This is a genomic window from Janthinobacterium sp. SUN176 (assembly GCF_030587335.1).
In the GTDB taxonomy this organism is placed as follows: domain Bacteria; phylum Pseudomonadota; class Gammaproteobacteria; order Burkholderiales; family Burkholderiaceae_D; genus Janthinobacterium; species Janthinobacterium kumbetense.
In genome coordinates, this window is sequence record NZ_JAPWIA010000005.1 from 173,014 (window position 1) to 230,256 (window position 57,243).

The 57,243-nt window shown below is 62.1% G+C and carries 50 protein-coding genes (2 of these 50 cut by a window edge); 23 read left to right on the forward strand and 27 right to left on the reverse strand.

The annotated features are described in order from the left end of the window. Together O3299_RS24870 and O3299_RS24875 are read left to right on the forward strand one after the other, a co-directional pair. A protein-coding gene (locus tag O3299_RS24870) for a hypothetical protein (RefSeq protein ID WP_289900520.1) crosses the window boundary here: on the forward strand, positions 1-224 show its 3' portion. 40 nt of this gene lie to the left of the window's left edge; the window shows 224 of its 264 coding nt (coding positions 41-264); its start codon lies beyond the left edge, outside the window; it ends in the stop codon at positions 222-224. 138 nt (positions 225-362) lie between these two features. Then, positions 363-761, forward strand: a complete 399-nt coding sequence (locus tag O3299_RS24875; protein ID WP_305063424.1) for a hypothetical protein — start codon at positions 363-365, stop codon at positions 759-761. An 88-nt stretch (positions 762-849) separates the two neighbouring features. Here O3299_RS24875 and O3299_RS24880 read toward each other — a convergent pair whose 3' ends face one another. Continuing rightward, positions 850-4,431, reverse strand: a complete 3,582-nt coding sequence (locus tag O3299_RS24880; protein ID WP_305063425.1) for a M1 family aminopeptidase — start codon at positions 4,429-4,431, stop codon at positions 850-852. 10 nt (positions 4,432-4,441) lie between these two features. Beyond that, positions 4,442-5,359 (reverse strand): ABC transporter ATP-binding protein, encoded by a 918-nt coding sequence (locus tag O3299_RS24885; RefSeq protein WP_305063426.1) that lies wholly within the window; start codon positions 5,357-5,359, stop codon positions 4,442-4,444. Between the two features lie 257 nt (positions 5,360-5,616). On the opposite strand from O3299_RS24885, the gene O3299_RS24890 reads away from it, so the two are divergent. Next, positions 5,617-6,126, forward strand: a complete 510-nt coding sequence (locus tag O3299_RS24890) for a GNAT family N-acetyltransferase (protein WP_305063427.1) — start codon at positions 5,617-5,619, stop codon at positions 6,124-6,126. A gap of 6 nt (positions 6,127-6,132) precedes the next feature. Here O3299_RS24890 and O3299_RS24895 read toward each other — a convergent pair whose 3' ends face one another. Next, complete coding sequence (locus tag O3299_RS24895) at positions 6,133-6,981, reverse strand: hypothetical protein (protein WP_099666128.1); 849 nt, start codon at positions 6,979-6,981, stop codon at positions 6,133-6,135. A gap of 176 nt (positions 6,982-7,157) precedes the next feature. Here O3299_RS24895 and O3299_RS24900 point away from each other — a divergent pair, with 176 nt between their 5' ends. Both O3299_RS24900 and O3299_RS24905 read left to right on the forward strand, forming a co-directional pair. Then, on the forward strand, positions 7,158-7,730 hold the full coding sequence (locus O3299_RS24900; RefSeq protein WP_305063428.1) for a GNAT family N-acetyltransferase: 573 nt from the start codon (positions 7,158-7,160) through the stop codon (positions 7,728-7,730). Further along, a complete protein-coding gene (locus tag O3299_RS24905; RefSeq protein WP_305063429.1) occupies positions 7,727-8,464 on the forward strand; it encodes a metallophosphoesterase in 738 nt (245 codons plus the stop codon). Before O3299_RS24900 ends, O3299_RS24905 begins: the two co-directional genes overlap by 4 nt. Here the strand turns inward: O3299_RS24905 and O3299_RS24910 are convergent, their stop codons facing one another. The 5 genes from O3299_RS24910 to O3299_RS24930 all read right to left on the reverse strand — a co-directional run bounded on the left by O3299_RS24910 (position 8,465) and on the right by O3299_RS24930 (position 16,965). Continuing rightward, positions 8,465-9,808, reverse strand: a complete 1,344-nt coding sequence (locus tag O3299_RS24910; RefSeq protein WP_077398169.1) for a sigma-54 dependent transcriptional regulator — start codon at positions 9,806-9,808, stop codon at positions 8,465-8,467. Further along, the gene (locus tag O3299_RS24915; RefSeq protein WP_099666131.1) at positions 9,801-11,711 is read right to left on the reverse strand and encodes an ATP-binding protein; all 1,911 of its coding nucleotides are present in this window, start codon (positions 11,709-11,711) and stop codon (positions 9,801-9,803) included. Before O3299_RS24915 ends, O3299_RS24910 begins: the two co-directional genes overlap by 8 nt. A gap of 121 nt (positions 11,712-11,832) precedes the next feature. Beyond that, on the reverse strand, positions 11,833-12,825 hold the full coding sequence (locus O3299_RS24920; RefSeq protein WP_305063430.1) for a porin: 993 nt from the start codon (positions 12,823-12,825) through the stop codon (positions 11,833-11,835). 108 nt (positions 12,826-12,933) lie between these two features. Further along, entirely contained in the window at positions 12,934-14,247 is a 1,314-nt protein-coding gene (locus O3299_RS24925; protein WP_077398166.1) for a dicarboxylate/amino acid:cation symporter, read from the reverse strand. 384 nt (positions 14,248-14,631) lie between these two features. After that, positions 14,632-16,965 carry a catecholate siderophore receptor Fiu gene (locus O3299_RS24930; protein ID WP_305063431.1) on the reverse strand — a complete coding sequence of 778 codons (2,334 nt, stop codon included), beginning with the start codon at positions 16,963-16,965 and terminating at the stop codon, positions 14,632-14,634. A 291-nt stretch (positions 16,966-17,256) separates the two neighbouring features. On the opposite strand from O3299_RS24930, the gene nudC reads away from it, so the two are divergent. Both nudC and folE read left to right on the forward strand, forming a co-directional pair. Further along, a complete protein-coding gene (nudC, locus tag O3299_RS24935) occupies positions 17,257-18,096 on the forward strand; it encodes an NAD(+) diphosphatase (RefSeq protein WP_305063470.1) in 840 nt (279 codons plus the stop codon). Positions 18,097-18,170: 74 nt separating this feature from the next. Continuing rightward, positions 18,171-18,734 (forward strand): GTP cyclohydrolase I FolE, encoded by a 564-nt coding sequence (folE, locus tag O3299_RS24940; protein WP_099666133.1) that lies wholly within the window; start codon positions 18,171-18,173, stop codon positions 18,732-18,734. 57 nt (positions 18,735-18,791) lie between these two features. Here folE and O3299_RS24945 read toward each other — a convergent pair whose 3' ends face one another. Next, complete coding sequence (locus O3299_RS24945; RefSeq protein WP_370385313.1) at positions 18,792-19,610, reverse strand: helix-turn-helix domain-containing protein; 819 nt, start codon at positions 19,608-19,610, stop codon at positions 18,792-18,794. Between the two features lie 194 nt (positions 19,611-19,804). Between O3299_RS24945 and O3299_RS24950 the strand changes: the two genes are divergently transcribed. Continuing rightward, a complete protein-coding gene (locus O3299_RS24950; RefSeq protein ID WP_305063433.1) occupies positions 19,805-20,242 on the forward strand; it encodes a hypothetical protein in 438 nt (145 codons plus the stop codon). Here the strand turns inward: O3299_RS24950 and O3299_RS24955 are convergent. Together O3299_RS24955 and O3299_RS24960 are read right to left on the reverse strand one after the other, a co-directional pair. Continuing rightward, positions 20,236-20,601, reverse strand: coding sequence for a hypothetical protein (locus O3299_RS24955; protein ID WP_034781254.1), 366 nt, complete (start codon positions 20,599-20,601; stop codon positions 20,236-20,238). The two genes, O3299_RS24950 and O3299_RS24955, sit on opposite strands and share 7 nt — an antisense overlap. A gap of 73 nt (positions 20,602-20,674) precedes the next feature. Beyond that, the gene (locus O3299_RS24960) at positions 20,675-21,103 is read right to left on the reverse strand and encodes an EamA family transporter (protein WP_218965295.1); all 429 of its coding nucleotides are present in this window, start codon (positions 21,101-21,103) and stop codon (positions 20,675-20,677) included. Positions 21,104-21,391: 288 nt separating this feature from the next. Here O3299_RS24960 and O3299_RS24965 point away from each other — a divergent pair, with 288 nt between their 5' ends. Continuing rightward, entirely contained in the window at positions 21,392-23,038 is a 1,647-nt protein-coding gene (locus tag O3299_RS24965) for a methyl-accepting chemotaxis protein (protein ID WP_289900508.1), read from the forward strand. A gap of 16 nt (positions 23,039-23,054) precedes the next feature. On the opposite strand, the gene O3299_RS24970 is transcribed toward O3299_RS24965, so the two are convergent. Then, entirely contained in the window at positions 23,055-23,480 is a 426-nt protein-coding gene (locus O3299_RS24970; protein ID WP_251351680.1) for a hypothetical protein, read from the reverse strand. Positions 23,481-23,668: 188 nt separating this feature from the next. Here O3299_RS24970 and O3299_RS24975 point away from each other — a divergent pair, with 188 nt between their 5' ends. Beyond that, on the forward strand, positions 23,669-24,367 hold the full coding sequence (locus O3299_RS24975; RefSeq protein WP_251351679.1) for a glutathione binding-like protein: 699 nt from the start codon (positions 23,669-23,671) through the stop codon (positions 24,365-24,367). Between the two features lie 7 nt (positions 24,368-24,374). Here the strand turns inward: O3299_RS24975 and uraH are convergent, their stop codons facing one another. Beyond that, positions 24,375-24,785, reverse strand: coding sequence for a hydroxyisourate hydrolase (gene uraH, locus O3299_RS24980; protein WP_305063434.1), 411 nt, complete (start codon positions 24,783-24,785; stop codon positions 24,375-24,377). An 11-nt stretch (positions 24,786-24,796) separates the two neighbouring features. After that, positions 24,797-25,291, reverse strand: coding sequence for a heme-binding protein (locus O3299_RS24985; RefSeq protein ID WP_305063435.1), 495 nt, complete (start codon positions 25,289-25,291; stop codon positions 24,797-24,799). Between the two features lie 138 nt (positions 25,292-25,429). Here O3299_RS24985 and O3299_RS24990 point away from each other — a divergent pair, with 138 nt between their 5' ends. Together O3299_RS24990 and O3299_RS24995 are read left to right on the forward strand one after the other, a co-directional pair. Beyond that, positions 25,430-26,140, forward strand: coding sequence for a heavy metal response regulator transcription factor (locus tag O3299_RS24990; RefSeq protein ID WP_305057632.1), 711 nt, complete (start codon positions 25,430-25,432; stop codon positions 26,138-26,140). Continuing rightward, positions 26,137-27,546 (forward strand): heavy metal sensor histidine kinase, encoded by a 1,410-nt coding sequence (locus O3299_RS24995; RefSeq protein ID WP_305063436.1) that lies wholly within the window; start codon positions 26,137-26,139, stop codon positions 27,544-27,546. The genes O3299_RS24990 and O3299_RS24995 overlap by 4 nt, the downstream gene beginning before the upstream one ends. Positions 27,547-27,640: 94 nt before the next feature. Here O3299_RS24995 and O3299_RS25000 read toward each other — a convergent pair whose 3' ends face one another. The 3 genes from O3299_RS25000 to O3299_RS25010 all read right to left on the reverse strand — a co-directional run bounded on the left by O3299_RS25000 (position 27,641) and on the right by O3299_RS25010 (position 33,964). Next, a complete protein-coding gene (locus O3299_RS25000) occupies positions 27,641-30,979 on the reverse strand; it encodes a DEAD/DEAH box helicase (protein WP_305063437.1) in 3,339 nt (1,112 codons plus the stop codon). Positions 30,980-31,153: 174 nt separating this feature from the next. Beyond that, entirely contained in the window at positions 31,154-32,866 is a 1,713-nt protein-coding gene (locus tag O3299_RS25005; RefSeq protein WP_305063438.1) for a methyl-accepting chemotaxis protein, read from the reverse strand. Between the two features lie 207 nt (positions 32,867-33,073). Continuing rightward, complete coding sequence (locus tag O3299_RS25010) at positions 33,074-33,964, reverse strand: LysR family transcriptional regulator (RefSeq protein WP_305063439.1); 891 nt, start codon at positions 33,962-33,964, stop codon at positions 33,074-33,076. A 124-nt stretch (positions 33,965-34,088) separates the two neighbouring features. Here O3299_RS25010 and O3299_RS25015 point away from each other — a divergent pair, with 124 nt between their 5' ends. After that, positions 34,089-35,270 carry a serine hydrolase gene (locus O3299_RS25015; protein ID WP_305063440.1) on the forward strand — a complete coding sequence of 394 codons (1,182 nt, stop codon included), beginning with the start codon at positions 34,089-34,091 and terminating at the stop codon, positions 35,268-35,270. Between the two features lie 8 nt (positions 35,271-35,278). Continuing rightward, complete coding sequence (locus O3299_RS25020; protein WP_305063441.1) at positions 35,279-36,469, forward strand: MFS transporter; 1,191 nt, start codon at positions 35,279-35,281, stop codon at positions 36,467-36,469. Here O3299_RS25020 and O3299_RS25025 read toward each other — a convergent pair. The 3 genes from O3299_RS25025 to O3299_RS25035 all read right to left on the reverse strand — a co-directional run bounded on the left by O3299_RS25025 (position 36,434) and on the right by O3299_RS25035 (position 38,515). Next, positions 36,434-36,979: a DinB family protein gene (locus O3299_RS25025; protein WP_305054723.1), complete on the reverse strand. Its 546-nt coding sequence runs from the start codon at positions 36,977-36,979 to the stop codon at positions 36,434-36,436. The genes O3299_RS25020 and O3299_RS25025 overlap by 36 nt on opposite strands. Positions 36,980-37,010: 31 nt before the next feature. Beyond that, positions 37,011-37,610, reverse strand: coding sequence for a MarC family protein (locus tag O3299_RS25030; protein ID WP_077398149.1), 600 nt, complete (start codon positions 37,608-37,610; stop codon positions 37,011-37,013). Between the two features lie 116 nt (positions 37,611-37,726). Further along, on the reverse strand, positions 37,727-38,515 hold the full coding sequence (locus O3299_RS25035) for a helix-turn-helix transcriptional regulator (protein WP_305054724.1): 789 nt from the start codon (positions 38,513-38,515) through the stop codon (positions 37,727-37,729). 101 nt (positions 38,516-38,616) lie between these two features. On the opposite strand from O3299_RS25035, the gene O3299_RS25040 reads away from it, so the two are divergent. The 3 genes from O3299_RS25040 (at position 38,617) to O3299_RS25050 (ending at position 43,433) form a co-directional block, all read left to right on the forward strand. Beyond that, positions 38,617-39,531, forward strand: coding sequence for a DMT family transporter (locus O3299_RS25040; protein ID WP_305063442.1), 915 nt, complete (start codon positions 38,617-38,619; stop codon positions 39,529-39,531). 41 nt (positions 39,532-39,572) lie between these two features. After that, positions 39,573-41,189, forward strand: coding sequence for a toxin-antitoxin system YwqK family antitoxin (locus O3299_RS25045; RefSeq protein WP_305063443.1), 1,617 nt, complete (start codon positions 39,573-39,575; stop codon positions 41,187-41,189). 510 nt (positions 41,190-41,699) lie between these two features. Then, on the forward strand, positions 41,700-43,433 hold the full coding sequence (locus tag O3299_RS25050; RefSeq protein ID WP_305063444.1) for a methyl-accepting chemotaxis protein: 1,734 nt from the start codon (positions 41,700-41,702) through the stop codon (positions 43,431-43,433). Positions 43,434-43,562: 129 nt separating this feature from the next. On the opposite strand, the gene O3299_RS25055 is transcribed toward O3299_RS25050, so the two are convergent. Further along, positions 43,563-44,714: an AI-2E family transporter gene (locus O3299_RS25055; RefSeq protein ID WP_099666152.1), complete on the reverse strand. Its 1,152-nt coding sequence runs from the start codon at positions 44,712-44,714 to the stop codon at positions 43,563-43,565. A gap of 171 nt (positions 44,715-44,885) precedes the next feature. Continuing rightward, the gene (locus tag O3299_RS25060; protein WP_305063445.1) at positions 44,886-45,896 is read right to left on the reverse strand and encodes a hypothetical protein; all 1,011 of its coding nucleotides are present in this window, start codon (positions 45,894-45,896) and stop codon (positions 44,886-44,888) included. A 124-nt stretch (positions 45,897-46,020) separates the two neighbouring features. On the opposite strand from O3299_RS25060, the gene O3299_RS25065 reads away from it, so the two are divergent. Next, entirely contained in the window at positions 46,021-46,389 is a 369-nt protein-coding gene (locus O3299_RS25065; protein ID WP_305063446.1) for a hypothetical protein, read from the forward strand. Here O3299_RS25065 and O3299_RS25070 read toward each other — a convergent pair. The 5 genes from O3299_RS25070 to dnaA form a co-directional block, all read right to left on the reverse strand. Beyond that, positions 46,368-47,429, reverse strand: a complete 1,062-nt coding sequence (locus O3299_RS25070) for a diguanylate cyclase (RefSeq protein WP_305063447.1) — start codon at positions 47,427-47,429, stop codon at positions 46,368-46,370. The two genes, O3299_RS25065 and O3299_RS25070, sit on opposite strands and share 22 nt — an antisense overlap. Before the next feature lie 201 nt (positions 47,430-47,630). Continuing rightward, positions 47,631-48,551 carry a helix-turn-helix domain-containing GNAT family N-acetyltransferase gene (locus tag O3299_RS25075; RefSeq protein ID WP_305063448.1) on the reverse strand — a complete coding sequence of 307 codons (921 nt, stop codon included), beginning with the start codon at positions 48,549-48,551 and terminating at the stop codon, positions 47,631-47,633. A gap of 144 nt (positions 48,552-48,695) precedes the next feature. Next, positions 48,696-51,194 (reverse strand): DNA topoisomerase (ATP-hydrolyzing) subunit B, encoded by a 2,499-nt coding sequence (gene gyrB / locus O3299_RS25080; RefSeq protein WP_099666165.1) that lies wholly within the window; start codon positions 51,192-51,194, stop codon positions 48,696-48,698. An 81-nt stretch (positions 51,195-51,275) separates the two neighbouring features. Further along, complete coding sequence (dnaN, locus tag O3299_RS25085; protein ID WP_034754341.1) at positions 51,276-52,382, reverse strand: DNA polymerase III subunit beta; 1,107 nt, start codon at positions 52,380-52,382, stop codon at positions 51,276-51,278. Positions 52,383-52,523: 141 nt separating this feature from the next. Beyond that, entirely contained in the window at positions 52,524-53,918 is a 1,395-nt protein-coding gene (gene dnaA, locus O3299_RS25090) for a chromosomal replication initiator protein DnaA (RefSeq protein ID WP_034781304.1), read from the reverse strand. 513 nt (positions 53,919-54,431) lie between these two features. Between dnaA and rpmH the strand changes: the two genes are divergently transcribed. From rpmH to mnmE, 5 genes are all read left to right on the forward strand, one after another. Further along, positions 54,432-54,566, forward strand: coding sequence for a 50S ribosomal protein L34 (gene rpmH / locus O3299_RS25095; RefSeq protein WP_010401996.1), 135 nt, complete (start codon positions 54,432-54,434; stop codon positions 54,564-54,566). A gap of 8 nt (positions 54,567-54,574) precedes the next feature. After that, positions 54,575-55,027 carry a ribonuclease P protein component gene (gene rnpA / locus O3299_RS25100; RefSeq protein WP_305061148.1) on the forward strand — a complete coding sequence of 151 codons (453 nt, stop codon included), beginning with the start codon at positions 54,575-54,577 and terminating at the stop codon, positions 55,025-55,027. Continuing rightward, positions 55,024-55,284, forward strand: a complete 261-nt coding sequence (gene yidD / locus O3299_RS25105) for a membrane protein insertion efficiency factor YidD (protein ID WP_010401993.1) — start codon at positions 55,024-55,026, stop codon at positions 55,282-55,284. Before rnpA ends, yidD begins: the two co-directional genes overlap by 4 nt. 11 nt (positions 55,285-55,295) lie before the next feature. Then, entirely contained in the window at positions 55,296-57,026 is a 1,731-nt protein-coding gene (yidC, locus tag O3299_RS25110; protein WP_077408891.1) for a membrane protein insertase YidC, read from the forward strand. A gap of 183 nt (positions 57,027-57,209) precedes the next feature. Beyond that, positions 57,210-57,243 carry the beginning of a tRNA uridine-5-carboxymethylaminomethyl(34) synthesis GTPase MnmE gene (mnmE, locus tag O3299_RS25115; protein ID WP_305063449.1) on the forward strand. The gene runs 1,346 nt beyond the window's last position, so 34 of the gene's 1,380 nt are visible here — the first part of the coding sequence; the start codon lies at positions 57,210-57,212; its stop codon lies off the right edge, out of view.

Genomic DNA, 57,243 nt, shown 5'->3' on the forward strand with positions numbered 1-57,243 from the left:
TGCAAGTTTTATCGGAAATGGAAATTCAAGACATCTCGGGCGGTCGTGCATTTTGTTCGGATAGCATGTCCTCGAGCGAATATACCGCCACGGCAGGTTTCTGGGGCGGTGTCGGCACTGTCGGTGCGGGCGTGGCTACCGTGCCAGGCGGCCAGGCGCTCGGTGGCGGCATCTTGATTGGCGCGGGCGTGATGTATGCCTATAATTCCTATTGTTCGGCATAAGCGGACAGATAATGGCGGGTTGAACATGCCCGCTTGATATATACCGCTGCTCGTAACGTGGCCGCAATATGCTGTGCGTATATTGCGGCTATTGGTGCGCAGATAATGTCACTGGCTTAATTGAAGAAAAATCTTGCAATGCATATAGCTGTCGATTCATCAGGTTCACAATGGCTGGTTCTGGAGCGCATATTCGGCAAGGAAAAGGGATGGCTGCTTGCATCGCTGGCGAATTTTCAAAAAAGAAAATATCTATTTCTCTTGTGCGATGTGCTGGCATTGATTTCCATCCTGATCGGACTGGCGTGGACTTTGTATCCAGGACGTATTTTTCTGCAATCTTTTCCAGTCAGCATAGTGTTGTTGCTACTGGCCGGAAAAGGGCTGCGTTTTAAAACGGCCGCCGTGCCGCCCGTGGCCGGCCGGGAACGACTGGATATCTTTTTAAAAATCCATCTGGGGCTCTTGCTCCTTGCCATGGTGTTCTGTGTGGTACAGGTGGGCTGTGCGCTGCGCCAGATCTTTTTTCTGGCCTGAAAAAGTACCGGGCCCGCCGTAAAAAAACAGGCCGCGCTATCACGGATAGGGCAGCCTGTTTGCGTTGCATCAAGGTTTCATTGCAGCCTTAATTCACGCTGACTTCCTTGCGGTTATCGCGCGAGACCCGGTCGATCATCTTGTTGTACGGATCGACACCCACTTCAAATGGTTTTTCCTTCACCGTGATGGTGAGCACGGGGTCGCTGCCCGACAACATGCGCTTGTCGGTAAACAAGACTTTTTCATCCTTCTCCCCGGCGCCCGGCGCGCGCGCGAAGATGGCGATCTCCACCGGTTCGTCGTAGGCGCGCGGGCTTTCCTTGCCCTTGCCGTCGGACTCCAGCTTGGCCAGGTGCAGTTGCATGGTGACATCCCACTGGCCATCCGGGCGCTTGACGGCCGTCGCTTGGGTGACGCGGTTGTCGTAGAAGACGATCTTCTCGAACAGGTCCGTGATCAGGGCTTGCTTGTCCTGCGGTGCTTCGGCGCGGATGTAGGCCAGCAATTCCGACGACGTGGTGAACGGTGCCTGCTGGTAACCCTTGTCCTGCAGATAGCGTTTCAGGGCACGGTTCAGGGCGGCTTCGCCGAGCTCGTCGCGCAGGCGGTAGAACACCAGGCTACCCTTGTTGTAGTGGATGTATTGCTGTCCCTCCACGCGCGCCAGCGGCAATTCCTCGATGGCTTCGCCGCCGCGTCCGCTCAGGTAGCGGTCCAGTTCATAGCGCAGGAAGCGGCGCATCTTGTCGCGGCCGTATTCCTTTTCCATCACCATCAAGGCCGAGTATTGCGCCAGCGATTCCATCAGCATGCTGGCGCCCTGCACATTGGCGCCGATCACCTGGTGGCCCCACCACTGGTGCGCCATCTCATGCGCCGTGACGTAGAACACATAGTCGATGTCTTCCTTGTTGCGCAGGTCGGCGATGAAGCCGATGCCTTCCGAATACGGAATCGTATTGGCAAACGACTGCGCGAAGCTCTGGTAGCCGGGAAATTCCAGGATGCGCACCTGCTTATGCTGGTAGGGCGTGAACTCGGTGCTGTAATAGTCGAGCGACTTTTGCACGGAAGTGATCATGCGGTCCGTGTTGTAGCCATGCTTTTTGTCGAAATAAACTTCGATCGGCAAGCCGCGCCACTCGCCTTTCTTGACTTCCCAGCGCGCCGACAGGTAGGCAAAGAACGGCAGCATCGGCTGGTCCATCTTGTAGCGGTAATAGCGGCGGCCATCCTTTTCCCAGCTGCCTTGCAGATAGCCGGGCGCCAGGGCGATCTGCTCGCCGCTGGTGGACACCGTCGTGTCGAAATGGATCCAGTCGGCATCGCCGCCCAGCACCGTGTTGCCATACGCGGACGTGTCTTCCAGTTTGGCCATGCGCTGCGGTTCGCCCAGGCCCCGCTTGCGGCGTTCATTGCGGTCAAGCAATTCCATTTCCTTCGCATAGCCGAAGTGGGGGAAATAAGCCTGGTTGTTGAAGAAGCTGCCGTTCAGGTTGACCTGGTCCGGCGCGCCGCTGTTGGTGAAACCCTGGTGCGTGACGGCCACCGTGAAGTCCAGCGGCAGGGTGGCGCCGGGCGCCAGCGCTTGCGCCAGCTTGAGGATGCTGAAACCGAGCTCCTTGTCGTCGAGTGCGACCTTGTGCGCGGGCAAGTTCAACCACGTCGTCTTCAGTTGCGGGTCGAGCTGGATGCGCAGGGTATCGAGCGGCTGCGCCGTCTTGTTTTGCAGCACATAATGGCCCTTGATCAAGACTTTACGTTGCTCAGGATAAATATCCACATTGGCCTGGACATCCGTGATCTTCGGCTGGGGCAAGTGCTGGTAGCGCTGGTACAGTTTTTCGTAGCGCGCCTGCTTGTCCATGCCGATGTTCGACGTCTCGTACTTGTTCAGCACGTTCGTGTTGTAGAAGATCCAGCCGCCCGTGCTTGCCCAGCACAGCAGCACCATGGCCAGCGCGGCGCCTGCACGGCCTTGCAGGCGCTGGCGGGCCAGGCCCCCGCGCGCGCGCCAACCGTTCGGCAGGCCGCGCACCCAAAATGCCTGCGCCAGCATGACGAGGGCCACGGTAAACAGGCTCCAGTACAGCGCGAACCAGGCCCAGCCCGTCAAGAAGTGGCCATAGCCATTCATGTCCGAATACGGGATGGCCGGCGTGCCGCCAAAGGCGTACAGATTGTGTTCGAAGTGCAGCATGCCCTGCACGGCTTGCGCCACCATCAGCAGGATCACCAGCAGGTAGCCGATGAACTTGTTATTCGACAACACTTGCAGGGTGAGGGTGCACAAGCCCATCAGCACGAAGAAGAGGGCGCCCAGCAGGGTGCCTTTCAGGTACAGCCCCAGTTCCACGGGCGCGCCGCCCTTGACGAGCTGGAAGCCGATGGCCGTGAGGACGCCCGCCAGCAGGTAGCCGGCGATGACGCCGATCAGGGCCGTGCATTTGGCCAGCAGGGGAACCCAGTCGGGCACGGGCATGGCGTCGCTGACGTCGGCGATCCGCGCTTGCCGTTCCTTGAAGATCAGTTCGCCCGCATAGAAGGTGACGATGATGATCAGGAGGAAGCTGAAGCTGTTGCTGATCTGCTGTAACAGCAAATGTGTCATCGGATACACGGCCGTGCCATACATATTCTTGCCGACATTGGCGGCAGCGATCAGGTTGATCATGCCGAACAGCAGCATGACGAGGAAGGGCAGGCTCTTGAAGACGCCGACGGCGTCGAAGCGCAGGATGTGCCAGCACTGGCGCCAGGCTGTCGCGGCAGTAAATGCGGGAGTGCTGCGCGGCAGGTGCAGCGGCGCCGTGACGGCCGGTGCGGCAGCCACGGCCTTGGCCTTGCCGAACAGGCGTTTTCCCGTGCCCGTGCGCTGCGGCTTGAACAGGATCACGGTGGCGGCGAACAGCACCGCCGTGATACCCAGCCACAGCAGGCGGTTGGCCAGCAGGAAGCCGGCAAACGGCGGCAGCCCCGCGTTCGCTTCGGCGGACGTGAAGTAGCGCGTCATGCGGCCCAGGGCGCGCATGCCGAACGGGTCGAGCAGGACGGCGATCCATTCGTTGTTGATGTCGCGCGTAAAGGCGCCGGCCGTGCCCCACAGCACGAAAAAGCCCAGCACGCCCACGTAGACCAGCATCATCGAGCGCGTGGTGGCCGCCAGCAGCATCAGCAGGGCGCCGATGAAGAGCAGGTTGGGGATCACCATCACGGCGAAGCTCCACGCATACGCCTGCAGCGGGAACGCGCCCACGCGCTGCGCATCGACCCAGGGCATGAGGGGGCCGAGCATGGTGCCGAAGGCGATGCAGGCGAAGATGACCAGGCAGGCGACAAAGCCGGCGGCGAAGCGGCCGAACAGGTAATCCCATTTACGCATGGGTGTGGCGAACAGCATGTCGGCCATGCCCACTTCGCTGTCGCGCAGCACGGCGCCGGCGATGAAGATGGTGATGAGCAACATCGACAGCAGGCTGAACATCGTCAGCAGCTGCGCCACCACGGTGGGCGCATTGCGGTTGATGTTGCCGATGGCGCCGCCGATCTGGATCGAATCGCTGCTGCTGGCGCCAAAGGCCAGCAAGGCCAGGATGACGGCAAATACCCACAGCAGCGGCTGTTTCAGCTGATAGCCGAGGTCAAACTTGAAAAATTCCTTCCACATGGCGCGCTCCTTACGCCGCGACGGCGGACGGTGCCGCAGCGGGAACGGCGGCGCCGTTGCGGGCAGCGTTGCGCACATGCAGGAAGTACACGTCTTCCAGGTCCGGGGCGATCTGCACGAAGCCGCTGTCGGGCTGGTTGTCGGCATACACATTGATTTGCGGCTTGCCGCCCACCAGGCGCGTCGACAGCACATTGTGCGACTGCTGGTACTGCGCCAGCTCGTCCATGCCGACGCTGCGGCGCCACACCTTGCCGAGCAGGGTGTCGATGGCCGCCTGCGGCTCGCCTTGCACCAGCACTTGCCCCTTGACGATCATGGCCATGCGCGGGCACAGGTCCGTCACGTCGTCGACGATGTGCGTCGACAGGATCACCACCACCTGCTCGCCGATCTTCGCCAGCAGGTTCAGGAAGCGGTTGCGCTCGTCCGGGTCCAGGCCGGCCGTCGGCTCATCGACGATCACCAGGCGCGGCGCGCCCAGCAGCGCCTGGGCGATGCCGAAGCGCTGGCGCATGCCGCCCGAATACGTACCCAGGTTGCGCTTGCGCGCTTCCCACAGATTGGTTTGCTGCAACAGGGCTTCCACGGCTTCCTTGCGCGGCCCCTTCTCCGTCAAGCCTTTCAAGACGGCAAAGTGGTTGAGCAGGGTTTCCGCGCTGACCTTCGGATACACGCCGAAATCCTGCGGCAGATAGCCGAGCTGGCGGCGCAGGCCGGCCTTGTCCTGCAGCACATCGATGCCATCGAAATGGATGCTGCCGCTATCGGGATATTGCAATGTCGCAATGGTGCGCATCAGCGAGGACTTGCCCGCGCCATTCGGCCCCAGCAAGCCGAACATTCCGTTGGGAATTTCCAGGCTGACATTGTTGATGGCCTTGACGCCATTCGCATACGTTTTGTTCAACTGTTTGATCTTTAGCATGCAGCACTCTCCAGGACGTGGGTCTAAACGCCGGCAGAGGCGTGCCTGCCGGCCTGTGAAAGGGGATCACCCTTGTCTTTATCAACCGCGATGGCGGACGTTAATGAAAGGGGATGGTATATAGGCAACTTGAGGGGAAAAACGGTTTTGTGACCAAGGAAGGAAATGCAGGGATGAAATACCGGAGGGGCGGGATGAATGCCCCGGTGCTACACTCGCCAGCTTCAATGACGCCATGGTGCGGAAAGGATGGGGATATGCGTGCAACGCCGGGAAACATGACTTTGCGCGCCATCGTGCCTGGCGAAGAGGCAGCGCTGGCCCGGCTGTTCCAGCTGTATTGTTACGACAATGCTAGTTGGAGCGGCGAGGCGCTGCTGGCCGATGGCCGCTATGACGTGTGCGACGCAGGACTGGCGTCGTATGTGCACGCAGCCGGCCACACGGCCAGCTGGATCGAGGTCGATGGCGAACTGGCCGGCTTTTTCCTCACGGAACCTGGCATGGCGGGTGAGCTGCCGGTGCAGGAATTCAGCGACTTTTTTATCCTGAAGAAATACCGGCGCCGGGGCGTGGCGCTGGAAGTGGTACGCAGGGTGCTGCTGGACAGCGTGCAGACGTGGCTGGTGGCGACGTTTCGCGACGATGCCGCTGCCTGCGCGTTCTGGCAGCAGGCGTTTGCGCGCCTGGCGTTTGCCAGGGTCGAGGCGTATGACGACCCTGCCTTGCCGCAGTTCCAGCTGACTGTGCTGAAACCGGCGGCTTGAGCGCGTTTAGAAGCGTACTTTCACATACGCCGACGGCCCCGTCAGGCGCACGTTCAGGTCGGCATCGCGTTCGCTGTCGCGGTGCAGCTTGATTTTCGAAATGCCATAGTCGGCCACGAAACCGATATTTTTGAACGGAAACCATTCCACGCCAATATTGCCGCCGTAGATGTGGCCGTTGATGCGCCCGCCGTTTTTCTTGATGCCTGACGCTTCCGCATACATGCGCAAGTCCGGTGTAAACGCGTGGCGCCAGCCCACTTCCAGCAGCGGCGCGAACGCGTGCTCGCCGATGGAATCGCGCGCCGTGGCCGTCTCGCCATTGACGATGCCGGTGGCTGTGCCGTTCAGGCTGGCGTGGTAGTAGGCGGCGCCCAGGCCGATGCCGAAGGTGTCGTTGCCGCTGCCCAGCCACCATTTATAGGCCAGCTTGGCCAGGTCCAGTTTTAAATCGGCATTCGCCGTGGCCGTGCCCGTGACGGGCTGGCCATTGATGATGGTGTCGCCTGTCAGGCTTGGCGTGTAGGATTTGTCGTAACGGTAGTAGTCGAATGCCAGGCCATGGCGGTCGCCGATCAGCAAGTCCGCCTTGATGCGGGGGATGGTCGTGTGGCTTTGCTTCGATTCGGGCGCGTCGATGCGGCCAAACTGCGTGTCGGCGCCGATATTGATGCGCGGATCGGCGGAAAACGCCCCTACCGAGATGCTGACGCGATCCAGCGCGGGCGACGGTTCCGCCCGCGCCGTGGCGGCGGCCGTGGCGACACCCAGCACGCCCAGCATCATGGTGCTGCGCAAGGCAAGATGGCGCAAACGTGGCGGGGTCAGGCGGGCGGGGACGGGCGTGGCAAACATGGGGCTACTCCTCAAGATAAAGTGAACGGGCCGCGACGTCGGGGCGGCTGGCGTGATGCGGTAATGCAATGAGGAAATGGTAGCAATTGTTACTTTTGGATCACGTAGCCGCACGACGCAACTGGCCGTCGGACTTGTCCTACCCGATGTCACCATTAGTCAAGAGAGGAAAAAACATGCAACAGATCATCGAACTGACGACGCCGCGCTTGCTGCTGCGCCAATGGCGCGACAGCGACCTGGCGCCATTTGCGGCCCTGAATGGGGACCCTCGCGTGATGGCCTGCTTTCCCGCTACCCTGTCGCGCGAGGCCAGCGACGCCGTGGCGCAGCGTTGCCGCGGCCTCATCGCCGAGCGGGGTTGGGGATGGTGGGCTGTGTCCTTGCGCGAAAACAATACCTTCATCGGCATGACGGGACTGCATATTCCCGACGCGCAATTGCCGTGCTCGCCATGCGTGGAAATCGGCTGGCGCCTGGCCTTCGATTACTGGGGCAAAGGCTACGCGCAGGAAGCGGCGCAGGCCGCCTTGCAGGCGGGTTTTACCCATTTGCAATTGCCGGAAATCGTCTCGTTCACCGCCTTGCCCAACGTGCGCTCGAGCGCGCTGATGGGGCGCCTGGGCATGCATCGCGATGCGGCCACGTTCGAGCATCCGGCCCTGCCGCCTGGCCACCGTTTGCGCACGCATTGCCTGTATCGGCTGACGCGCGCAGAATGGTGCGCACGGGAGGGAGTCACATCATGAAAATCGCCGCCATTTCCGATATCCACGGCAACCTCGATGCGCTCGAAGCCGTGCTGGCCGACATCGCCCTGCGTGGCGTGGACGTGATCGTCAACCTGGGCGATATCGTCTCGGGCCATCTGCAGCCGCGCGCCACGGCGGCGCGCCTGATGGGGCTGGACTTGCCCACCATCCGCGGCAACCACGAGCGGCAATTGTTCGGCGACCCGGCCCGCATGGGCGTGTCGGACGCCTTTGCGCGCGCGCAACTGCTGCCTGAACAACTCGCGTGGATCAATGCGCTGCCTGCCACCTTGCGCTTGCGCAAGGATGTGTTGCTCGTGCATGGCACGCCGCAAAGCGATCTCGTGTATTTTCTCGACAGCGTCACGCGGCAAGGCAGCCGCGCCGCCACGCCGGACGAGGTGGCCGAACGCGCGGGGACGACGGACGCGGCCCTGATCCTGTGCGGCCACACGCACATGCCGCGCCAGGTGCGCTTGCCCGATGGCCGGCTGGTCGTCAATCCGGGCAGCGTGGGCTTGCAAGCCTACGACGATGACCATGGTTATCCGCACGTGATGGAAAACGGCACGCCGCATGCGCGCTATGCGATCGCCGAGCAGGGTGCCGATGGTGCCTGGACGGCGCAGTTGCACGCCGTGGCATATGACTGGGAAAAGGCGGCCCGGCTGGCGCTGGCGAACGGGCGGCCAGACTGGGTCACGCCCTTGCGCACGGGCCGGGTCGGCTGATCAGCGGAACTCTTCGGCCACCAGGTTGTACTTCTGCATCTTGTGGTACAAGGTTTGCTTCGGCAAGCCGAGCACTGCGCTCACTTCGCTGACGTTGCCGGAATATGCGCGCAGTTCCTGTTCGATCAGTGCGCGTTCGAAGCCGTTGACCTGTTCCGCCAGCGACAGGGGACTGGCCAGTCCGGCCGCCAGCAAGCTCGAGGCGCCGCCGGCGATGCCCAGCACGAAGCGGTCGGCGATATTGCGCAGCTCGCGCACATTGCCGGGCCAGGAATGTGCCATCAGGTTGCGCATCTGCGCGCTGGAGACGACGGGCGCGGCGCGGTTGTAGCGGGCGGCGGCGGCCAGCACGAAGTGTTCGAACAGGATGGGAATGTCCTCGCGTCGTTCGCGCAGCGGCGGCAGATGCAGCACGATCAGATTCAGGCGGTAGTACAGGTCGCTGCGGAATTTCTGTTGCTGCGACAAGTCTTCCAGGTCCAGCTTGGCCGCCGCGATGACGCGCACGTCGACGGGCGTGGGCACGTTCGAGCCCAGGCGCTCGATATAGCGTTCCTGCAACACGCGCAGCAATTTGACTTGCAGGGACAGGGGCAGAGATTCGATTTCGTCGAGGAAGAAAGTGCCTTGATCCGCGTGCTCGATCTTGCCCACCTGCCGCTTGGCTGCGCCCGTGAACGCGCCCGGTTCGTGGCCGAAGACTTCGCTTTCAAAAATGCTTTCGGGAATCGCGCCGCAGTTGACGGCGACGAAGTTGTGCTTGCGGCGGTGGCTGAAGTCATGCAGGCAGCGCGCCACCATTTCCTTGCCCGTGCCCGTGTCGCCATAGATCAGCACGTCGGCCGGTTCGTCGGCAACGTCGAGTATCAGGCGCCGTATGTCGCGCATCGCCACGGAATTGCCCAGCAGGCGAGCTTCGATGCCGCCACCGTCCTCGAGTTGGCGGCGCAGGCTGTGCACTTCCAGGGTCAGGCGCCGCGTTTCCAGCGCGCGCAGGATGACGTCGACCAGTTGCTCGGACGAATACGGTTTTTCGATGAAATCGTAGGCGCCCGTGCGCATGGCGTGCACGGCCATCGTAATGTCGCCGTGGCCCGTGACGAGGATCACGGGCAGGTTGGCGTCCAGCGTCTTGACCGCCTGCAGCAATTCCAGGCCGCTCATGCCGGGCAGGCGCACGTCGCTGACGACGATGCCGGGGAAATCCGGCGTCAGCAGTTTATAGGCCAGCTCGGCCGAGTGAAACGCCAGCACGTCCAGGCCGGCCAGTTGCAGCGCCTGCTCGCTGCCTTCGCGTACGGTGGGGTCGTCCTCGACCAGCAAGACCTTCAAGCCGTCAAACATGTTTTTCCTCCTGCGTTGCAATCTGTAGTTCGATGGTGAAGATGGCGCCGCCGCCGGGGGCGTTTTCGGCGCGCAGCACGCCGCCGAACTGGCGCGTGATCTGTTCGGAAATGGCCAGCCCCAGTCCCAGTCCCAGGCCTTGCGGCTTGGTGGTGAAGAACGGTTCGAACAGGTGTTCGCACACTTCCGTCGACAGGCCCGGTCCCGTGTCGGCCACGTGGATCAGCACGTGCTCGGGCGTGCATTCGACGGCCACGCGCAGGCTGCGCACCTCGCTGCCATTCATGGCGTCGAGCGCGTTGGCGTACAGGTTCACCAGCACCTGTTCCAGGCGGTTGCTTTCGCACATGGCGAAGATGTCTTCGGGCGGCAATTGCAAAGTAAAACGCACATTTTCCACCTGCAGCCGGCGTTCGACGAGGAACAGGGCGTTGCTGATCGCCGTGGGGATCGAGACGGAGGTCAGGCTGGTGGTCGACTTGCGCGCAAAAATCTTCAATTGACCCGTAATGGTCCCCATCCTGGCCGCAATTTGCGAGATCTTCGCCAGGTTGCGCCGCGCGTCGTCGAGCCGTCCCCGTTCCAGCAGGATGACGGCATTGTCGGACATGGTGCGCAGCGCCGTCAGCGGCTGGTTGAGTTCATGCGTGATGCTGGCGGACATCTGTCCCAGCACGGCCATCTTGCCGGCTTGAAACAGTTCGTTTTGCGTGATGTGGAGTTTTTGCTCGGCCTTGCTGCGCACGTCGATTTCCTGGCTCAGGCTTTGCGTCATGGCATTGAGTTCCGACGTGCGTTCCTCGACCATGGCTTCCAGGTTGTCATACGCATGCTGCAAGTCTTCGCGGGCGCGCAATTTTTGCGCCACGGCCGCGCGGCGCTGGCGCAGGTAAAAGAACAGCAGCATGAAAAAGCCCAGCAGCACGCAAGAGAAGGCGGCCGCGGCGCGCGCGCTGGCCTTGGCCTGCGCCAGGTCGGACAGGTAAATGAACGTCCAGCCTTGCGGGGACTTGAGCTTGATCTGCGTCATGACGCTGGAGCTGATCTTCGGCGGCGTGTCGGCGTGTTCCTGCTCGCGCACGCTGATCACGCGGGCGCCATTGCCCAGCTGGCGGTCGGAAACGAAGGGGATGGCTGCCAGCTGCTTCGAATAATACTGGCGCGTGCGGTTGAGTTCTTCGACGATGGCGGGCGACAGCGGTGCCAGGGTCTTGTATTTCCAGTCCGCCATGGAGCTGAGGAAGATCACGCCGTGCTCGTCGGCCAGCATGACCTTGTCGGCGCCCTGCACCCAGCGTTTTTCCAGGTTTTCCAGGTTCACCTTCACCGTTGCCAGGCCCAGCATGTGGCCATTCTGGTAGATGCCGTGGGCAAAGAAATAACCGGGTTCCAGCCGCGTCGTGCCCACGCCATAGAAGCGGCCCGGCGTGCCGCGCAGCGCGTCCTGGGCGTAGGGGCGGAACGAGATATTGTCGCCAATAAAGCTATCGGGCTGCTGCCAGTTGCTGGCGGCCCGCGTGTTGCCGTCGAGGTTGCTGATGAAAATGGTCGATGATTTCGCCTGAGCATTCATTTGCTCGAGGTAATGGTTGACCGTATCGACCAGCACCGGGTCTTCCGGGTGCTGCAGCAGGCGGATGACGTCGCGGTTCAGTTCCAGCGTCTTGGGCAGGAAGTCGTATTTTTCCAGCGCATTTTCCAGGCTGCTGACATATACCTCGAGGCGCTGCGCGCCGCTGGCCTGCAGCTTGCCGATGGCGATGCGTTCGGTCCAGAAATACACGAGCCAGACGGTGGCCAGACAGGCGGCCAGCACCACGCCCCAGGCCAGCGTTTCGCGGCCCGACCGTTGCGACAGGCGCTGGCGCCAGGAAAGGGAGGGTTTCGTAGTACTGCTATTCATAAAATCAGCTGCCAACTTGCAAGAACCCACAGTATCGCATTTAAATATTGCGTAAAAAGAAAAAGCCGCCGGATATGCATCCGGCGGCTCACACTTCTATGTCACGGACAGCTCGACGTCCTTAGAATGTATGGCGCATGCCCAGGTTGAAACCGCTGTTGCCGGTGCCATTGTCCGTGGCATTGCCGACGACGAAGGTGGCGCCGTTCTTGTTGCTGATGTGGCCGTAACCGGTGTACAGGTCGCTGCGCTTGGACAGGGCGTAGAACGCGCCGATGGCCCATTGCTGGGCGTCACGATTGGCATTGCTCTTGTCGTTGTGGCGGATGTAGGACGCGACCAGCTTGGTGGCGCCGAACGGTGCGCTGAAGCCGACCAGGATGTCGTTGCTCTTGCTGTTGTCGAGGGCGCGGTTGTCGGCGTAGCCGAAGTTGCCTTGCAGCACGCCAAAGTCGTAGCGCGTGGCCAGCAGGGTGTTGCGCGTTTGCTGGGTCGCCAGCGCATTTTCCTTGCGGTGGTGCGTCAGGGTCACGTTCAGCGGACCGTCGATGTAATGCACGGCGCCGCCCATGCTGCGGTTTTTTGCATTGTCACCGGCCACTTCGCCAAAGCCATACGCCAGGTCGGCCGACAGCTTGCTCCAGGTCGGCGTGGTGTATTGCACCATGTTATCGACGCGGATATTCGTCACCATCAGGTTCGATGCCGTGCCGGCCAGGCCGATGACGAACGGATCGGCCACGTCGCGCAGGGCCAGGTAGTACGGGGAATATTGGCGGCCCAGGGTGACGGCGCCGGCGCTGCCGGTCAGGCCGACATATGCCTGGCGGCCGAACAGCAGACCGCCCTGGCCCGAGGTGCCGGTGTCGATATTGAAGCCGCTTTCCAGCACGAAGGTAGCGGCCAGGCCGCCGCCCAGGTCTTCCTTGCCCTTGAAGCCGATGCGCGAGCCGGAAGCGACGCCGGAAGCGACGCGGTTCAGGCGGTCTCCAGCCGCATCCTTGTCGAACACCAGGCCGGCGTCAGCCACGCCGTAGATGGTCACGCTCGATTGGGCCATGGCGCCAGTGGAGGCTGCGCCGAGGGCCAGCAGGGTAAACAGGACTTTTTTCATGAAAATCTCTCTAATAAGTTGGAATGACTACTGATCGCACTACCTGACTGCTTGTTACTCAACATCGACAACAAATAAATGGCCCGCTTGTGGCGGGCCATGGCGCTATCAGGCTTTGCTAGCGTGATCCGCTTCGCCCCAATGGCTTTCCGTGTTCAGGCTGGCCGCGTTGGCCGCGGCGGCTTCTTCCTCGGTGGCCAGGCCACCTTCCCACTTGGCGACGACGGCCGTGGCGACGGCGTTGCCGACCGCGTTGGTGGCCGAACGGCCCATGTCGAGGAATTGGTCGACGCCCATCAGCAGCAGCAAGCCCGCTTCCGGAATATTGAACTGGTTCAGGGTAGCGGCAATCACCACCAGCGAGGCGCGCGGCACGCCGGCCATGCCTTTCGAGGTCAGCATCAGCAGCAGCAGCATAGTGATCTGGGTGCCGATCGACAGGTCGATGCCGTAGGCTTGCGCAATGAACAGCACGGCAAAGGTGCAGTACATCATCGAACCGTCGAGGTTGAAGGAGTAGCCCATTGGCAACACAAAACTGGAAATCTTGCGGTCCACGCCGAACTGGTCGAGCGCCGTCAGCAGTTTTGGATAGGCCGCTTCCGAGCTGGCCGTCGAGAATGCCAGCAGGAACGGTTCGCGGATCAGGCCGACCAGTTTGAAGATGCGCGGACCGATGACCACGAAGCCGGCGCCGATCAGCAGGGCCCACAGGCACAGCAGGCCAACGTAGAAGCCGCCCATGAACTTGGCAAACGTGACCAGCACGCCCAGGCCGTGGGTGGTGATGACGGAAGCCATCGCGGCGAACACGGCCAGCGGGGCCAGGTTCATGATGGTGCCGGTGATGCGCAGCATGACTTGCGCCAGCTGGTCGACGACGGCCGTCAGGGTCTTGCCCGATTCGCCCAGGCCGGCCAGTGCGCCGCCGAAGAAGATCGAGAACACCAGCACTTGCAGGATTTCATTGTTGGCCATGGCCTCGATCGGCGACTTCGGCACCAGGTGCGTGAAGAAATCTTTCAAGGTGAAGGCGGCCGTTTTCAGATTGGTCGACGCGTGGATGTCCGGCAATGGCAAACCGAGGTTGGTTCCCAGCTGCATCAGGTTCGACAGCACCATGCCCAGCGCCAGCGACACCAGCGAGGCCACGACGAACCAGCACATGGCTTTCAGGCCGATGCGGCCTGCCGTCTTGCCGTCGCCCATGTGGGCGATACCGACGGTCAGGGTGGAGAACACCAGCAGCGCAATGATCATCTTGATCAGGCGCAGGAAGACGTCGGTGACGATGGAAATATTGCCAGCGATTTGAGCGCTGAGCTTGGCATCAGGGAAAGCGGTGTTGCATCCATAGCCCACGGCAATGCCGAGGATCATGGCAATCAGGATGTACAGGGTTAATGGCCGTTTCTTTTTCATTTTGACTCCTCCGGTGAAACGCCGCTGTGAGCGGATTATTGATAGCGAGCAACTCAAGCTTGGAGTCAATATTTCTCAAAAACAAGCCCTTGCGTGCCAGCGATTATTTGCAGCAAAACCTGTACATAGCAAAGGATATGCCTGAAATGGGAATTTGGAACCTAACTTCTTAAGTTGTTGATTTAAGGATGCTTTTTTGTTGTTTAGATGTCGCAACTTGGCGCGCTTGCGCGAAATATTGGACGCGGCGGGACATCGCTGTATGACTTTTCATACGCTAGTCGCGGCAGGGCGACGGTGCGCCAAAAAGACAAGATTATCAGGACAATAAAAAAGCCCCTCCGAAGAGGGGCTTGATGTGACGCAATGCGTGTTCTCTTGACGTTAGAACTTGATATTCGCCGTCAGACTGAACGAACGTGGCTGGCCCGGGGTGTAGCGGAAGCCGGATTTGTTGATGGCCGCCACATAGGTCTTGTCGGCCAGGTTGTAGGCGTTCAACTGCACGTCGAGGTTCTTGTTGACGGTGTAGGTTGCCATGGCGTCGAAGACCCAGTAGGCATCCACGCGGGCCGGCGTGCCGACGGCGCCGTCGGTGCCGCGCAGCATTTCACCCACGTAACGCGCGCCGCCGCCGATCTTCAGGCCGAATGGCAGGGTGTACGAAGTCCAGCTGGTGAACGCCTGTTTTGGCGTGTAGGTGAGGTTCTTGTCGCCGCTGGCCGTGAAGACCTTGTTCGACTCGACCTTGGTATTCATGCGGGTGTAGCCGGCGCTGACCAGCCAGTTCGGCATGATTTCGCCCACCACGCCCAGTTCCAGGCCTTGCACGCGTTTCTTGCCGGTCTGGTAATAAATGGTCGAGATGACGGGATCTTGCTCCACTTCATTCTTGACGGTGGTCTGGTAGACGGCGGCCGACAGCGACAGTTTTTGCTTCAGGAAGTCCCACTTGGTGCCGATTTCCTTGGTGATGGTTTCCTGTGGGTCATAGTTCAGGTTTTGCGCGCTGCTGGCGGCGGTGCTCAGGGCAAAATTGGTGCCTGGCGGTGCTTTCGACGTGGCCAGCAAGGCGTACACGCTGCTGTCCGGCGTCGGCTTGTACATGGCCGAGATCTTGCCGTTGGCCAGGGTGTCGCTCAGGGTCAGGTGGGTGGGAATTAGCGTGCCCACTGGCAATGGCTGTACCGCAGGCGCAGTCACGGCCCCTTGCAGGGCGACGGCGTCATACGTGGTGTTGAAATGGTCGAAGCGCACGCCGCCGTTGAACAGCCACTTGTCGCCGAACTTGATGGTGTCGAACACATACAGGCTTTGCGTGTTGACTTCGCCTTCGGTGAAGGCGCCGCTGCGCACGGGGTTGTGGCCGGTGACGGTGTCGCGCGGGTTCGGGTGGTACAGGTTCGCTGCCGGCAAGGTGCCCAGGCTGGCGGGCACATAGCTGTAGTTGGTCTGTTTTTCGCTGGTGAACTCGGCGCCGGCCACCACGGAGTGCTTCAGCACGCCCGTGTCGAATTGCGCGCTGACCACGGTCTGGTTGGTCAGGATCGTGTTTTCCTGGTCCTTCACGGTGCGCAGCGAGCGCTCCAGCGTCCAGGTCGACGGATCGGTGGTGACCGGTGTCTTCAGGTTGCCCATGCTGCCCATGAAGGCCGTCAGCAGGTAGTCCTGCTGGGTCTTGCCGTAGCGCGTGGTGTTCTGCAGCTGCACGTTGGGCGAGAAATCATGGTCGATGCGCAAGGTGCCCATGTCGGCCTTGATCTTGTCGTAGTCCGAGGTGGAACCGTAGAAATTCTTCGGATCGACCCTGGCGGCGCTGTTCAGGAAGCTGCGGATGACCGGTTGATCCTTCGTTGGAACGTCCGGTGTCGAGTAGCCGGGCAAGCCGATGGTCGGCACGCCGCCGTCGGGCACGTTGTTTTGATCCACGTGCAGGTAGCTGGCCGTGATGCGCGTTGGTTTACCGATGCCGAAGGTGACGGTGGGCGCGAAGGCCCAGCGCTTGTTCTTGACTTCATCGCGTGCCGGGTTGCCGCTGTCCTGCGTCATCAGGTTCAGGCGCAAGGCCGTGCCCGTATCGCTGTCGAGGATGCGGTTCCAGTCGGCCGTGGCGCGTTTCTGCTTGCCGCTGCCCGCCGTCAGCAGCGAATTGAATTTGTTTTCCATGGTGGCCGTCTTGCTGACCAGATTGATCGAGCCGGTCGGCGAGCCGCGGCCGCTGTCGGTGCCCGCCGGGCCCTTCAAGACGTCGATCTGTTCGATGTTGAAGACGTCGCGCGAAATGGAACCCACGTCGCGCACGCCATCGACATAGATGCTGCCGGACGAATCGAAACCGCGCATGTAGACGGCGTCGCCCGTGTTCGTGTTGCCGTTTTCACCGAGGAAGAAAGTGCCCACGCCCGGCGTGTTGCGCAGCGCGTCCGTCAGGGTCAGCGCGCCTTGCTGTTCGATCAATTCCTTCTTGATCACGACGATGGTTTGCGGCGTGTTGACCAACTCTTCCGTGTATTTCGGCGACGAGGCTTTTTCGGCCTTGAAATCATTTTCCTTGGAACCAATGACCTTGACTTCGTTCAGGGTTTGCTGCGATGCAGGCGCGCTCTGACCGGCCGGATCGGCGGCCTGGGCGGCAACGGGCAGCAGCATCACGGCCAGGGCGGCGCCGATGTGCTGGTTGAAACGGGATTGGACGTGTTTGCGGCTCTTGATTGCCATCTTGCTCTCTCGATAAGGTCAGGTAGTGGTTCCTGGCTGGCTGCGCGACGCTGTGCTGTGGCAAGCGGGCAAGTGGCTGGCGATGGACGGGTAGGCAGACATTGTAATTATTGGGCGCTAATTCGCAAATGAGAATCGTTATCAGTCTCGTTTACGCAACGGATTGGGTGTGCCGTAAAAAAAACACTGTCATGGCCCATGAATGCTTGCTTTGCTGCATGGCCGCTGCTACGCGCGCAAGCGTCCGGCAGCGGGAGTATGATGAGCAACCTTTACAAATTTCCGCCAAGCATGCTGCAGACACCCGATGCCTTCGTCCCCCTGATCGATGCTCCCGAACCGGCCCCGGCGGCAGCCGACACGCTCACCTTCGTCTTTCACCGCGGGCGTTTATTGTTGCGCACGCCCGAGCTGACCCTGCCCACTGCCGCCGAGGCGGCCGCGCTCGATATCGACCTGAGCCGCGCCCAGCCCGTGGGCTTGTGGCAGGGCCGCTATTGCCAGACCGTCTGGACGGATGACGATGCCTTGCCCGCCGACGGCCCCCTGGCCTGGCACGGCATGCGCTCGCTGTTCCATGCCGTCGACGATGCTTTCCTGGGCCTAGCCAGCCGCGCCGCGCAACTGGCCGAGTGGGCGCGCACGCACCGTCATTGCGGCGTGTGCGCCACGCCCATGCAGCGCACGCGCGGCGAACGCTGTTTCACCTGCGCCGCCTGCGGCATGCTCGCGTATCCGCGCATTTCGCCCGCCATGATGGTACTCATCCGCAAGGGCGAGCAAGTGCTGCTGGCCATGCACAAGCATTCGCCATCGCAGCGCTTCAGTCCCCTGGCCGGTTTCCTGGAGGCGGGCGAATCGATCGAGGAAGCCGTGCACCGGGAAGTGATGGAAGAGGTGGGCTTGCGCGTGCATAACCTGCAGTACTTCATGAGCCAATCCTGGCCGTTTCCCCATTCGCTGATGATCGCGTTTACGGCCGATTACCTCGATGGCGAGATCCGCCTCGACGAGAACGAGATCGCCGAGGCGCGCTGGTTCGGCCCCGGCGATGCCTGGCCGGAAGCGAGTTCCAGCGTGTCGATTTCCGCGCTGCTGGTGCAGGCGCACCGCCCGCCGGCAGTGCCGTAAAGCGGGGGCTGCTCAGGCAGCTTGCCGCATTTTCTATATACTGGCGGCAATTGCAAATTTTAGGGTGGTTTAGCATGTCTCAAGAATTCTCCGAAAACGACTGGCGCCGGCTCATCAGCAGCTTTGGTGAAGATCCGCAGCGTCCTGGCTTGCTGGAAACGCCGGCGCGCGTGGCAAAAGCCTGGAAACATTGGACCTCCGGCTATGGCCAGGACCCGGTCGATTTGTTGAAAGCCTTTGAAGATGGCGCGGAACAGTACAACGAGCTGATCGTCGTGCGCGGCATCCCCGTCTACAGCCATTGCGAACACCATCTGGCGCCGTTCTTCGGCAAGGCCACCATCGGCTACGTGCCCAACGGCAAGATCGTCGGCCTGTCGAAACTGACGCGCCTCGTCGATTGCTTCTCCAAGCGCCTGCAAGTGCAGGAACGCATGACGATGCAGATCGCCAATGCCTTGATGGAAGTGCTGGAACCGAAGTCGGTGGGCGTGGTCGTACGCTGCCGCCACCTGTGCATGGAAAGCCGCGGCATCCGCACGCCGGGCGAAGAAACCATCACCTCGGCCATGCTGGGCGAGATGCAGCCGAACCTGGCGCTGCGCACGGAGTTCCTGGCACTGGCGCGCGAAGTATGATGATTTAAGCGATGATGCAGGACGAAGGCGGCATATGCCGCCTTTTTTTATGCGTTTTTATATTCTCCTGGATTCCCGTTCCGCCAGGTAGCGGGCCGGCGGCTTGCCCACGGCCTTGCGGAACATGGTGACAAAACCGCTGGTATTTTCATAGCCGAGTTCCAGCGCCACGGCTTTCACGCTGCGCCCTTGCGCCAGCCGTTGCAAGGCCAGGATGACGTGCAATTGCCGGCGCCAGCGGCCCACGCTCATGCCCATCTCCTCCAGGGATTGCCGGGTCATGCTGCGCTCGCTCATGCCGATGCGGCTGGCCCACTCGGCCAGCGTGCGTTTATCGGCAGGCTGCGCCAGCAGCAGGGCGGCCAGGCGGCGCAGCCGCGCATCGCGCGGCATCGGCAAATGCAAGTCTTCCACGGGCGCGGCCGCCAATTCATCGAGCAGGGTGAGCACCAGGCGTTCCTGCGCGCCCTGCAGCGCGGCCAAGGTGGGAAAACCGGCCGCCTTGGCGATCAGTTCGCGCAGCAATGGCGAGACGGCCACGGTGCAGCAGACGGCGGGCAAGGCCGGCGCCATGCCTGGCTCGACAAACAGGCAATAACATTGCGCCTCGCCCACGCCCTGCGCCGCGTGCATCAGGCCGCCCGGTATCCACACGGCGCACTGGGGCGGCACGATCCACACGCCGCTTTCCACCTCGCAATGAATCACGCCCCGCGTGGCATACAGCAGCTGCCCCTTGCGGTGCTGGTGCGGCGCCTGCTCGGCATCCTCGGGCACGCTGGCCAGGCCCACGGCCAGCAAGGGACGCAGCACGCCATCGACGTCGAAATCGAGGATGGAGGCGTCGTCGTCCAGGCCCAGGCGGGCCGTCAGCATGCTGGGCAAGAGGGGATGGGGCATGGGAAGACTTTGGCTGGATTGAATAATATTGTGGCTATTTTATGCAATGACGCGCAGCACTGCCAACGCTATCGTATGGGCATCCGCAGCCCCGCTTCCACGGCAACCGCCGCCGCCAGTGTTCTGATGAAGGTGAGGAGGAACGGCAACCCCCTTGAAGGAGTCATCCCATGCAACTCGATTTTTCCACATTCCCCCTCGTCTGGATGCGCCGCGACGGCACGGCAGATACCCAGGCCGATGTGCTGTTTGCCCAGTTCGACGCGCTGCTGGCGCGCCGGCAGGCGTTTGTCATCCTCAGCGAAGAAGGCTTTGACGAGGACGGGCATGAACACCCGCAGGAGGAGCGCAAGCGCGCATCGCTGTGGATGAAGCAGAACAAGGCCGCCATTCGCGCGTATATCCAGGGCATGGTGTTGATCGAACCGAGCGCCGCCAAGCGCCTGGCCGGCAAGGCCTTTGCCGTTCTATTTGGCAAGTTCTGGGGCTATCCCCTGCATTTCGGCACCAGCCGCGACGACGCACTCGACATCGCCCAGCATTTGCTCAGGGCGTGGCTGCCGCCGCAACTGCCGCCGGGCGATGCCAGCACGGCTGTGCATCAGTAGCGATAATCGTTGACAAAGTGTTTTGTAAAGTTGTACTTGCTGCCGCCGTCGAGCAAGTCGACCAGGCGTTTCGGCGCCGAGGCCGACATGAAGGCGTCGGCCGCGCCGCCCGTGCTGCGGAACTTCATGCCGGGGCTGAGGATCTGGTTGGCGCCGATCTTCAGGTGCTGGAAGCTTTTCGTTTTTTCATTGTTGAGGATGAAGTGCAATTCCTGCTTGAACGTCAGGAAGGGGATCTTCAGCCACCAGCCTTCGTCCGTGCCATAGCTGGCGACGCTGGCAAAGTGCGTGTTCTTGTCCGTCAGGGTGGGCTTGCCCAGGCGGTCGTTGATGCGTTTCATGGCTTCATTCTTGGTCATGCTGTTCTTTCGTGATTCGATCTATGCGGCGTGCATTCTGACACAGGCGCGCCGCCGCGTGCCGTGGAATGCGTCACAGCAGCAAAATCAGCGAGCCGAGCACGATCAGGCCGCCACCGAGGGCCCCTTTCAGCGTGAACGGTTCGCCCAGCACCAGCCAGCCGGCCAGCATCACCAGCGCCACGCTAAGCTTGTCGACGGGCGCCACCAGCGACACGGGCCCCAGTTGCAGCGCGCGGAAATAGCATAGCCACGACAGGCCCGTGGCCACGCCCGAGGCGATCAGGCAAGTCCAGCCCACCCAGTTGCCGCCGGCGGGGCGCTGCCATTCCGCGCGCAGCGAGATGATGGCCGCCGTCACCAGCAGGATGACGCCCGTGCGTATCAAGGTGGCCATGTTGCTGTTCAGGTGGGCCACGCCCAGCTTGCCCAGGATGGCCGTCAGGGCCGCGAACACGGCCGACAGGATGGCAAAGCCTTGCCAGCTCATGGTGGTCGACATGGAACTCCTTGCGTGGTGGGGAATGGGAGTGACTGTAGCGCAAAAGAACGGCGGCCGCTGGCCCCAATTTTATTGCAACGCAACATCAATTCTCATCAATTGTCGCAACGCATTAACAACACTGGGCAAAATTCATTGCTTCCCGGCATTGTAAATATCGGTCGTTCGAGCGTATGCTGAAGCAGTCTGAACGGTGCCGCCAGAGCACCGTCGCCGCCGCATTCCTGGCCAGCCGAGCTGGAAGCGGGCCACGCCCCTTTGCCGCAAATAGATAGTTGGAGACACAGCATGAAGAAATTGACGTTCCAGCAAAAGTTATGGATTCCCCTGATTTGCAGCCTGTTGTGCATCACCGTTATTTTTGTCTATAACGCCCTGGAAGTGCGCAAGATCCGCATCGAAGAGCGCAGTGCCGACCTGAGCAATGCCGCCGACCTGGGCCTGGGCGCCGTCAAGATGTTCGGCGACCTGGCCGCCAGCGGCGCCCTGACGAAGGAAGAGGCGCAGAAGCAAGCCACGGCCGTCATCAAGAGCATGCGTTTCGGCGAGACCGGTTATTTGTCCATCATCAACCTCGATGCTGTCGTCGTGATGAATCCCGCCGCGCCGCAAACGAACGGCAAGAACATGTCGGATTTTAAAGATGCCAACGGTACTTATCTGTACCGCGACATCGTTACCGTCGGCAAGAGCGATGCGGGCAAGGGCTTCGTCCATTACTATTTCCCCCGTCCCGGCCAGAAAACCCCCGAACCGAAGATGAGCCGCGTGGTGGCTTACAAGCCATGGGCCTGGACCCTGGTGGTGGGCGTGTACATGGATGATATCGATGCGGCCTTCCGCCAGTCGCTGCTCACCTCGCTGGGCGTGCTGGTGCTGGTATGCGGCTTGCTGGCGGCCGTCGTCGTGGTGATCAACCGCAGCCTGCGCCATGCGCTGGGCGGCGATCCCGAGTATGCGGCCGACGTGGCGGAAAAGATCGCGAATAACGATTTGAGCGGCGTCGTGCGCACGCATGCCAACGACCGCCACAGCGTGCTGTACGCGATGAAAACCATGCAGACCAACCTGGTCGATGCGATCAGCGAAATCCGCCACAGCGCCGAGACGATTGCCACGGCATCGAGCGAGATTGCCAGCGGCAATATGGACTTGTCGGCGCGCACGGAAATGCAAGCCAGTTCCCTGGAAGAAACGGCCGCCTCGATGGAGGAATTGACGTCGACCGTGACCCAGAACGCGGGCAATGCCGTGCAGGCGAATGAGCTGGCGCAGTCCGCTTCCGCCGTGGCGCGCCAGGGCGGCGCCGTGGTGGCGCAAGTGATCGGCACCATGGATACCATCAACGCTTCGTCGCGCAAGATCGTCGACATCATCGGCGTCATCGACGGCATCGCCTTCCAGACGAATATCCTCGCCTTGAACGCGGCCGTGGAAGCGGCGCGCGCGGGCGAACAGGGACGCGGCTTTGCCGTGGTGGCGTCGGAAGTGCGCAATCTGGCGCAACGCTCGGCCGGCGCGGCGAAGGAAATCAAGGAATTGATCGGCGCTTCCGTCGACAGTATCGCGGCCGGCAGCACCCTCGTCGCACAGGCGGGCACGACCATGGATCAGGTGGTCGCTTCCGTTTCGCGCGTGACCGACATCATGGCCGACATCACGGCCGCCTCGCACGAGCAAAGCACGGGCATCGGCCACGTCAACCAGGCAATCACGGAGATGGATAGCGTGACGCAGCAAAATGCGGCACTGGTGGAAGAGGCGGCGGCAGCGGCGTCGAGCATGCAAGACCAGGCGGCCGTGCTGGCGCAACTGGTGGCGCGCTTCAAGCTGTCGGCGCAGGAATCGGGGACGGCGCCGCGCCTGGCGGCAAGCTCGGCTGGCGCGCCACGCGCCGTGGCGAAAAAGCCGCTGCGCAGCCTGGCAGCGCGCTAGGGGTTTCGTTCAGGACTTACTGGGCTGGCGCCGCCGCTTGCGGCGCCGGTTCGAATTCCAGCTTGTCATCGACGACCACGAATTGCCCGATCGGCTGGCCCAGGTCGGCTTTCGGGTCGTTTTCCATTTCCGTCAACTCATTGCAGGTATTCGTTTCCGCCTGCCACAGCTGCTTGCCCATGCGGATATTCCATATGCCGTCGCCGGCCGCAAACAGCTCGACGGTGATGTCGGCCGGCGCATCCGTCGACAGGGTATGCAGGCGCTGGCATTGCGGCAAATTGGTGGCCATCAGCTGCACTTCCACGGTATCTTGCCAAAAATAACGTTGCTGGCGGCGCACGGTCAGGGAGTGGTCTTGTCCATCGAACATGTAGATGGCGAAGTCCTGGACACAGCCTGACAGCAGGACGGACAGCGTGACGATCAGGAGTTTGCGCATGGTCGGCTTTCTTTGTTTGTGCTCTGGAATGTCGGGATGCCTGCGTAACGGCGCGAGTGGGCGCTTGCCTCGCTTGGGCGCCGTCTTGTTTTTCGCTTACGTGGCATTATATCCATGCATATCAGTTGCGGCGCGACAATAGTGATGCGGAGGCCGCCTGCCCTACTTATCTACCTGGAAAGACCACGATGATCGACCTGTATTACTGGACCACGCCCAACGGGCACAAAGTGACGATGTTCCTGGAAGAAGCGGGCATCCCCTACAACATTATTCCCGTGCATATCGGCAAGGGCGAACAGTTCCAGCCCGAGTTTCTCGCCATCGCGCCGAACAACCGCATCCCCGCCATCGTCGACCAGGCGCCGGCAGATGGCGGCGCACCGCTGTCCCTGTTCGAGTCGGGCGCCATTTTGCAATACCTGGCCGAGAAAAGCGGGCAATTCCTGCCGGACGACGTGCGGGGACGCGCCGAAGTCATGCAGTGGCTGTTCTGGCAAATGGGCGGCCTTGGCCCCATGGCCGGGCAAAACCACCATTTCGTGCAATATGCGCCGGAACCCATCGAATACGCCATCACGCGCTACGTGAATGAAACGAACCGGCTGTACGGCGTGCTGAACAAGCGCCTGGCGGACCGTGCATTCGTGGCCGGCGACAACTATTCCATCGCCGACATGGCGATCTACCCGTGGATCGTGCCGCACGCCCGCCAGCGCCAGAAGCTGGAAGATTTCCCGCACCTGGCGCGCTGGTTCGCGGCCATCGCCGCCCGTCCCGCCACCGTGCGCGCTTATGCGCGGGCGGCCGAAATCAATGTGCAGCCCACCGTCAGCGGCGACGCGAAAAGCGTGCTGTTCGGACAGACGGCGAAGACGGTGGCGTGATCGACGGTCAGTTTCCTCGGTAAGTGGAAAAACCGAAAGGACTGAGCAGCAAGGGAATGTGATAGTGCTGGTCGGCCTTTTCCACGTGAAATTGCACGGGGATTTCCGGGAAAAAAGTTTCCTGTTTCAGGCGCGCATAGTGCTCGCCTGTTTTGAACACGATGCGGTAGTCGCCCGTCTGCATGGGCGCATCAGCCGGATACATGGCCGCGATGCGCCCCTGCGCATTCGTCACGGCGCTGCTCAATTGCTTCCAGTCATCTCCCTTCTTGTGCTCCAGGGTTACCGTCACGCCCGCCGTCGGCTGGCCGCTTTGCAAGTCGAGGATGTGCACGCTCAAGGGATTGGCGGCGGCCAGGGCCGTGCTGGACAGGCTGGCGAAGGCCAGGGCGGCGGTGATTTTTTTCAGACAAGTCATCGTTGTTGCTTTCAAGGTGGGGTGGAATCGAGTTCAGGGAGGGCGGCCAGCGCAGCCCGGGCGCAGGCACGGTCTTGCCGGGCGCCACCGCCACCGGCGACGCCGATGGCGCCGACCACCTGCTCCTGTGCCATCAACGGCAAGCCGCCGCCCAGCAGCAACAGTTCCGGCACGGTGGTCAAATTGCTCATGTCCGGATTGTTGCGGGCGGCCACGGCCAGCGCATAGGTATCGTTTTTGGTGGACAAGGCCGTGTACGCCTTGCGCCGGCTGGCTTCCGTGTTGTGCGGTCCGACGCCGTCGGCGCGCTGCACGGCGACGACATTGCCGCCATGGTCCAGTATGGTGACGACGATGTGCCGGCCCTGCGCCTGGCACGCGGCCATGGCCGCGCTGGCCAGCTTGTTGGCCGCCGCCAGCGACAGGTCATTGATATTGCGCAATTGCGCGTAGGCGGGACTGGCCAGCAGGCACAGCAGGGTACTGCCGAGTAACAGGGTTTTCATGTGGCGTCCAGGAAACAAGATGGCGCCAGTATGGCCAGGCTTGCCCTACGGGAAGATGATCGCCGCATGACATTTTTATCATCCGCGGCGGCGTGCGTGCGGCGTAAAATGGTTTCATATTCCCATTAGAAAGCTGCCATGCGCATCCTGGTCATTGAAGACGAACCGAAGACGGGCGACTATCTGCTGCGCGGCCTGGCCGAGTCCGGTTTCACGGTGAGCCTGGCGCGCAACGGCCGCGACGGCCTGCACATGGCCGGCAGCGAAGCGCCCGATCTGATCGTGCTCGACGTCATGCTGCCCATCATGGATGGCTGGCAAGTCTTGCGCGCGCTGCGGCTGCAGGAGGGCGGCGCCGACGTGCCCGTGATTTTCCTCACGGCGCGCGACGAGGTGCAGGACCGCGTGAAAGGGCTGGAACTGGGCGCCGACGATTACCTGGTGAAACCGTTTGCATTTGCCGAACTGGTGGCGCGCATCCGCACCCTGTTGCGCCGGGGCCCACCGCGTGAAGACGACGTCATCCGCATCGGCGACATGGAAATCGATGTGATGAAACGCAAGGTCAGCCGGCAAGGCCAGCGCATCACCCTGACGGCCAAGGAATTCGGCTTGCTGCACCTGCTGGCGCGGCGCCAGGGCGAAGTGCTGTCGCGCTCCATCATCGCCTCGCAAGTGTGGGACATCAATTTCGAGAGCGACACCAACGTCATCGACGCGGCCATCCGCCGCCTGCGCAGCAAGCTCGACGATCCGTTCGAACCCAAGCTGATCCACACCTTGCGGGGCATGGGCTATGTCTGCGAATTGCGCGCGCCGACCGTACCCGACAACGGCGCCGGCGCATGAAATTCTCGCAACTGCGCCGCTCGCTGACCCTGCGCGTCACGCTCGTGTTCGTGCTGATCGTGGCGCTCGTGTCGGCCGGGCTGGGCATGCATCTGTACCGTTCATTTGTGGCGGAAATCGAGCGCCGCGACGACATTTTATTGCTGGGAAAACTGCGGCAAATCCAGCAACTGCTGGGCAATGCGGGCACCCTCGATATTATCCGCGAACGGCCCCAGTATTTCCGCGACACCATGAGCGGGCAAGAGAATTCTCTGGTCCGCATCGTGCGCGCCGATGGCACGCGTTTGATCGATGTCAACCCGCACGGCGAGATGGTGGCGCATGCTGTTCCCGTGGCCGTCGATGTCCCCGTGACGGCGGGCGACATCGTCAGCTGGATCAGCCGCGACGGCTATCCGGCCAGGGTCGTGGCGGCCAGCGCGCGCATCGGCGATCCCGCGCAGATGGCCGACATTTCCGTCGCCCGGGTCTATGGCGATCGCACGGCCATGTTTGCCGCCTACCGCTGGCAGATCGTCGTATCGGTGGCCGTCAGCGCGCTGGTGGCGGCCTTGCTGGCCAGCGTGATGTTGTTGCGGGGATTGCGGCCGCTGCGCAATATCGCCGCGCATGCGGCTCTTGTGCGGCCGGGCAAGCTGGAGCAGCAACTCGATGCGCGCGGGGCACCGACGGAGCTCTTGCCCTTGATCCAGGCGCTGAACGCCATGCTGGCGCGGCTGCAGGAAGGCTATGCGCGGCTGTCGCAGTTTTCCGCCGATCTCGCGCATGAATTCCGCACGCCCGTCACCAATCTGCTGGGGCAAAGCCAGGTCATGCTGGCCCGGCCCCGCAGTGCGCACGAGTATGAACAGCTGGTGTCGTCGAATGTGGAAGAGCTGGAGCGGCTGTCGCGCATGATCGACAGCATGCTGTTCCTGGCGCGGGCGCAGCAGGATGAAATGGTGCTCGTCAAGCAAGTCTTGCCCGTGCAGGACGAGTTTTTAAGGTTGGCTGATTTCTTTGAAGGCTTGGCCGAAGAGCGCGAGCTGACGCTGGCTTGCCACGGCAGCGGCGCGGTAACGGCCGAGCCGCAACTGCTGCGCCGCGCGCTGGGCAATTTGCTGTCGAACGCCATCCGCCATGCGGCGCCCGGCAGCACGATACTGCTGCGTTCGCACGCGACGAACGAGGGTGTGGAATTGAGCGTGAGCAACCTCGGTCCCGCCATCCCCGCGCGTCACCTGCCGCACCTGTTCGAGCGCTTCTACCGCGCCGACCCGGCCCGCAGCGATTCGGCCGCTTCCACGGGATTAGGGCTGGCCATCGTCACGGCCATCATGCAGTTGCATGGCGGCAGCGCGAGCGTGGCGTCCGACGCGGCCGCCACGACGTTTACCCTTGTTTTCCCCGTTGAGAACGCCTGATAAAACGTAGCGAGCGCAAGAGAGGTTCGGCGCCCCCGAAGCAGTGAGCATCGGAGGCGGCAAACCGCTACGCGCAGCAGGTTTGCTCAGATGTTTACCCCATTTCCACCAAAAACTCATGCATGCCCGTATGCGGCAATTGCGTGCAGGCGGGCGCAAAATGCGGCAACTGCCCCCACAGCAGCGGGTTGCCGACGATGTACACATGGTGTTGCGCGCGCGTCAGGGCCACGTTGAGCAGGTTCGGCGTAGCCGCCGCCCATTGCGCGGCGCCGGCCGTACTGTCATCGGCGCCGAGGACCAGCATCACCACGCTTTGTTCCTTGCCCTGGAAGGTATGCACGGTGCCCACCATCTGGCTGCTCCACTGGCGCAATTCGCGCGCCGTCGGCGCCTTGCCATAGCCGAGGCGGCGGTCCCAGTCCATGTCGACGATGCGCGAACGCAATTCGTTGCGCACGGCCTTGAACGGCGTGATCACATACATGTCGGGCAGCTTGCCGTCGCGGCGGTACAGCTTCAACAGCACTTCCAGCACGAAATCGAGCTGCACGGGCACCACCTGCTTGTAGCTGACGGGGCCGACGGCGTCGATCCAGCAACTGGAGCCCCGCGTCAGGCCACGCGCGCCGGCCGGCGGCGTGCGCTCGGCCAGCCCGTAGACCATCTTGTCTTCGTAGGCGATGCTGTTGGCCAGCGAAAACATCGGTTCCACGCAGCGGCGGTGCACGCGCAGGGGGCTGCCTATCCACAGCGGCTGGGCGCTGCCGGCGCCAACGACGGCGCCATAGCGGTTGGCCTTGTCGGCCAGGGTCTGCACGGACACGGAAGTTGGCGCATAGCTGCCATCGCGCGTGTGCGGCGACAGGGCGGACAAGGTTTGCACGAGGCGGCCCGGCACCGTGAACACGGGTTCGATCTGCAGCGGGTCGCCCACGACGACGGCGCGCTTGGCGCGCCACAGGCTGCCCAGCGCCGCTTGCGGCACTGCCTGGCCCGCTTCATCGATGAACAGCCAGCCCAGCGATTCGGGACCCATGCCCTGGAACTGGCGCGCGAACGAGGCAAACGTGGTCGACACGACGGGCACCACCATGAACAGGCTGTGCCACACCATGGCGATGTGCGACTGGTCGTAGGCGCGCTTGTTTTTCAGCAATTTGGAGACGGCCAGCAAGTTGCCGCCAAAGCCGGGGCCACCCTTCTTCGCCACCTCGGCCAGCCACGCTTCATGCAGGGCCAGGGCCTTGGCGAACAGGCGCGAGCGCAGGCGGGCCAGGGCCGGTTCATGCCACAGGCCGCCAATTTGCAGGGCGTCGCCGTCCAGCGCTTCCAGTGACTCCGGAGCGACGATGGTGGGGAAGCGCATGCGCGCGCGGCGCAGCAGTTCCGTGCTGTCATCCCATTCGCGCTGGCGCGATTGCGCCGTGCGCAGGGCGATGTGCAAGCTGTTGCGGGCGCGCTCGCAGCGCGGCTCCAGTTCGCCCTTCAGCAGCAGCTTGATGGCGGACACGTCGCGCGCGGCCTGGCGCTGCGCTTCGGCATTGGCCACGACGGCATCCTTGTAGGCACGCGCCGGGGCCGTGCGGAACAGGCGGGCAAAGAAGCCGGGCTGCGTCAGCGCCACCAGGCGTTCCTCTTCCAGCAAATCCTTCTTGCTGGCGAGCAAGGTGTCCTGCTGCGCCAGCGCGCCGGACAGGGCGCCGTTGGCCGCATCCATTTCTTGTTCCGCGGCAATCAGCGCATGCTGGCTGGCCTCGATGAAATCGGCTTCCGTGCAGGTGCCCACGGCTTGCCACAGGGCCGCGTATTGGGCGTGCTCGGCCAGGGCCTTTTCCACCACGTGTTCCGTCTCGCGAAATTCGCGCGCGGCCTGGGCGAAGCTGACGCCCTGGTAGCTGGCCAGCCACTGGCGGATACTCTGCGCGTTCGGCGTCTTGCGCACCGTGGTTTTGTCCCAGTCGTCGTCATAGAAATTGCTGACGAAGCGGCGGCGGTTCGCGCTGTTGCCCAGCGCACAGGACATCAAGCCCCAGGGCGCTTCCGCCTCGCCCAGTGCGCGGTTGGCGCCATTGCCGTCCGCCACGACCCGGCGCGCCACGCTTTCAAAATAGCGCGTGCGCGCCCATTCCTTGCCCAGCTGCTTGGGTTTCGGTAGGTCGCCGGAAATGTTTTCCACGGCCGCATTGTTTGACGAAGCGACGACCATTTCAAAGCCCGTCAGTTCCGGGCGCAAGCGGGCAATCGTGATGGGGTCGCGCACGCCTTCGAAGGCCACGGCTACCTTGCCGATGAAGGCGTCGCCGGCGCGGTCCAGGCAAGACAGCACGGCGGCGCGGCGCACGATGTTGTCGGCGAACAATTCACGCAACAAGGTCGTCTTGCCCGTGCCCGGCGGGCCATTGACGGAAAAGATGCCCCGTTCGTGCAAGCCCGTGCGCGCGCCATGGATGGCGAACTGCTGCATCAGGCTCATGGCGTAGCTGGCGTCTTCCAGCCAGTGTCCCCGGTTCATGTTGGCCGGATTGAGCATGGCGGCCAGCGCCTGGCGTCCGGCCGGGCTGTACAGGTCGATGCGTTCATCCTGTGCCAGCGGCGTCAAATAGGCGGCGACCGTCGCGGGCAGCTTGCCGCCACGCAAGGCGCGGATGATCTGTTCCAGGTCATCCAGGTAAAAACTGTTGAGGATATCGATCGAGGGTTCCACCGCGTCGCCGAAGTCCAGCGTGCGGTTCTGGCTGGCCTCCAGCGTATCGGCGTCCGTCGCGGCCACGCGTTTCTTGCGCGTGCGTAATTCCAGCACGGCCAGCGGCTGGCCGGCGGACGGGCGGAAACCGGCCCAGTCCATCAGCAGGTCGGCCAGCGCGGCGATTTCCATGCCGGACAGGGGCGACGAGACATTGCCCGCCTCGTCCGTCACGGGCTGCGGCGCGCGGCTGGCCGCGAAGTTGCGCAGGCTGTCTTGCAGCGCCAGCTGGCTGTCGCTGAAGGCGTCCAGGCTCAGGCCGGACCAGTCCGGCGTGCGGGCGCGGCCCAGGGCCCACGGCAAGGTCGACACGGAGACGGGATCGAACTGCGGCTCGCCCAGCGCATTGAGGTTCAGGCGGGCAAAGCACGAGCGTCCCAGCAGTTCTGTTTTTTCTGTTTCGGCAATGTTTTCCGGGCCGTTGGCCGGCGGACAAGCCTTGTTGATTTCGGCCTTGTCGAACACGCCGAGGAACAGGCTGAAGCCGTCGATCTCGCGGTCGGACGGCACTTGCCATTGCGTGGCGAACTGCGGCGGCAATTGCGCCAGCTGTTCGCGCTGCAGGAGGCGCACGGTGGACGGGTCTTCAACGTCCGTGATTTGATTCAGGTCAAACGGGATAAAGAATTCGATCTTGTGCCAATACTCCAGGATAGCCAGGAGGCGCTGCTGTTCTGCCTGATTCATGATGACCAATATTTTGTAAAGCGAGCGAGGATTGTAAAGCGTATGCGCGGTGCACGTTTTGCACTTTTGTCTATTGCGCGGGCTTTGCCGCAAAAAAAGTGATGATTGCGGACGAAAAAAAGCCAGGCAGCAACTTCCTGCCTGGCTTTCCCGTGGTGAGGATGTTGCTATTGGTTAAAACTCTTCCCATTCGCTCTCGGCGCCGGCATTGCTGCGGCGTGCCGGCGCGGCCGCCACGGCCTTGCGCGCGGGCGCGGGTCGGGCTGCGGGAGGCGCGATTTTTGCCGCCGCGGGTGCCGCTGCGGTGCGTACCGGCGTCAACTTGGGTGCGCTGGCGACATGGTTGCCGGTTTTAAAGAATCCCACCACGTGGGCCAGCTCGCCCGCCTGTTCCTGCATGCTTTGCGAAGCGGCGGCTGCCTCTTCCACGAGGGCCGCGTTTTGCTGCGTCACTTCATCCATCTGGGCAATGGCCATGTTGATCTGTTCGATGCCGATGGTCTGCTCGTGCGTGGCGGAAGTGATTTCGCCCATGATGTCGGTCACGCGCACGATGCTGTCGACGATGTCGCCCATGGTCTGGCCTGCTTCATTGACGAGGCGCGAACCCGTGTCCACGTTGGCGACGGACGCGGCGATCAGTTCCTTGATTTCCTTGGCGGCCGAGGCCGAACGGTGGGCCAGGTTGCGCACTTCCGTGGCCACGACGGCGAAGCCGCGTCCCTGTTCGCCCGCGCGCGCCGCTTCCACGGCCGCGTTCAAGGCCAGGATGTTGGTCTGGAAGGCGATGCCGTCGATGACGCCGATGATGTCGACGATCTTGCGCGACGATGCATTGATGGTGCCCATGGTGTCGACCACTTGCGAAACGATGCTGCCGCCGCGCACGGCCACTTCCGACGCGCTTTTCGCCAGCTGGTTCGCCTGGCGCGCATTGTCCGCGTTCTGTTTCACGGTCGAGGTCAGTTCTTCCATGGCCGACGCCGTTTCTTCCAGCGAACTGGCTTGCTCTTCCGTGCGTGATGACAGGTCGAGGTTGCCGGCGGCAATTTCGCTCGACGCCGTGGAGATGGCATCCGTGCCATTGCGTACTTGCGCCACCACGCCCAGCAAGCTCGTGTTCATGGCTTTCAGGGCGCCCAGCAGGCGGCCCGTTTCATCGCTGGAATTGACGACGATGTGCGACGACAAGTCGCCCGAGGCCACGGTTTCGGCCACGCTGACGGCCGCATTGATGGGCTGGGTGATCGAGCGCGTGATGATCCAGGCAACGAAGGCGCCCAGCAGCACGGCCACGCTGCCCAGGGCAATCATGGAAGCGCGCGCGCTCGTGCTCAGCGTTTCGGCGTCCGTCGCCGCCTGCGCCGCCTGCTGCGCTTCATACGCGACCAGGCTGTCGAGCGCGCCCAGCACGATCTTCAGGCTCGGTGCCGCCTGCTGCGTCAAAAAGGCGATCGCCTCTTCCGTCTGGCCCGCATTGCGCAGTTCGATGACCTTGTTGTTCAGCGGCGCACCCGATTTCAGGGCCGCGTCCAGTTCGGCCATCAGCGCCGTTTCCTTGTCCGTCGAAATCTTCTTTTGCAAGGTTTCCTTGGCGGCGCCGTATTTCTTGCGCGCTTCGCCGATCTTGGCCAGTTCCGCCTGCACCAGCGCTTCCGTCGGCGCCACCACAATGCTCGTGATCGCCAGGGTAATGTTGCGCACGTTGTCGCTCATGGTATTGGCGGCCGCCATCTTGACGTTCTTGTCGGCCACGATGTCGTGCGTGCGCGCGCTTAATTGCCCCATGGAATACAGGCCGACGAGCAAGACGGCCACCAGCAGGCCGAGGACGACAGCAAACCCGATCCCGAGCCGGGTGCCGATTTTGAATTGTGTGAGTGACATGATTGCTTTCGTGTTGCGGAAGTGAAGGAAAACGTCGACAGGCCAGGGCTACGGGTTTATACGTAAGGGCGACCAGCCTGTAATTGTTCCTCAAAATTCCGCACTGCAATACAAAAACTTGTATCAATTCCCCGAAAAGTTTAAAAATTGGTAGCAAATTAAATAAGTTGTCGTGTGGAAACAACGAGCGCGGCGCAGGATGCGGACTCAGCTTTCCGGAAACACGTGCGTCGCCAGGAAGTCGATGAAGGCGCGCAGTTTCGGCGTCAGGTGGCGGCTGCTGGGCCACAGGATGCGAAAGGTCCCGTCGTGCCGGCGGTGCGCGTCCAGCACCGGCTGCAAGCGGCCGCTAGCGAGCGCCGCGCGCACGGCAAAGTCGGGCAGGGCGGCGATGCCCAGGCCGCTTTCGGCAAAGTGCAGCAGGGTTTCGACATTGTTGCAGTTCAGTAGCGCCGGCAAGCCCGCCGCGTGCAAGGCGGGCCATTCGGCCAAAGGCCAGGCCTCGACCTTGCCGCTGCTGGGAAACTTGTACAGCAAACAAGTGTGCTGCGCCAGGTCGGCGGGCAGCCCCGGCGTGCCGTTGCGCGCCAGATAGGCGGGCGCGGCCACCAGTTGCAGCTGGAACTGACCCAGCTGGCGGCTCATCAACCGGCTGTCGGCGCTTTCGCCCGCGCGTACGACGGCGTCGTAGCCTTCCTCGATGACATCGACCCGGCGGTCGCTGAAATCGAGGTCGAGCTCCACCAGCGGATAGGCGCGCGCAAAGGCCGCCAGCACAGGATTGAGCAGGCTGCCCACTTGCGGCAGGCTGACGCGCAGCCGGCCTCGGGGCGCGCTCTTGCTGTTCGATAACTCCAGCTCGGCCGCCTCGATCTCGCCCAGGATGCGCCGGCAGCGTTCGAGAAACACGGTGCCTTCGCTCGTCAGCGCGATGCTGCGCGTGCTGCGGTGAAACAGGCGCACGTCCAGGCGCGCTTCCAGCCGCGCGATGCTCTTGCCCACGGCCGAGGCGGAAATGCCCAGCACCCGGCCCGCCGCCACGAAACTGCGCGTTTCGGCCGCTTGCACGAAGGCCGTGAATCCCGCCAGGTTATCCATGTCGTGTCCGTTTCATCACCGTTGATTGCGGATGCCAACGTCCGCACAGACAGAAACTATAGCCTGTTTTTCTTTGATCGCGCCTGGCTTACCTTGGCAGCCTGATCATTTGAAAGGCTCAGCCATGATGTACAACTTCTCTCCTGCGGCCTTGTCCGCCCGCATCGATGCCTTGTTGGACCTTGTTTTGCAGCAGCAGCGCCTGGTGGGCGCCGTGGTGCTCGTGTGCCACCGTGGCCAGGAAGTGTATCGCCGCGCGGCCGGCCACCTGGACCGCGAGGCGGGCACGCCCATGCGTGAGGATGCCATCTTTCGCCTGGCGTCCGTCAGCAAACCCATCGTCTCGACGGCCGCGCTGGCGCTGGTGGGGCAGCAGCGCCTTGGGCTGGACGACCTGGTGGCGCGCTGGCTGCCGTATTTTGCGCCGCGCCAGCCGGACGGCGCCGTGGCGGCGATGACCGTGCGCCACTTGCTCACGCACATGGCTGGCCTCGACTATGGCTTCTTCCAGCCGCCGGGCGGCGCGTATGCGCAGGCGGGAGTGTCGGACGGCATGGATGCGTCCCGTATTTCCCTGGAGGACAACCTGCGCCGCCTGGCCAGCGTGCCGCTCGCGTATGCGCCGGGCGAGCGCTGGGGGTATTCGATCGCCACCGACGTGCTGGGCGCCGTGATCGAAGCGGTGACGGGCTTGCCGCTGGCGCACGCCGTGGAATTCCTGGTAACGGCGCCGCTGGCCATGCGCGACACGGGTTTTTTTACTGCGGACCCGGCGCGCCTGGCCGTCGCCTATGCGGACCGCGCAGCGGGAGAATCCCGGCCGCGCCGTTTGCTGGACGCGGGGGAAGACCATCTGCCGTTTCTCGATGGCATGGCAGGTTTTACCTTGTCGCCGGCCCGTGCCCGCGATGCGCACGCCTACCCGTCCGGCGGCGCCGGCATGGTCGGTTCCGCCCCTGACTTCATGCGCCTGCTGGAAACCTTGCGGCTGGGCGGCGCACCGCTGTTGCCGCCGGCGCTGGCGCGCCAGATGGGCGAAAATCAGACGGGGAATTTCGACTTGCCGTTCTGGCCCGGCCGCGGCTTCGGCCTGGGTTTTACCGTGCTGACGGACCCGCTTGCCGCCGCCACGCCCGAGTCGGCTGGCAGCTGGCGCATGGGCGGCACGTATGGCCACTCGTGGTTTGTTGACCCCGTGCAAGAATTGTCCGTGGTGGCGTTCACGAATACGGCATTGGAGGGCATGGCGGGGCCGTTCGTGACGGAGCTGTGCCAGGCAGTGTATGGCGTGGAGCAGGGGCAATGACGGCGGCCATGACGCGCCCGCATCCTATCGTTTTCCTCGCGCTGGGCTTGTTCGGCGTGTATTGCATCGAGTTTGGCGTGGTGGGCATCTTGCCGCTGATCATGCAGCGTTATGCCGTGACGGCCGCGCAGGCGGGCTCGCTGGTGAGCCTGTTCGCCCTGATGATCGCCGTGGGCGGCCCCTTCCTCGTGCTGCTGGCCACGCGCTGGCGCCGCAAGCGCGTGCTGATCGTTTCCCTGCTCGTGTTCGCGCTGGCCAGCGCGGCATCCGCCTATGCGCCCCGCTTCGAGTGGCTGCTGGCGCTGCGCATCGTGCCGGCCCTGTTCCATCCTGTGTATTTCTCGCTGGCCATGGTGGCGACCGCCGCCCTGTATCCGCCACGCGAGGCGGCGCGGGCCGGCGCGCATGCGTTCACGGGCACCAGCATGGGCATGGTGCTGGGGATTCCGCTCACCACCTGGATCGCCGCGCAGTATGGCTATGAGGCATCGTTCCTTGCCTGCGCCCTCGTCAACGCCCTGGCCGCGCTGGGGCTGTTCCTGTTCTTGCCGGACACGCCGCGCGAAGCGCCGATGGCGTATGGCCGCCAGCTGGCCGTGCTGCGCAAGCCCGCCCTGTGGTTCACCATTGCCGCCGCCGTGCTGGTGTTTGCCGCCATGTTTGCCGTGTATGCATATGCGGCCGCTTACCTGCAGCAGGTGGCGGGCTTGTCGGCGCGCCAGACGGGGCTGGCGCTGGTGGTGTTTGGCGTGGGCGGCGTGGCGGGCAATCTGTTTGCCGGACGCCAGCTGGGCACGCATGTGCTGCGCACGGTGGTGCTGCAGCCACTGCTGCTGGGGCTGGCGTACTGGCTGCTGTACCGCCATGCGGGAGCTGGTCTCGGCTGGGCGCTGCTGGCCGTCTTGCTGCTGTTCTGGGGCGCGGCGCACACGAGCGGACTGATCGTCACGCAAGTGTGGCTCAGCAGCGAAGCGCGCGAGGCGCCCGCGTTTGCCATCGGCGTGTATATCGCCGCCATCAACCTGGGCGTGACGGTGGGCGCGCTGGCGGGCGGCGTGGCCATCGCCCGCTACGGTATGCAGGGGGCGATGGCTTGCGGCGGGCTGTTCGGTGCGCTGGCGCTGGGCTTGATCTTGCTCAAGGCGTGGCGCTACCGCCCATCGTCAGTCTTGAATATGGTTGGGGATGCGAAACAGTAGATCCGTGTCGCCGATGTCCACGCCCGCCTGCGACAGCAGGGTGCTGGCCTGGCCCCGGTGATGGGTCTGGTGATTGAAGAAATGCATGAGCAGGCTGAAAAATTCGCGCCGGTTCGGCCCCTTGCTGTTGCGATAATCGAGCAAGTGGTCCAGGTCTTCTTCGCGGATGGAGGCGGCCCAGTCGACGATGAGCCGGTCCAGCCATTGCCGGTGCGCGTGCATGGCGGCAAAATCTTCGGCTGCGAACAGCGGGTGCGTGAGCGACGCGGGCGGCGTGATGGCGCGGATGGGGTCGAGCAGGGGGAAACCGGCCGGGTGCTTCGCATAGCGCTGCAGCCACAGGGTGTCGCCCACCATCACGTGGTTCAGGGTGGCCAGCAGGGAGCCGAAGAAGGCGCCCCGTTCGCGGCTGAGCTCTTCGGGCGGCAGGCTGGCCGCCGCCGCGTAGACCTTGGCATTCATCCACTGGTTGTAATCGGCCATCAGACAAAGGTGGGCGCAACGGCTCATGCTGGACTCCTTCAGTGGATGAATGACTATGTTAAACGGATTTCAGGAACGCCCGTATGCCGGCGAGCAACATTTCAATGGCCATCGCCGTCAGGATCAAGCCCATCAGGCGCTCGAACGCCGTCATGACCCTTGGACCGAGCGCCCGTTGCAAGCGTTCCGCGCACAGGAAGACGGCCAGCCAGACGGCGGCCACGGCCGTCAAGCCCGCCACGTGGGCGATGACGTCGTTCATTTCATGCGAGGAAAACAGCAAGACGGTCGCCAGGGCCGACGGGCCGGCCAGCGCGGGGATGGCCAGCGGCACGATGAACGGTTCGCCGCCCATCTCGTGGTCGCTATTGCCGGCGTTGGGCTGCGGAAACACCATGCGCATGGCGATCAGGAACAGGATCACGCCACCGCCGATGCGCAGAGCCACTTCCGACAATTGCAAGGCATTCAGGAAATGGCGGCCGAAGAACATAAACAGCAGCAAGATGCCGAAGGCGATCATGCACTCGCGCACCACGACTTTCCAGCGCCGCTCGACCGGCACACGCTTGAGGGCATTGACGAACAGGGAAACGTTGCCGAACGGATCGGTGACGAGCAAGAGCAGGATAAAAGTCTGGAAGAAATTCTGTGTCATGGTGGTGTGATTGAGGTCAACACCGCTGCCAGGATGGGCGCGGTGCGATAAGGCTTGCGATGATAACAAGAGCGGCGGCTATCGCCCATGATTATTGATGCATAGCAGCATTTTTTTTACGCAGCGATGACTTTTGCCTGGTAAAACGCGGTGGGCGTGGTGCCGAAGTGCTTCCTGAACATGGCGGTGAACGCACTTTGGCTCGTGTAGCCATTGTCCATGGCCACGTCGATGACCTTGCTGCCGTGCGCCAATTGTTCCAGCGCCCGCAGCAAGCGCGCCTGCTGGCGCCACTGGCCAAAGCGCATGCCCGTCTGTTTCTGGAACAAGCGGTGCAGGCTGCGCTCGGTGATCGCCAATTCCTGCGCCCAGTACGCCACCGTCTGCTGTTCGCCCGGTTGCTCCATCAGCCGCGCGCAAATGCCGCGCAGGCGCGCATCGATGGGCAGCGGCAGGTACAGGGGCAGCACGGGCAGGCTGTCGAGCTCGTGCAACAGCAATTGCAGCAGATGCCAGTCGCGGCTGCCTTCCGTGAAATCGGGCGCGATGTCGACGGCCGCCACGATCAGTTGCCGCAGCAGGGGGCTGATGTCGAGCACGCAACTATGGCGCGGCAGCAATGGCGAGCTGGCGCAATCGATGAAGACGGTGCGCATTTTCACGGCGCCGCTCATGCGCACCTGGTGCGCGATGCCGGGCTGCAGCCACACGCCGCGCGTGGGCGGCACCACCCAGCGCCCGCCCTGCGCTTCGATGGTCATCACCCCTTCGATGGCGTACAGCAATTGCGCATGCGTGTGGCGGTGCACGGAAATCACGTGGCCATGCGCATAGTCGACGGCCAGCGCCATGGCGCGCGCCGTGACGGGCAGCAATTCCTGAAAGGCGGGCGAGGAACAATCCATGAAAGAGGGTCAGTTTTGCGATAGGTGTGGACATCTTAGCGCGAGAAGGCGCCGCGCGCCTGCGGCATGATGGTTCCCCGCAACTATTCCCGGAGTAACACATGCCCGTGCGCGCCTATCTGTACCCGTTCCTGGCGATGCTGCTGTGGGCCGGCAACGTCGTCGTCTCGAAGCTGGCCGCGTCCAGCATCGCCCCCACGGCCATCACTTTTTACCGCCTGGTGCTGGTCTTGCTGGTGATGACGCCGTTTATCGCCCGTCCCCTGTGGCGCAACCGCGCCGCCCTGCGCCGCCAGTGGTGGCAGCTGGCCCTGTGCGGCCTGATGTCGATGGCCCTGTTCCAGAGCCTGTCCTACCGCGCCGCCGAATCGACGACGGCGACGAATATGGCCATCGTCACGGCGCTGGCGCCCCTGATGACGGCCCTGCTCAGCGTGCTGCTGCTGGGCGAACGCCTGACGCTGGGCATGGCGGCCGGCGGCGTGCTGTCGTTTGGCGGCTTGCTGTACCTGGTGGGGCGCGGCGACGTGCTGGCCTTGCTGCAGCAGGGCGTGCATGCGGGCGATGCGCTGATGCTGCTGGCTTGCTTGGTCTTTGCTTTGTACGGCGTGCTGCTGCGCCGCTGGCGTTTATCGATTCCCGCCTGGCAAGCCATTTATTGCCAGGCGCTGGCGGCGCTGGCCTGCATGCTGCCGCTGTTCCTGCTGTTGCCGCCCGGCAGCGCCAGGCTGGACGCCACCACCTTGCCGCTGATCGGCTATGCGGGCATCGGTTCGTCCATCGTGCTGTCCTACCTGTGGATCGAAGGCGTAAAACTGCTGGGGCCGAACCGCTGCAGCATTTACGTCAACCTGCTGCCTTTGCTGACGGCTTTGCTGGCCATCGTCTGGTTGCACGAAAGCATGCATGTGTACCACCTGGTCGGCGGCGGGATTTCGCTGCTGGGCGTGCTGCTGGCGCAGACGGTGCAGCGGCCCCTGTGGCGCCAGCGTCCTCGCGTGTCCGGTCTTGCCTGAACAGCCATGCATAATGGCGGTTTTTCGGCAGTGGAGTTGACATGCGGCAAACATTTTGGATGAGCACGATGGCGGCGCTGCTGGCGCTGGGAAATGCGGCGCCGGCGCAGGGGGCGCGTTTCTATGAAGGCGTCCCCATGGCCACCGCCAAGGTTGTCGAGCGCCGCGACGGCGGCGTGGTGCTGGCTTTCCTGCGGGAAAACGGCGAAGTCAACGGCTACTATTGCCAGTGCAAGGGCATCAGCGACAAGCGCATGAACCTGGACAAGTATGGCAAGGCCAGCATCGCGGCGGTGTTCCAGGTCGACCTCGACAGCGAAGGCGAAACGACGTTCGTGCTTAGCCGCAGCGCTGGCAGTGGCACGGCGTATGGTTTGCATGCCTACCGCTACGAATCCAGCGGCGGCAAGATGTTCAAGGTCGCCGCCCTGCAGCCCACCCTGGATGGCCTCGTGCGCGGCGCCAAGGTCATGGATGAAGCGCGGGTGCGCGCCGCGCTGGGCCGTTTGCAGCTGATCGACTACAGCATCGATTACGCGCCCACGGGCGTGGCCGAGTTCGACGCCATCGAGCATGGCCATGGCACGCTGGTCGGCTATTTCAATATCGATGGCGAGTTATTGCCCGGCAAGCCGGCCGATAAGCCCGCATTTGCCTATAAAAAGACTTTCCAGGAGAAGGATGGTCATTTCCTCACGGTCACCTATCTGCTGGGCAAGGGCTGGCAAGGGGGGCGCGCGCCCAGTTATCACGCCAAGTGGATCACCTGGGAAACGCAGCCGCAGCATTTTGCCGCCAGCCAGGATGGCTTGTTTATCGAATATGACGTGAATTGCTGCGTGGGCAGCGTGTTTGCCCGCGGCCAGTATGCGCACGGCAAGCGTACCGGCGTATGGCACTACGAAGAGCCGAACACCATCCGCTCGTCTGGCGCCTTTGTCGACGACAAAGCGGAAGGACCATGGACGTATGAAAGCGGCGATGAAACGACGACGGGACAGATGCTCAAGGGCCAGCGCACGGGCCGTTGGGAAGTAAGCCCTGGCGTGGCCGAATGGCGCGAAGCGGACATGCACAGCTTCACCGGTTACGACCATTTCGTGAAAGATCGCCTGGACGGCCCCAGCGAGCGCCGCATCGATGGTGTGGTGCAATGGCAGGGCAACTATGTGAACGGCAAGAAGCAGGGCCAGTGGGTCGAACCTGGCGGTGGCGGCCGTTATGTCGACGACGTCAAGCAGGGGCCGTGGAAGAAGGCGACGCCGGACGGCGGCTGGCAAGTGCTGACCATGCTCGATGGCAAACCGGAAGGCAAGTTGGAACAATACGGGGCCGATGGCCAGCTGGAACTGGTCGAACATTACCGCCTGGGCAAGCTGGAGGGGCCGATGGAGAGTTTTTATCCGGATGGCAAGCGGCGCTACCAGGGCGCGTTTGTCGACGGCGAGCGCGATGGCGCGGAAACCCTGTTTTATCCCGATGGCGAATTGCCACAATTTCACCGCAACTGGCACCAGGGCGTGTTGCATGGTGTCAACATCGAGAATTTCCAGAACGGAAAACCGAAGCAGATCGGCGCCTACGACATGGGTAGGAAAACGGGCCGCTTCCAGTATTTCCGCGACGATGGCCAGCTAATCGAAGAAACCATGTATTAACTTGTTGACTAAGTAATCCTCAGGAAATTATTGTGAATTTATGACGAACAGAACCGGATGCTATGCAAGGCGCCTGCTGCGACGCAGTGCGAGCACTGCTAGCAGTAGGTAACGCCGCAGAGCGCCGGTTATGAAGGTCAGAAATCACAATAATTTATTGCGGGTTACTTAACATAAATGGCATTCCGCCGCGACCGCGCACGACAGCGGAATGCCAGTTCTGCGCAAAAAACATCATCCACTTGTTACAAATCGTGAAAATCCATGCTGGATGTTGCTACTGGTAATCTTTCCCTGTATCTTGCAGTCAGGAAATTAAAAGTACGGGAAACCTCAACCTCGTTGCCCTGTATTGCACTCCTGACGATATGCGCGGGCCGCCTTCCCCCCTGCTGCCGCACACGCCGTATCGACCTGTCCTGAACAATTCACGTGACCCGCCCATCTGGCGTTTGCCGCTATCTCGTCCGGCATGCGCAGGCATGGTTGCGCCCTTACCAAGGAAACTGCATGTTGTCGAACATAACAATAAAAATGCGCCTGATCGCCACCATGAGTGTGCTGGGCTTGTTGATCGCCGTACTGGGCATCATGAGTATCATCAGCCTGAAATCGGCCAACAACAGCCTCAACGAGGTCTACAGCAATCAGCTGGCATCGACGCAAGCGATCGGCGAATCGCAAATTGCCCTGGGCCGCGCCCGTTTCACGATGGATCGCGTGATGGTGCACCCGGATGCGCCGGATGCCAAGGATACCCTGGCCCGCGCGGAACAATTCCTGGAAGCGTCCAACAAGTCCTGGAAGGTGTACCTGGGCTTGCCGCAAAGCGCGGACGAAAAGCGCCTGTCCGACGACATGGACAAGAAGCGCAGCGACTATATCAACAATGGCGTGCTGGTCATGAGCAAGGCTTTGCGTGAAGGCAACATCGAGCAAGCGGACGGCTTGATGATGAAGGGGCTGACGCCGCTGTACCGCACCCTGGACCAGGCCGCCGAAACATTGACCCAATACCAGGCCACGTCGGCCGCCGCGATGTATGCGGAAAGCCAGTCCAGCTACCACACGCAGGTGACCATGGCCATCGGCGGCATGATCGTCGGCGCCTTGCTGACCATCATTTCCAGCATCCTGCTGCTGCGTGCCATCTTTGGCCCGCTGGACCAGGCCCTGCGCCATTTTGGCGCCATTTCCGACGGTAACCTGGCCAACGACATCGTCATCACGCGCCACGACGAGATGGGCGCCTTGCTGACGGGCTTGCAGAAAATGCAGGAACGCCTGTCGAGCACCGTGCGCGGCGTGCGCGACGGCAGCGGCGCCATCGCCACGGCCAGCAATGAAATCGCCTCGGGCAACCTGGATCTGTCGAGCCGCACGGAGCAGCAAGCGTCGAGCCTGGAAGAAACGGCATCCTCGCTGGAAGAGCTGACTTCGACCGTCAAGCAGAATTCCGACAATGCGCGCCAGGCGAACCAGCTGGCCGTCTCCGCATCGGACGTGGCCGTCAAGGGCGGCGCACTGGTGGCGCAAGTGGTCGATACCATGGGCACCATCAGCGAATCGTCGAAAAAGATCGCCGACATCATCGGCGTGATCGATGGCATCGCCTTCCAGACGAATATTCTGGCCCTGAACGCGGCCGTGGAAGCGGCCCGTGCCGGCGAGCAAGGCCGTGGCTTTGCCGTCGTCGCCACGGAAGTGCGCAACCTGGCGCACCGCTCGGCCAGCGCCGCCAAGGATATTAAAGTGCTCATCGAAGCGTCGGTGCAGAACGTGGGCGCCGGCAGCGCGCTCGTCAGCCAGACGGGCACGACGATGGATGAAATCGTCTCCAGCATCCGCCGCGTGACGGACATCATGGGCGAAATCAGCGCCGCCGGCCGTGAGCAGGAACTGGGCATTGGCCAGATCAATCAAGCTGTGGCGGAAATGGATACCGTGACGCAACAGAATGCGGCGCTGGTGGAAGAAGCGGCGGCGGCCTCGGAATCGATGCAGGAGCAGGCGGCGGCGCTGGCCGAAATGGTCAGCATTTTCAAGCTCGACGCCAACCATAGCGGTCCGGCAGCGGCCAAGCCTGCCTTGCGCAAGCCTGTCGTGGCCTCCGCCAGCACGGCCTTGAAACGCCCGGCGTTGCGCCTGGCGCCGGCCGGTGCCGCCGCTGCCCCTGCTGCCGCCGCCAAACCGCGTCCGGCCAAGCCTGCCGCAGACAACAGCGGCGAGTGGGAAGAGTTTTAACAACACTTAAAAACCTACTGCGCGTCGCAATTTGCGGCTTGCGATGCTCACTGTGCTCTAGCACAGTTGCGCTTCTCAGCCACAACTTGCTGCCGCTCGCTACGGTTTTTAGGCGTTGTTGATTCTAGATTATTGTTGCTCCAGGGCCACCTTGCTGCCCTGTTCCTGCAAGCGCGCCGCCTCGGCGAGGGCCTGGGCGCGCGCTTCCTCTGCCGCCTGTTCCGCTTTCTCCAGTGCATCATGGCGCGCTTGCAGCGCCGCCCGGGCGCGCACGAAGACGATCTTGATGGCCGCCATCACGGGCACGGACAGGAAGATGCCCACCACGCCCCCCAGCTGGTCGCCGGCCAGCAAGCCGACGATCACCATCAGCGGGCTCACTTCCACGCCTTCGCTCATCAAGTATGGGTTGACCACGTAATCCTGGAACAAGCGGTAGGCGGCGATAAAGCCGATCAGCCAGAACACGTGCTCGAAACCGCTGAAACCGGCCACGACCACGGCGATGACGGCGGCCGCCAGCGGGCCGGCAAACGGGATGAATTCCAGCAAGGCGGCCGCACCGGCCAGCAGCAGGCTGTACGGCACGCCCATCAGGGAAAAGGCGATGCTGTAGGACACAAAGGTGGCGATCGACAACAGCAGCAGGGCGCGCACATAGCGCGACAGCAAGATGTCGAGGTCGTCGATGATGGCGCCCCACAGCTTCTTGTTGGGACGGTTCAGCAGGGACAGCAAGCCGTCGCGCATGTCCGGGCCTTCCTTGATCAGCAAAAAGCTCAGCACGGGCACCAGCACCAGATAGATCAGGTTGCTGGCCGCATGCATGACGGTCAAGCCCAGTTCCTTCGCCAGCGGCATGGCTTGTCCCGTACCGCTGCTCAGCTGCGTCTGCATGAACGACAGCAGGCGCGCGCGCAACGGTTCCATGAATTCCGGCAAAGGAATCCGCTCGGCAAAATTATTGCCCTTGAGCAGGGTCGGCAATTGCGCGCTGAGTTTGCTGGCTTCTTCCTCGATGCGGGCGCCGAAGATGGAGCCCAGTATTGCCACCAGCAAGATCACCACGAGGAAGACGATGCCGATGGCAGCCGTGCGCGGCAAGCGCTTCGGGCCATGGCGTTCCAGCAGGCCGATCAGCGGATACACGAGGTAGCTGAAGAAAATGGCAAAGACCACGACGATCAGGGTCGACGAGACCTTGTAGGTAAGAAAGAGCAGGAAGGCGATGAGGAAAGCCGTCCACACCATCTTGGCAACGCGCAAGTTAAAACCGAACATATGAATTCCTTAGGGCAGGATGCGACGCAAGCGTGACTGGCTTGAAGGGCAGGGTGGGCAAGGCAGGGATCGGGCCGCGCCGCACGGCCGGAAATCATACCGCAAAATGCCAAAATGCCATGTTCTTGTGCGTAATGGCAATGCTTTCCCCTGTCTGGACTCCCCTCAGGCCTATTTATCCCGCCAGCTGGCGACGGTGATGAAGACGCCATCGTCCTTGTCGGGTTCGCGCAAGGTCACCGTATAGCGGCCGCTCGCATCGCTGCCCGTGAACACGACCTTGTCGTCATGGCCTTTTACTTGCGCACCCTTGGCCAGCGTGGCGTAGGTGTTGAGCACCCAGTGGAAATCGGCATAGCTGCGCAGGGTGATGTCGGCATCGGGCAGGGGCTCGTCTCCCGCCTCGGCCGCTTCCGTGGGCGTGCGCATGGGCAAACCGGCCAGGCCCGCCGGCGCGATGCGCTTGCCGCCGCTGGAACTGCCGTTGAGTTCCGCATTCGGCAGCAGCAGGTGCAGCAAGCTGGCGGGAAAGCCGGGCGGCACGTCGCGCGCTTCCCAGCCGGGCTGGCCGGGGCGGGTCGTGATGTATTCCACCGCAGCAATGCTTTGCCGCCGTTCCGGCGCGGCCTGTGCCAGCATGGCCGGCAGTTGCCGCGCCCACACGAGCAGCGGCGCGGCCATCTCGTCCTCTGCGCCCGGCGGCAGGAACACCGTCAGCACGGCGTGCGTGGACGGCAGGCAGGCTGGAGCGGCGTCGCCGATGGCGGCCCGGCAATGGCCGTTGACGAGGCCCAGGGCCAGCAGCTTGCGTTGCGGATCGAACAGCATGGCGGCGCGCCATGCACCGCGCGTGCTGGCATCGATGGAGGCCAGCACGGAGCGTCCGTCGGGCAGCATGGTGCGCGTGATGTCGTCGAGCGACTGCATGCTGTCGAGCACCTGGCGCGCGATCAGGGTGTTGCCCTGCGTATAGCTGCCGCGCGCGTAGCCGAGCAGTTTCAAGACGTCGGCGCGGATTTCGGGATGCGCGCTCAGGCGCAGCGGCGGCGACGGCACGGGCACGGTGGCGGCCACGAAGGCGGCATCCTCGGCAGGAATGGCTTGCGCCATGCTGGCAAGCGGCAGGCACAGGGCGGCGCACAGCGACAGCATGCGGAAAATGGTGTTTCCTGGGGTATTCAATGGCTATCCTTGTCGAGACGCCATGCCGGAGGGCTTGCCGGCATGCGCGGGCCGCGATCTTAGCATTTCAGGAATGAATCTCTTTCTGCTAAGCTTGGCTATTGAATCACTGTCCCCCGTTGTCATGGCCCAAATCACTATTTCCTGCAGTATTCCCGTCGACGATGAGGCAGTGACCGAGTTCCTGCACAAATATCTGGGCCGCTCGCGCCTCGGCACGGCCAAACTGTTGCGCATGGGCGAGAAGGGCTGTTTCTATACGGGCTCCTTGTATACGGACGAGCACGCCAAGGTGAGCCGTTTGATCCGCCGCATGCTGGCCTTCTTCGAGAGCAAGGATATCCCCTTGACCATCCTCAAGATCGGCCCCCAGGACAGCTGGTATGCAGTGGACCCCGAGCGGCGCGATCCCTGGAAGATTGCGCCGCAAGCCTTGCTGGCGCTGCTCGATGCGGTGCCGGACGGTGGCGCTCAGGCGGCGTTGAGCACGTAGCGGTTCTTGCCGCTTTTCTTGGCCTGGTATAAGGATTCATCGGCGCGCCGGTAGCTGTGCGACAAGTCGGCTTCCTTGATCAGTTCCGCCATGCCGATGCTGACGGATACCTTGCGTTCCGGCACGAAAGCCGCCTCGACGCTGTCGACCAGCTGCGCGGCAAAGGCGCAGGCGGCGTTCTTTTCACCCAGGTAAATGACGGCAAACTCCTCGCCGCCCAGGCGGCCGCACAGGTGCTCGCCCGACAGTTCACCGATCACCTCGGCGATCTTTTTCAGCACCTCGTCGCCCACGTCATGGCCGTACACGTCGTTGATCTGCTTGAAGTCGTCGATGTCGATCATCAGGAAATACGCGGGCGTATGCGCCGTGCGCTGCAAGGTACGGGCGCTTTGCGTGAACATGCGCCGGTTGTTGAGCCCCGTCAAGCCATCCTTGTAGGCCATGGTCGCCAGCTCGCGCTGGGCGCGGTAGTTGTTGATGCGCAAGACGAGAAAATAGATATTCAGCGCCAGGCCGATGATCACGCTGATGGTGACGGCCAGCACGGGCCAATGCTGGTCGGCCTGGCCCGCATGCACGGGAAACTGCCCCAGCCCCAGGATGGCCCACACGCACAGCGATACGCCCAGGTAATACGCGATGCCGCTGAAGATGGGCGCCGTCGTCAGGGTGATCATCACGCCCAGCGGCAAGACCCAGAAAGCGGGATCTTCCGTGCCCAGCATCAGCACGCGAAAGCTGAAACCGATGAACAGCACGCTGATGGTGCCGCTGGCGATGATGGCTTGCAAGGACTTTGCATACACGGTCAGCAGCAGCCCGATCAGCATGCCCGTCAAGCCCAGCGCCGCCTGCGCATGATCGAGCGAAGCGCGCGGCAAGGTCAGGCTGAACGTGACCAGCCAGCAAGCCAGGCCAAACGTCAGGATGGCTATCGAAATGAAATGCAGTTCCTTGAAAAAGCGCTGCTGCTGCTCCCGTTCTCCTGAAAAGAACAGGTAATAGAAGGCAGGAGACAGGCTGCGCGAAGTGAACATTGCATTTGTCCAGGCAGACAACACGCCTTGCGGCAGGGACGCCTCCCGGCAACGGCAGGCGGCATGGCGCGCGCACAAAATTAGTTGCGCTCAGGAACTAGTGTACTGGTTTCTTGGGGGCCGTGGGGAGAGTGGCGAGGAAAACGGCTGACACTGTCCTGCCGCCGCCACAGTGGCATGTGGCGGCGGCAGCGCGGGTCGTCACAGGTCGCGCGCCAGCACCTGGCCGATCAAGTCCTTGCCAAAGCTGTGATGCGCCTCTTCCTCGACCAGCTGGAAGCCGGCCTTGTCGTAGATGCGGCGCGCATCGGTGAGGATGCTGTTGGTCCACAATACCATTTTCGTATAGCCGACCTGGCGGCTGAAGCGCAGGCACTCGTCGACCAGGTGGCTGCCGATGCCCAGGCCGCGCGCGCAGGGGTCGACATACAGCAGGCGCAGCTTGGCCGTCGTGTCGTCCTGGCGCACGATGAAGACCGAACCGATCACCTTGCCGTCCTTCTCGGCGATCCAGCAGCGCTCACGGGCCGGGTCGAATTCCCGCACGAACTTGGCGAGGATGTCGGCGACGAGCGCCTCGTATTCATTGTTCCAGCCATATTCCTGCGCATACAGCACGGCTTGCCGGTGGATGATCCAGCCCATGTCGCCCGGCTGCGGATTGCGCAGGAGATAGCTGGGCGATGGTTCCCCCAGCAAACCCTGGATTTGCTCCATGGCAGCGACCAGCTCCTGCTGCGCCGTTGGCGGCAAACGTTCCAGCATGGCGGCCACTTCGCGCCGCGAGGCGTCGATCAGGGGGGCGAGGGTGCGCTGTCCCTGCCCGGTCAGCTGCAATTGCGCCGCGCGCGCATCCGTGGGCGAGCGCGTCTTGGCGATCAGCCCCTGCTTTTCGAACCCGGCAATGACCCGGCTCAGATAGCCCGCGTTCAAGCCCAGCTCGCGGCACAGGTCCGCGCTGGTCAGCTGCTCCCGGTGTGCCAATTCATACAGGATGCGCACTTCCGTCAGAGAGAATGCGCTGTCCAGCAAGTGTTCATGCAGCACGCCAATCTGGCGCGTATAGAAACGGTTGAAACGACGCACGATCTCCGTGCGTTCGCCGAGTTGATCCGCCTGCATGTGACACCTCCATTTACTTGCTTGTGGCAGATTATTGCTTGCTTAAAGCAAGTATGTCAATAGGGCGGCAGGATTCTGGCAGGCATAAAAAAAGCGGCCCTGAAGAGGGCCGCCTCGGCAGTCACGCAAACCAGGGAAGCTGGCTTACACGTCGATATTGCCCGCGCGCAGCGCGTTGTTTTCGATGAAGGCGCGGCGTGGCTCCACGTCGTCGCCCATCAAGGTCGTGAAGATTTGATCCGCCGCAATGGCGTCTTCGATCTGTACCTTCAACAAGCGGCGCACGGTCGGGTCCATCGTCGTTTCCCACAGTTGATCCGGGTTCATTTCGCCCAGACCTTTGTAGCGCTGTTTCGAGACGGTGCGTTCGGCTTCGTCGCGCAGCCATTGCATGGCCTGGTGGAAATCGACCACGGCGATTTCCTTGATGCGCTCGCCTTCGCCGCGGCGGACAAACGCACCTTCGCCGATCAAGCCTTCGAAGGTGGCGGCGCCGCTGCTCAGCACGGCGTAGTCCGGGCCTTGCACGAAGTCGGCGTCGATGGCCGTCACTTTGACGTTACCGTGGTACATGCGCTCGATGTGCAGCTTGTGTTTTTCCGACAAGTCGTCGGAACGCACATGCACGCGCACGGCGCTGTCGTTGATGGCCGTCTGCAGGGCCAGGGCGGAGGTTTCCGCCAGGTCCAGGGTCGACAGGTCCAGTTGCACGCCGGTCATGATGGCCGTCAGGGCGGCGCGGTCGATGACGCGCGTCAGACGCGTCATGATGGTGTTCGACAGGTTGAACTTGCGCACCAGTTCCGTCAGCGTTTCGCCGGAAATGCCTTCCGCGCCTTCGCGCGGCACCAGCACGGCCGTGTTCAGCGCCACGGTCATCATGTAGCTCGCTTCCTCGGCGTCATCTTTTAGATAGCGCTCGTCGCGGCCCGCCTTCACCTTGTACAGCGGCGGTTGCGCGATGTAGATGTGGCCGCGCTCGACCAGTTGCGGCATCTGGCGGTAGAACAGGGTCAGCAGCAGGGTACGGATGTGGGCGCCGTCGACGTCCGCATCGGTCATGATGATGATGCGGTGGTAGCGCAGTTTCTCGACGTTGAATTCGTCCGGTCCGATCGAGGTGCCGAGCGTGGCGATCAGGGTGGTGATCTGCTCCGACGACAGCATTTTTTCGAAACGGGCTTTTTCCACGTTCAAGACTTTACCGCGCAGCGGCAGGATCGCCTGGAACTTGCGGTCGCGCCCTTGTTTTGCCGAGCCACCTGCCGAGTCACCCTCGACGATGTACAGTTCGCACAGGGCGGGGTCTTTTTCCTGGCAGTCGGCCAGCTTGGCCGACAGGCCCAGGCCGTCCATGATGCCTTTGCGGCGCGTCAAGTCGCGGGCCTTGCGGGCCGCTTCGCGGGCGCGCGCCGCTTCGACGATCTTGCCGCAAATGATCTTGGCGTCGTTAGGTTTTTCTTGCAGGTAATCAGCCAGGGTCTTGGCGACGATCTCTTCAACGGGGCCGCGCACTTCCGACGACACCAGCTTGTCTTTCGTCTGCGACGAGAATTTCGGTTCCGGCACTTTCACGGACAGGACGCAGGTCAAGCCTTCGCGCATGTCGTCGCCGTTGATTTCCACTTTCGCCTTCTTGGCGAACTCGTGTTCATCAATGTATTTGTTGATCACGCGCGTCATCGCCGCGCGCAAGCCCGTCAGGTGGGTGCCGCCGTCGCGTTGCGGGATGTTATTCGTGAAGCACAGCACCTGTTCATTGTAGGCATCGTTCCACTGCATCGACACGTCGACCGAGATGTTCGTGTTCTGGTCGGACATGCGCTCGCCCGTGGCCTGGAAAATGGTCGGGTGCAAGACCGATTTGGCCTTGTTGATGTATTCGACGAAGCCGCGCGTGCCGCCTTCGAAGGCGAACACTTCTTCCTTGCCCGTGCGCTGGTCCGACAACTTGATGTTGACGCCATTGTTCAGGAAGGACAGTTCGCGGATGCGCTTGGCCAGGATTTCGTAGTGGAATTCCACGTGCGTGAAAATCTCTTCGTCGGCCCAGAAATGCACGTCGGTGCCGCGCTTGTCCGTTTCGCCGATGACCTTGATCGGCGAGGTGGCGATGTCGCCCACCATGACGATCTGGCGGTCTTGCGGCACGCCGCGCACGAATTCCATGTGATGCACTTTGCCATCGCGGCGGATGGTCAGTTTCAGCAATTTCGACAGACCATTGACGCAGGACACACCCACGCCATGCAAACCGCCCGATACTTTGTACGAGTTCTGGTCGAACTTGCCGCCCGCGTGCAGTTCGGTCATGACGATTTCCGCCGCCGAACGCTTCGGATCGTGCTTGTCGTCCATTTTCAGGCCGGTCGGCACGCCGCGGCCATTGTCGGTGATCGAGATCGAATTGTCGCTGTGGATGGTGACGTGGATTTCCGTGCAGTGGCCGGCCAGCGATTCATCGATCGAGTTGTCCAGCACTTCGAATACCAGATGGTGCAAGCCGGTGCCGTCCGAGGTGTCGCCAATGTACATGCCCGGGCGTTTGCGTACGGCTTCCAGGCCTTCCAGGATCTGGATGGAGGCGGCGCCGTATTCTTCCGTTTTGGCCTGGATCGGGGTGTCTTGTGGATTCTCGGACATGGACTGCTTTCTCAAATAACGATTGCTGATTGCGGGGCCTGACCCTGTCGGATCAGACCCCAGTTTTGCATTGGGTTACGCTTAAATGCGCATCGGCATGACAACGTACTTGAAGTCCGCGTTGTCAGGGATGGAGATCAGGGCGGACGAGTTCGAGTCGCCCAGCGCGATGTTGACGTATTCGCATTTCAGGTTGTTCAGCACGTCCAGCAGATACGTCACGTTGAAACCGATGTCGACGGAATCGCCGCCGTAGTCGATTTCCAGCTCTTCGACGGCTTCTTCCTGGTCCGCATTGGTCGAGCTGATCTTCATGCTGCCCGGGGTGATGATGCAGCGCACGCCCTTGAACTTGTCGCTGGTCATGATGGCGGCACGTTGCAGCGAGCGCAGCAGTTCATCGCGGCCGATGGTGAAGTCGTTTTTGTAGCCTTTAGGAATCACGCGCGTGTAGTCGGGGAACTTGCCTTCCACCAGCTTCGAGATCAGCTCGATGTCGGCAAAGGTCAGTTTCACCTGGTTGGCGGCGATGTCCAGTTGCACCGGCTCATCGTTCTCTTCCAGCAGGCGCTGCAGTTCGATGATGGTCTTGCGCGGAATAATCACTTCCTGGCGAGCAAACGTCTGCTCGGTAGCCACCTGGCAAAACGCCAGGCGGTGGCCATCGGTGGCCACGGCGATCACATTATTGCCATCCAGAACCAGCAGCAAGCCGTTCAGGTAGTAGCGGATGTCTTGCTGCGCCATCGAGAAATGCACCATGTTGAACAGGTGCTTCAAGGTTTTCTGGGGCAGGGTGACGGACGCGTTGTAGCTTTCCGCTTGTTGCACGGTTGGAAACTCTTCCGCCGCCAGCGTTTGCAGGGCGAAGCGCGACTTGCCCGTTTGCACGGTCAGGCGCTTGTTCAGCAGGGTCATCGTGACGTCGCCCGATTCGGGCAGGGCGCGCAGGATGTCCAGCAGCTTGCGCGCGGCCACGGTGGTGCCGGTGACGTCCGCGCCGGAACCGATTTCCGCGTGCGTGGTGATCTGCACTTCGGTGTCGGTCGACAGGAAGGAGACATTTTCACCGTCTTTGCGGATGAGGATATTGGCCAGAATCGGCATAGTGTGCCGACGCTCGACAATACCGCTCACGATCTGCAGTGGCCGGAGAAGGGTATCTCGGGTGGTTTTGACCAATTGCATATTTATCCTCAATGTATAGGTATGAAGTTTAACGTAGTAATTTAACAATCATTGCAAGGGGAGCCCCGGCAGGCCGGCTGCGGCGCTCTCCCAGATAATAAGGGTAAAGCACGTTTTGAGCCAGCCTTGCCCAAGCGGCGCTTAGCCTTTTAACGTTTGTTCCAGCACATGCAATTCATGGTTGCATTCCGGGTTCTTGGTACGGTCCAGCGCGATCTTGCGCACGGCATGCAGCACCGTGGTGTGGTCGCGGCCGCCGAACAGCTCGCCGATTTCCGGCAGGCTCTTCTGTGTCAATTCCTTGGCCAGGTACATGGCGATCTGGCGCGGCCGGGCGATATTCGCGGGGCGGCGCTTCGAATACATGTCGGCAACCTTGATATTGAAGAAGTCGGCCACCGTTTTCTGGATGTTTTCCACGGAAATCTGGCGATTCTGCACCGACAGCAAGTCCTTTAGCGCTTCCTTGACGATATCGATGGTGATATCTTTGCCATGGAAACGCGAATACGCGAGGATCTTGCGCAGCGCGCCTTCCAGCTCGCGCACGTTCGAACGCAAGTGCTTGGCGACAAAGAACGCCACGTCGTCGGAGAAGGTCACGCCTTCCTGCTTGGCTTTTTTCAACAGAATCGCCACGCGCATTTCCAGTTCCGGCGGTTCGATGGCCACCGTCAGGCCCGAGTCGAAGCGCGAGATCAGGCGGTCGTCCATGCCCGTGATTTCCTTCGGATACGTATCCGAGGTGATGATGATCTGTTTCTTTGCGGCAATTAATGCCTCGAAGGCATAGAAGAACTCTTCCTGCGTGCGGCTCTTGCCGCCAAAGAATTGAATATCATCGATCAGCAGCATGTCGAGCGAGTGATAGTAATGCTTGAAGTCGTCGAAACCCTTGCGCTGGTAAGCGGTCACTACGTCGCGAACGTACTGTTCTGCGTGGATGTAGCGGATCTTCGCGCCCGGATTGTCGGCCATCACCTGGTTGCCGATGGCGTGGATCAAGTGGGTCTTACCCAGGCCGACGCCGCCGTAGAAGAACAGCGGGTTGTACGACACGCCCGGATTGTTCGCCACCTGGATGGCGGCGGCGCGCGCCAATTGGTTGGCCTTACCCGTCACGAAGCTGTCGAAGGTCAGGTCGGTGTTGATGCGGCTCTGCTCGCGGCGCGGCGCGGCGCCGATGCTCAGTTCCGGCACGCTCGGCTGCGGCTCCGCGGCGCGCGCGCTGGGCGCGCCGCCATTCGGATCGCTGGCCGGGGTGCTGGCGGTGACGGGTTTCTTCGGCAAGGCCAGGCGCGGGTCGAGCACGAACTGCACTTCCGTCGGCGCTTCGAAGTACTGAATGGCCAGGGCAGTGATGCGGCTGGCGAACTGGGTCTTGACCCAATCGAGCTTGAAGCGATTGGGCGCAGCAATGCGCAGCTTGCCCTCTTCGTAATCGAGAGGGATAAGCGGTTTGATCCACGCACTGAATTGTTGCGGTGTCAGCTCCAGTTCCAACTGCGCGGAACAGGCCTGCCAGAAATTATCCATGTATGTCTATGTGAAAAGGTGTGGGAGGGCGTATCGATTCTGCCCTGCGTTCACCGTGTTGCAAGGCCGGCGTCGCGCGAGGGCTCGCCACACGTAACGCGCTATTCTACTCCCGACTGCGAAAGTTATCCACAGGCACGGCTGTTATTTTTGTGTGGCGGGGTGGGGCGCCGTGTGCATAAGAGGCGACTTATCCCCCGGTTATCCCGTCACAGGCAGTGCTGGCGCGGCCTGTGGCGGGGCCTTGCCGGCAGATGGGGGGCGGCGCGCAAATTTCTGGGTGATCACGGCAATCCTTGACAAGAGGGGGGCATATGCTGAATAATTCAGGGTTCCCCGCCCGTATTCCGTGTTTATTCATTTGGAACGACAATATGGACTAAGCGTGGATTAAGCGGGCGATGAGATTGGCCAGCTTGTGCCTTGGCATAAGTGCGCGATTGTCATTGGCACCAAAAACTGACGGGACGTCAGACCCGATTTTGCATTTTTTTTGTTTTTAGCGAGACCAACATGAAACGTACTTACCAACCTTCCGTCGTTCGCCGCAAGCGTACGCACGGCTTCCGCGCTCGTATGGCTACCCGTGGTGGCCGTGATGTGCTCAACGCACGTCGCGCAAAGGGCCGCAAACGTCTGGCCGTCTAGGCTTGTCGTTGACAGCTGATCGCGTGGCTAGCTGTACTCCAGTCGGCAATCAACGCGAAGGTTCACACGACTTCGCGCGCGTTCGGCGTATCGTTAAAACGGATGAATTTTCATCCGTTTTTCGTTTGCGCCCTTCGCAAAAAACAGCGCATTTTGTGCTGTACACCCGACACAATCAATTGCCGCATGCGCGGCTGGGCGTCGTTGTGGCCAAGCGTTTCGCGCCGCGCGCGGCGACCCGCAACACGATCAAGCGCGTCACGCGTGAGCTGTTTCGCAACAGCGCGATGCCGCCGGTCGACTGCGTGGTGCGTTTGTCGCGCGCCGTCAACAGCAAGGATGGTCCGGCCACCACGACCCAGCTCAAAGCCGAGCTGCGCGAGGAATTGAGCCGCCTGTTCGCGGCGCAAATCGCCGCCCAGGCCCGTTCTGTTGCTGCGCCACCACCATCCGCGCCATGAAAACCCTGCTGCTGTTCCTGCTGCGCGCTTATCAGTTGCTGATCAGCCCCATGCTGGGACAGAATTGCCGTTTCTATCCGAGCTGTTCGCATTACGCGATGGAAGCGCTGCGCGTGCACGGTACTGCCAAGGGCAGCCTGCTGGCTGCCAAGCGCCTGTGCCGTTGCCACCCCTGGAATGAAGGGGGCGTCGACCCGGTGCCGCCGGCCGATTGCAAACAATCTTCAACGACCGCTTGCGGTTGCAACCACTCCTGACAAATACCCTAATGGATATCAATAAACGTACCATCCTGTGGATCGTGTTTTCCGTCTCGCTGGTAATTCTCTGGAACGAATGGATGATCTCGAACGGCAAGCCGTCGATGTTCTCCGCGAACACGGAACAAACCGCCAAGGCGCCTGCGACCCCTGCCAAGACGGCTGCCTTGCCAGCCGCGGCAGGCGTGCCTGCCCTGCCGGGTGACGCTGTCGATCCCGCCGCGTTCAAGCGCGAAGTGATTACCATCACCACCGACGTCATCAAGGTCGATATCGACACCCTGGGCGGCCAGGTCAAGCGTCTGGAATTGCTGAAATTCAAGGGCGCGGGTAATCCTGGCTGGTTTGGCGGCTGCTTCGGCCTGTTCAAGGTATGCCAGCCGGACGACGGCAAGCAAAACGAAGTGCTGTTCGACGAAGGCGCGAACCACACCTACCTGGCGCAATCGGGCCTGGTCGGCGGTCCCTTCCCTACCCATGCGAGCGGTTTCACCGTGCAGCCTGGCGTGCGTACCCTGGCCGATGGCAAGCAAATTCAACTGGTAATGGAAGCGGTCGAAGGCGGCGTCAAGCTGACCAAGACGTTTACCTTCAAGCGCGGCGATTACGTCATCGACGTGCGCCATGACGTGTCCAACGTGGGCGCGGCCCCTGTCACGCCGCAGTTGTATCTGCAACTGACGCATGACGGCAACAAGCCGGTCGGCGACTCCTTCTTCAACAGCAGCTTCACGGGCCCGACCCTGTACACGCCGCAAGACAAGTACCAGAAGCTGACGTTCGAGAAAATCGAAAAAGCAGCCTTGGAAGACGAGAAGAAGGGCAACGACAACGCCATGAAGGGCCTGCACCCGGCGACGGCGAATGGCGGCTGGTTTGCGATTTCGCAACACTTCTTCGTGTCCGCTTTCGTTCCGCCTGAGAACGCCAAGCGCGACATCTTCACGAAGAAGGTCGGCCCCAATCTGTACGCCATCGGCAACGTGCTGCCCCTGCCTACCCTGGCGCCAGGCGCTTCGGCCAGCATGGACAGCAAGCTGTACTCGGGTCCGCAAATCGCGCACCTGCTGGAAAACGTCTCGCCTGGCCTGGAACTGGTCAAGGATTATGGCTGGCTGACCATCATCGCCAAGCCGATGTTCTGGGTCATGGAACAGATCCACAGCGTGCTGGGCAACTGGGGCTGGACCATCATCGCCTTCACGATCCTGATCAAGCTGCTGTTCTTCCCGCTGTCGGCCGCCGGCTACCGCAGCATGGCCAAGATGAAACTGGTCACGCCGAAGATGCAAGCGATCCGCGAACGCTTCAAGGGCGATCCGCAAAAGATGAACCAGGCCACGATGGAGCTGTACAAGACGGAAAAGATCAATCCGCTGGGCGGCTGCCTGCCGATCCTGATCCAGATGCCCGTCTTTATCGCCCTGTACTGGGTCTTGAACGCGTCCGTGGAAATCCGCGGCGCGCCATGGATCGGCTGGATCACCGACCTGGCCCAGCATGACCCATGGTGCATCTTGCCCGTGCTGTACGCGATCTCGATGTTCATCACGACCAAGCTGAACCCGGCCCCGGCCGATCCGATGCAAGCGAAGATGATGCTGTTCATGCCATTGGCATTCTCGGTGATGTTCTTCTTCTTCCCGTCGGGCTTGGTACTCTACTGGGTCGTCAACAACGTCCTGTCGATCGGCCAGCAATGGGTGATCACCAAGAAATACGCGCCTGCCGTCAAGTAAGTCCGGCCAGCGAACAGAAAGCCCGCCTCGCGCGGGCTTTTTTTTGACATCCTACCCAGTGGCTACGATGTCAAAAAAAGTGGGTTTTGCCGGTTTTCCACTGACCCCCTTCATGTGCACCCGGTTTGTCGCTGAAAATATCGCGGCTCCTGCAGCCTTCCCCGAATAATCTACAATATCCCCATGAAACTCGACTCTTCCCCTATCGCCGCCATCG

Coding starts and splice junctions, on each gene's coding strand:
- O3299_RS24875 (WP_305063424.1), top strand. CDS start 363: ATGCATATAGCTGTCGATTCATCAGGTTCACAATGGCTGGTTCTGGAG.
- O3299_RS24880 (WP_305063425.1), bottom strand. CDS start 4,431: ATGTGGAAGGAATTTTTCAAGTTTGACCTCGGCTATCAGCTGAAACAG.
- O3299_RS24885 (WP_305063426.1), bottom strand. CDS start 5,359: ATGCTAAAGATCAAACAGTTGAACAAAACGTATGCGAATGGCGTCAAG.
- O3299_RS24890 (WP_305063427.1), top strand. CDS start 5,617: ATGCGTGCAACGCCGGGAAACATGACTTTGCGCGCCATCGTGCCTGGC.
- O3299_RS24895 (WP_099666128.1), bottom strand. CDS start 6,981: ATGTTTGCCACGCCCGTCCCCGCCCGCCTGACCCCGCCACGTTTGCGC.
- O3299_RS24900 (WP_305063428.1), top strand. CDS start 7,158: ATGCAACAGATCATCGAACTGACGACGCCGCGCTTGCTGCTGCGCCAA.
- O3299_RS24905 (WP_305063429.1), top strand. CDS start 7,727: ATGAAAATCGCCGCCATTTCCGATATCCACGGCAACCTCGATGCGCTC.
- O3299_RS24910 (WP_077398169.1), bottom strand. CDS start 9,808: ATGTTTGACGGCTTGAAGGTCTTGCTGGTCGAGGACGACCCCACCGTA.
- O3299_RS24915 (WP_099666131.1), bottom strand. CDS start 11,711: ATGAATAGCAGTACTACGAAACCCTCCCTTTCCTGGCGCCAGCGCCTG.
- O3299_RS24920 (WP_305063430.1), bottom strand. CDS start 12,825: ATGAAAAAAGTCCTGTTTACCCTGCTGGCCCTCGGCGCAGCCTCCACT.
- O3299_RS24925 (WP_077398166.1), bottom strand. CDS start 14,247: ATGAAAAAGAAACGGCCATTAACCCTGTACATCCTGATTGCCATGATC.
- O3299_RS24930 (WP_305063431.1), bottom strand. CDS start 16,965: ATGGCAATCAAGAGCCGCAAACACGTCCAATCCCGTTTCAACCAGCAC.
- nudC (WP_305063470.1), top strand. CDS start 17,257: ATGCTGCAGACACCCGATGCCTTCGTCCCCCTGATCGATGCTCCCGAA.
- folE (WP_099666133.1), top strand. CDS start 18,171: ATGTCTCAAGAATTCTCCGAAAACGACTGGCGCCGGCTCATCAGCAGC.
- O3299_RS24945 (WP_370385313.1), bottom strand. CDS start 19,610: ATGCTGACGGCCCGCCTGGGCCTGGACGACGACGCCTCCATCCTCGAT.
- O3299_RS24950 (WP_305063433.1), top strand. CDS start 19,805: ATGCAACTCGATTTTTCCACATTCCCCCTCGTCTGGATGCGCCGCGAC.
- O3299_RS24955 (WP_034781254.1), bottom strand. CDS start 20,601: ATGACCAAGAATGAAGCCATGAAACGCATCAACGACCGCCTGGGCAAG.
- O3299_RS24960 (WP_218965295.1), bottom strand. CDS start 21,103: ATGTCGACCACCATGAGCTGGCAAGGCTTTGCCATCCTGTCGGCCGTG.
- O3299_RS24965 (WP_289900508.1), top strand. CDS start 21,392: ATGAAGAAATTGACGTTCCAGCAAAAGTTATGGATTCCCCTGATTTGC.
- O3299_RS24970 (WP_251351680.1), bottom strand. CDS start 23,480: ATGCGCAAACTCCTGATCGTCACGCTGTCCGTCCTGCTGTCAGGCTGT.
- O3299_RS24975 (WP_251351679.1), top strand. CDS start 23,669: ATGATCGACCTGTATTACTGGACCACGCCCAACGGGCACAAAGTGACG.
- uraH (WP_305063434.1), bottom strand. CDS start 24,785: ATGACTTGTCTGAAAAAAATCACCGCCGCCCTGGCCTTCGCCAGCCTG.
- O3299_RS24985 (WP_305063435.1), bottom strand. CDS start 25,291: ATGAAAACCCTGTTACTCGGCAGTACCCTGCTGTGCCTGCTGGCCAGT.
- O3299_RS24990 (WP_305057632.1), top strand. CDS start 25,430: ATGCGCATCCTGGTCATTGAAGACGAACCGAAGACGGGCGACTATCTG.
- O3299_RS24995 (WP_305063436.1), top strand. CDS start 26,137: ATGAAATTCTCGCAACTGCGCCGCTCGCTGACCCTGCGCGTCACGCTC.
- O3299_RS25000 (WP_305063437.1), bottom strand. CDS start 30,979: ATGAATCAGGCAGAACAGCAGCGCCTCCTGGCTATCCTGGAGTATTGG.
- O3299_RS25005 (WP_305063438.1), bottom strand. CDS start 32,866: ATGTCACTCACACAATTCAAAATCGGCACCCGGCTCGGGATCGGGTTT.
- O3299_RS25010 (WP_305063439.1), bottom strand. CDS start 33,964: ATGGATAACCTGGCGGGATTCACGGCCTTCGTGCAAGCGGCCGAAACG.
- O3299_RS25015 (WP_305063440.1), top strand. CDS start 34,089: ATGATGTACAACTTCTCTCCTGCGGCCTTGTCCGCCCGCATCGATGCC.
- O3299_RS25020 (WP_305063441.1), top strand. CDS start 35,279: ATGACGCGCCCGCATCCTATCGTTTTCCTCGCGCTGGGCTTGTTCGGC.
- O3299_RS25025 (WP_305054723.1), bottom strand. CDS start 36,979: ATGAGCCGTTGCGCCCACCTTTGTCTGATGGCCGATTACAACCAGTGG.
- O3299_RS25030 (WP_077398149.1), bottom strand. CDS start 37,610: ATGACACAGAATTTCTTCCAGACTTTTATCCTGCTCTTGCTCGTCACC.
- O3299_RS25035 (WP_305054724.1), bottom strand. CDS start 38,515: ATGGATTGTTCCTCGCCCGCCTTTCAGGAATTGCTGCCCGTCACGGCG.
- O3299_RS25040 (WP_305063442.1), top strand. CDS start 38,617: ATGCCCGTGCGCGCCTATCTGTACCCGTTCCTGGCGATGCTGCTGTGG.
- O3299_RS25045 (WP_305063443.1), top strand. CDS start 39,573: ATGCGGCAAACATTTTGGATGAGCACGATGGCGGCGCTGCTGGCGCTG.
- O3299_RS25050 (WP_305063444.1), top strand. CDS start 41,700: ATGTTGTCGAACATAACAATAAAAATGCGCCTGATCGCCACCATGAGT.
- O3299_RS25055 (WP_099666152.1), bottom strand. CDS start 44,714: ATGTTCGGTTTTAACTTGCGCGTTGCCAAGATGGTGTGGACGGCTTTC.
- O3299_RS25065 (WP_305063446.1), top strand. CDS start 46,021: ATGGCCCAAATCACTATTTCCTGCAGTATTCCCGTCGACGATGAGGCA.
- O3299_RS25070 (WP_305063447.1), bottom strand. CDS start 47,429: ATGTTCACTTCGCGCAGCCTGTCTCCTGCCTTCTATTACCTGTTCTTT.
- O3299_RS25075 (WP_305063448.1), bottom strand. CDS start 48,551: ATGCAGGCGGATCAACTCGGCGAACGCACGGAGATCGTGCGTCGTTTC.
- gyrB (WP_099666165.1), bottom strand. CDS start 51,194: ATGTCCGAGAATCCACAAGACACCCCGATCCAGGCCAAAACGGAAGAA.
- dnaN (WP_034754341.1), bottom strand. CDS start 52,382: ATGCAATTGGTCAAAACCACCCGAGATACCCTTCTCCGGCCACTGCAG.
- dnaA (WP_034781304.1), bottom strand. CDS start 53,918: ATGGATAATTTCTGGCAGGCCTGTTCCGCGCAGTTGGAACTGGAGCTG.
- rpmH (WP_010401996.1), top strand. CDS start 54,432: ATGAAACGTACTTACCAACCTTCCGTCGTTCGCCGCAAGCGTACGCAC.
- yidD (WP_010401993.1), top strand. CDS start 55,024: ATGAAAACCCTGCTGCTGTTCCTGCTGCGCGCTTATCAGTTGCTGATC.
- yidC (WP_077408891.1), top strand. CDS start 55,296: ATGGATATCAATAAACGTACCATCCTGTGGATCGTGTTTTCCGTCTCG.